At 60.0% G+C, this 57,671-nt stretch carries 46 protein-coding genes and 1 pseudogene (2 of these 47 cut by a window edge); 34 read left to right on the forward strand and 13 right to left on the reverse strand.

The window, feature by feature from the left end:
• The 15 genes and pseudogenes from AC1D2Q_RS21775 to AC1D2Q_RS21845 all read left to right on the forward strand — a co-directional run.
• Positions 1–32 (forward strand): annotated as a pseudogene (locus AC1D2Q_RS21775) (tellurite resistance TerB family protein) (its annotated part extends 40 nt beyond the left edge of the window); the annotation flags it as partial.
• Positions 33–266: 234 nt separating this feature from the next.
• The gene (locus tag AC1D2Q_RS21780; protein WP_477814500.1) at positions 267–1,889 is read left to right on the forward strand and encodes a methyl-accepting chemotaxis protein; all 1,623 of its coding nucleotides are present in this window, start codon (positions 267–269) and stop codon (positions 1,887–1,889) included.
• A complete protein-coding gene (locus AC1D2Q_RS21785) occupies positions 1,889–2,425 on the forward strand; it encodes a chemotaxis protein CheW (protein WP_305411251.1) in 537 nt (178 codons plus the stop codon). The genes AC1D2Q_RS21780 and AC1D2Q_RS21785 overlap by 1 nt, the downstream gene beginning before the upstream one ends.
• Positions 2,422–3,696: a CheR family methyltransferase gene (locus AC1D2Q_RS21790; protein ID WP_477814501.1), complete on the forward strand. Its 1,275-nt coding sequence runs from the start codon at positions 2,422–2,424 to the stop codon at positions 3,694–3,696. The genes AC1D2Q_RS21785 and AC1D2Q_RS21790 overlap by 4 nt, the downstream gene beginning before the upstream one ends.
• A complete protein-coding gene (locus AC1D2Q_RS21795; protein WP_305411253.1) occupies positions 3,693–4,376 on the forward strand; it encodes a chemotaxis protein CheW in 684 nt (227 codons plus the stop codon). Before AC1D2Q_RS21790 ends, AC1D2Q_RS21795 begins: the two co-directional genes overlap by 4 nt.
• Entirely contained in the window at positions 4,373–6,679 is a 2,307-nt protein-coding gene (locus AC1D2Q_RS21800) for a response regulator (RefSeq protein WP_477814502.1), read from the forward strand. The genes AC1D2Q_RS21795 and AC1D2Q_RS21800 overlap by 4 nt, the downstream gene beginning before the upstream one ends.
• Positions 6,676–7,686, forward strand: a complete 1,011-nt coding sequence (gene cheB, locus AC1D2Q_RS21805; RefSeq protein ID WP_477814503.1) for a chemotaxis-specific protein-glutamate methyltransferase CheB — start codon at positions 6,676–6,678, stop codon at positions 7,684–7,686. The genes AC1D2Q_RS21800 and cheB overlap by 4 nt, the downstream gene beginning before the upstream one ends.
• 48 nt (positions 7,687–7,734) lie before the next feature.
• Positions 7,735–8,736 (forward strand): diguanylate cyclase domain-containing protein, encoded by a 1,002-nt coding sequence (locus AC1D2Q_RS21810; protein WP_477814504.1) that lies wholly within the window; start codon positions 7,735–7,737, stop codon positions 8,734–8,736.
• Between the two features lie 158 nt (positions 8,737–8,894).
• Positions 8,895–9,990 (forward strand): peptide chain release factor 2 gene (gene prfB, locus AC1D2Q_RS21815; protein ID WP_096481021.1). Its coding sequence is split into 2 segments (ribosomal slippage): positions 8,895–8,966 and positions 8,968–9,990, totalling 1,095 coding nucleotides; the frame shifts between segments, so codons are not numbered across the junction.
• A gap of 101 nt (positions 9,991–10,091) precedes the next feature.
• Positions 10,092–11,594 (forward strand): lysine--tRNA ligase, encoded by a 1,503-nt coding sequence (lysS, locus tag AC1D2Q_RS21820; RefSeq protein ID WP_018926680.1) that lies wholly within the window; start codon positions 10,092–10,094, stop codon positions 11,592–11,594.
• A 102-nt stretch (positions 11,595–11,696) separates the two neighbouring features.
• Positions 11,697–12,413, forward strand: a complete 717-nt coding sequence (locus AC1D2Q_RS21825; protein ID WP_253416619.1) for a TetR/AcrR family transcriptional regulator — start codon at positions 11,697–11,699, stop codon at positions 12,411–12,413.
• A gap of 46 nt (positions 12,414–12,459) precedes the next feature.
• The gene (locus AC1D2Q_RS21830; protein WP_477814505.1) at positions 12,460–13,014 is read left to right on the forward strand and encodes a hypothetical protein; all 555 of its coding nucleotides are present in this window, start codon (positions 12,460–12,462) and stop codon (positions 13,012–13,014) included.
• A gap of 64 nt (positions 13,015–13,078) precedes the next feature.
• Positions 13,079–14,329 carry a flavohemoglobin expression-modulating QEGLA motif protein gene (locus AC1D2Q_RS21835; RefSeq protein WP_172901247.1) on the forward strand — a complete coding sequence of 417 codons (1,251 nt, stop codon included), beginning with the start codon at positions 13,079–13,081 and terminating at the stop codon, positions 14,327–14,329.
• Between the two features lie 130 nt (positions 14,330–14,459).
• A complete protein-coding gene (locus AC1D2Q_RS21840; protein WP_477814506.1) occupies positions 14,460–15,374 on the forward strand; it encodes an alpha/beta hydrolase in 915 nt (304 codons plus the stop codon).
• The gene (locus AC1D2Q_RS21845; protein ID WP_007940182.1) at positions 15,371–15,700 is read left to right on the forward strand and encodes a PA3694 family proteiin; all 330 of its coding nucleotides are present in this window, start codon (positions 15,371–15,373) and stop codon (positions 15,698–15,700) included. Before AC1D2Q_RS21840 ends, AC1D2Q_RS21845 begins: the two co-directional genes overlap by 4 nt.
• 104 nt (positions 15,701–15,804) lie before the next feature.
• Here AC1D2Q_RS21845 and lptF read toward each other — a convergent pair whose 3' ends face one another.
• From lptF to AC1D2Q_RS21860, 3 genes are all read right to left on the reverse strand, one after another.
• Positions 15,805–16,593, reverse strand: coding sequence for a lipotoxin F family OmpA-related lipoprotein LptF (lptF, locus tag AC1D2Q_RS21850; RefSeq protein WP_477814507.1), 789 nt, complete (start codon positions 16,591–16,593; stop codon positions 15,805–15,807).
• 56 nt (positions 16,594–16,649) lie between these two features.
• Positions 16,650–17,048 carry a DUF4398 domain-containing protein gene (locus tag AC1D2Q_RS21855; protein WP_477814508.1) on the reverse strand — a complete coding sequence of 133 codons (399 nt, stop codon included), beginning with the start codon at positions 17,046–17,048 and terminating at the stop codon, positions 16,650–16,652.
• Between the two features lie 286 nt (positions 17,049–17,334).
• The gene (locus AC1D2Q_RS21860) at positions 17,335–17,679 is read right to left on the reverse strand and encodes a hypothetical protein (protein ID WP_018926676.1); all 345 of its coding nucleotides are present in this window, start codon (positions 17,677–17,679) and stop codon (positions 17,335–17,337) included.
• A 206-nt stretch (positions 17,680–17,885) separates the two neighbouring features.
• On the opposite strand from AC1D2Q_RS21860, the gene ppc reads away from it, so the two are divergent.
• The 6 genes from ppc to AC1D2Q_RS21890 all read left to right on the forward strand — a co-directional run bounded on the left by ppc (position 17,886) and on the right by AC1D2Q_RS21890 (position 24,486).
• Positions 17,886–20,516 (forward strand): phosphoenolpyruvate carboxylase, encoded by a 2,631-nt coding sequence (gene ppc, locus AC1D2Q_RS21865; RefSeq protein WP_477814509.1) that lies wholly within the window; start codon positions 17,886–17,888, stop codon positions 20,514–20,516.
• Between the two features lie 303 nt (positions 20,517–20,819).
• A complete protein-coding gene (adk, locus tag AC1D2Q_RS21870; RefSeq protein ID WP_018926674.1) occupies positions 20,820–21,467 on the forward strand; it encodes an adenylate kinase in 648 nt (215 codons plus the stop codon).
• A gap of 93 nt (positions 21,468–21,560) precedes the next feature.
• Entirely contained in the window at positions 21,561–22,235 is a 675-nt protein-coding gene (gene tsaB / locus AC1D2Q_RS21875; RefSeq protein WP_477814510.1) for a tRNA (adenosine(37)-N6)-threonylcarbamoyltransferase complex dimerization subunit type 1 TsaB, read from the forward strand.
• A gap of 235 nt (positions 22,236–22,470) precedes the next feature.
• Positions 22,471–22,776 carry a hypothetical protein gene (locus AC1D2Q_RS21880; protein ID WP_007940187.1) on the forward strand — a complete coding sequence of 102 codons (306 nt, stop codon included), beginning with the start codon at positions 22,471–22,473 and terminating at the stop codon, positions 22,774–22,776.
• Positions 22,773–23,633 carry a DUF72 domain-containing protein gene (locus AC1D2Q_RS21885; protein WP_477814544.1) on the forward strand — a complete coding sequence of 287 codons (861 nt, stop codon included), beginning with the start codon at positions 22,773–22,775 and terminating at the stop codon, positions 23,631–23,633. The genes AC1D2Q_RS21880 and AC1D2Q_RS21885 overlap by 4 nt, the downstream gene beginning before the upstream one ends.
• 31 nt (positions 23,634–23,664) lie before the next feature.
• The gene (locus AC1D2Q_RS21890; RefSeq protein WP_064616258.1) at positions 23,665–24,486 is read left to right on the forward strand and encodes an isocitrate lyase/PEP mutase family protein; all 822 of its coding nucleotides are present in this window, start codon (positions 23,665–23,667) and stop codon (positions 24,484–24,486) included.
• 35 nt (positions 24,487–24,521) lie between these two features.
• Here the strand turns inward: AC1D2Q_RS21890 and AC1D2Q_RS21895 are convergent, their stop codons facing one another.
• The gene (locus AC1D2Q_RS21895) at positions 24,522–25,142 is read right to left on the reverse strand and encodes an energy transducer TonB (RefSeq protein ID WP_477814511.1); all 621 of its coding nucleotides are present in this window, start codon (positions 25,140–25,142) and stop codon (positions 24,522–24,524) included.
• Between the two features lie 93 nt (positions 25,143–25,235).
• Between AC1D2Q_RS21895 and AC1D2Q_RS21900 the strand changes: the two genes are divergently transcribed.
• Positions 25,236–26,018: a class I SAM-dependent methyltransferase gene (locus tag AC1D2Q_RS21900; protein WP_086946360.1), complete on the forward strand. Its 783-nt coding sequence runs from the start codon at positions 25,236–25,238 to the stop codon at positions 26,016–26,018.
• A gap of 107 nt (positions 26,019–26,125) precedes the next feature.
• On the opposite strand, the gene AC1D2Q_RS21905 is transcribed toward AC1D2Q_RS21900, so the two are convergent.
• Positions 26,126–26,761: a TetR/AcrR family transcriptional regulator gene (locus AC1D2Q_RS21905; protein ID WP_477814512.1), complete on the reverse strand. Its 636-nt coding sequence runs from the start codon at positions 26,759–26,761 to the stop codon at positions 26,126–26,128.
• A 94-nt stretch (positions 26,762–26,855) separates the two neighbouring features.
• On the opposite strand from AC1D2Q_RS21905, the gene AC1D2Q_RS21910 reads away from it, so the two are divergent.
• The 3 genes from AC1D2Q_RS21910 to AC1D2Q_RS21920 all read left to right on the forward strand — a co-directional run bounded on the left by AC1D2Q_RS21910 (position 26,856) and on the right by AC1D2Q_RS21920 (position 32,534).
• Positions 26,856–27,956, forward strand: a complete 1,101-nt coding sequence (locus tag AC1D2Q_RS21910; protein WP_477814513.1) for an efflux RND transporter periplasmic adaptor subunit — start codon at positions 26,856–26,858, stop codon at positions 27,954–27,956.
• Positions 27,957–27,962: 6 nt separating this feature from the next.
• Positions 27,963–31,034 carry an efflux RND transporter permease subunit gene (locus AC1D2Q_RS21915; protein ID WP_477814514.1) on the forward strand — a complete coding sequence of 1,024 codons (3,072 nt, stop codon included), beginning with the start codon at positions 27,963–27,965 and terminating at the stop codon, positions 31,032–31,034.
• A 159-nt stretch (positions 31,035–31,193) separates the two neighbouring features.
• Positions 31,194–32,534: a Fic family protein gene (locus AC1D2Q_RS21920; RefSeq protein ID WP_477814545.1), complete on the forward strand. Its 1,341-nt coding sequence runs from the start codon at positions 31,194–31,196 to the stop codon at positions 32,532–32,534.
• Between the two features lie 124 nt (positions 32,535–32,658).
• Here the strand turns inward: AC1D2Q_RS21920 and lon are convergent, their stop codons facing one another.
• The 5 genes from lon to AC1D2Q_RS21945 all read right to left on the reverse strand — a co-directional run bounded on the left by lon (position 32,659) and on the right by AC1D2Q_RS21945 (position 41,887).
• Positions 32,659–35,076 carry an endopeptidase La gene (gene lon / locus AC1D2Q_RS21925; protein ID WP_111454750.1) on the reverse strand — a complete coding sequence of 806 codons (2,418 nt, stop codon included), beginning with the start codon at positions 35,074–35,076 and terminating at the stop codon, positions 32,659–32,661.
• A 591-nt stretch (positions 35,077–35,667) separates the two neighbouring features.
• On the reverse strand, positions 35,668–36,042 hold the full coding sequence (locus tag AC1D2Q_RS21930) for a DUF6124 family protein (RefSeq protein ID WP_477814515.1): 375 nt from the start codon (positions 36,040–36,042) through the stop codon (positions 35,668–35,670).
• Between the two features lie 446 nt (positions 36,043–36,488).
• Complete coding sequence (locus AC1D2Q_RS21935; RefSeq protein ID WP_477814516.1) at positions 36,489–38,897, reverse strand: glucose/quinate/shikimate family membrane-bound PQQ-dependent dehydrogenase; 2,409 nt, start codon at positions 38,895–38,897, stop codon at positions 36,489–36,491.
• A gap of 150 nt (positions 38,898–39,047) precedes the next feature.
• Positions 39,048–40,430, reverse strand: coding sequence for a carbohydrate porin (locus tag AC1D2Q_RS21940; protein WP_477814517.1), 1,383 nt, complete (start codon positions 40,428–40,430; stop codon positions 39,048–39,050).
• Positions 40,431–40,681: 251 nt separating this feature from the next.
• On the reverse strand, positions 40,682–41,887 hold the full coding sequence (locus AC1D2Q_RS21945; RefSeq protein ID WP_477814518.1) for a benzoate/H(+) symporter BenE family transporter: 1,206 nt from the start codon (positions 41,885–41,887) through the stop codon (positions 40,682–40,684).
• A 348-nt stretch (positions 41,888–42,235) separates the two neighbouring features.
• Here AC1D2Q_RS21945 and AC1D2Q_RS21950 point away from each other — a divergent pair, with 348 nt between their 5' ends.
• The 3 genes from AC1D2Q_RS21950 (at position 42,236) to AC1D2Q_RS21960 (ending at position 44,656) form a co-directional block, all read left to right on the forward strand.
• A complete protein-coding gene (locus tag AC1D2Q_RS21950; RefSeq protein WP_477814519.1) occupies positions 42,236–43,624 on the forward strand; it encodes an aminotransferase-like domain-containing protein in 1,389 nt (462 codons plus the stop codon).
• A gap of 160 nt (positions 43,625–43,784) precedes the next feature.
• Positions 43,785–44,015, forward strand: coding sequence for a VF530 family protein (locus tag AC1D2Q_RS21955; RefSeq protein ID WP_477814520.1), 231 nt, complete (start codon positions 43,785–43,787; stop codon positions 44,013–44,015).
• Positions 44,016–44,017: 2 nt separating this feature from the next.
• Positions 44,018–44,656, forward strand: a complete 639-nt coding sequence (locus tag AC1D2Q_RS21960; RefSeq protein WP_477814521.1) for a Pr6Pr family membrane protein — start codon at positions 44,018–44,020, stop codon at positions 44,654–44,656.
• 174 nt (positions 44,657–44,830) lie between these two features.
• Here the strand turns inward: AC1D2Q_RS21960 and AC1D2Q_RS21965 are convergent, their stop codons facing one another.
• Together AC1D2Q_RS21965 and AC1D2Q_RS21970 are read right to left on the reverse strand one after the other, a co-directional pair.
• Complete coding sequence (locus AC1D2Q_RS21965) at positions 44,831–45,622, reverse strand: siderophore-interacting protein (RefSeq protein WP_477814522.1); 792 nt, start codon at positions 45,620–45,622, stop codon at positions 44,831–44,833.
• On the reverse strand, positions 45,619–46,194 hold the full coding sequence (locus AC1D2Q_RS21970; protein ID WP_477814523.1) for a PadR family transcriptional regulator: 576 nt from the start codon (positions 46,192–46,194) through the stop codon (positions 45,619–45,621). Before AC1D2Q_RS21970 ends, AC1D2Q_RS21965 begins: the two co-directional genes overlap by 4 nt.
• A gap of 516 nt (positions 46,195–46,710) precedes the next feature.
• Between AC1D2Q_RS21970 and AC1D2Q_RS21975 the strand changes: the two genes are divergently transcribed.
• The 6 genes from AC1D2Q_RS21975 (at position 46,711) to AC1D2Q_RS22000 (ending at position 53,662) form a co-directional block, all read left to right on the forward strand.
• The gene (locus AC1D2Q_RS21975; RefSeq protein WP_230139336.1) at positions 46,711–47,199 is read left to right on the forward strand and encodes a CS1 type fimbrial major subunit; all 489 of its coding nucleotides are present in this window, start codon (positions 46,711–46,713) and stop codon (positions 47,197–47,199) included.
• Between the two features lie 108 nt (positions 47,200–47,307).
• Positions 47,308–49,830 carry a TcfC E-set like domain-containing protein gene (locus AC1D2Q_RS21980; RefSeq protein ID WP_477814524.1) on the forward strand — a complete coding sequence of 841 codons (2,523 nt, stop codon included), beginning with the start codon at positions 47,308–47,310 and terminating at the stop codon, positions 49,828–49,830.
• A 35-nt stretch (positions 49,831–49,865) separates the two neighbouring features.
• Positions 49,866–51,125, forward strand: coding sequence for a hypothetical protein (locus AC1D2Q_RS21985; RefSeq protein WP_477814546.1), 1,260 nt, complete (start codon positions 49,866–49,868; stop codon positions 51,123–51,125).
• Between the two features lie 44 nt (positions 51,126–51,169).
• Entirely contained in the window at positions 51,170–51,910 is a 741-nt protein-coding gene (locus tag AC1D2Q_RS21990; protein WP_477814525.1) for a molecular chaperone, read from the forward strand.
• Between the two features lie 3 nt (positions 51,911–51,913).
• Complete coding sequence (locus tag AC1D2Q_RS21995) at positions 51,914–52,414, forward strand: CS1 type fimbrial major subunit (protein ID WP_477814526.1); 501 nt, start codon at positions 51,914–51,916, stop codon at positions 52,412–52,414.
• 30 nt (positions 52,415–52,444) lie between these two features.
• Positions 52,445–53,662, forward strand: a complete 1,218-nt coding sequence (locus AC1D2Q_RS22000) for a hypothetical protein (protein ID WP_477814527.1) — start codon at positions 52,445–52,447, stop codon at positions 53,660–53,662.
• A 197-nt stretch (positions 53,663–53,859) separates the two neighbouring features.
• On the opposite strand, the gene AC1D2Q_RS22005 is transcribed toward AC1D2Q_RS22000, so the two are convergent.
• Positions 53,860–57,671: the 3' portion of an NEL-type E3 ubiquitin ligase domain-containing protein gene (locus tag AC1D2Q_RS22005; protein WP_477814528.1), read on the reverse strand. Its footprint extends 1,276 nt past the window's final position; only the last 3,812 of its 5,088 coding nucleotides appear in the window; the start codon falls outside the window, past its right edge; it ends in the stop codon at positions 53,860–53,862.

A 57,671-nucleotide genomic window follows, 5' to 3' on the forward strand; every position in this document is an offset into this window, starting at 1 on the left:
TGGAGAAACAGGTGCGGCAGGCTTCCGTGTAGGTCTTCAGAATGCCTTCGCGGGCAACAAACTTTTGCCTGGATGGACGCCATCGCGAGCCTGCTCGCAATGGCGTCTGCGGCCATGACAACTTTTCCCATGACTGATCCACGGTCCATTTCTGCCGATTTACGGCTTTTTGTCGGCGGGATGTGAAGCGATGCTCAGCGTCTTATAAATGAAACATCGCCCTCAGCTATACTCCCCCGCAATTTGACTCGCACCGAGGACTGACTGTGAAGAACTGGACGTTGCGCCAACGCATTTTGGCGAGCTTTGCGGTAATTATCGCGATCATGCTGCTGATGGTTGTGGTGTCTTTTTCCCGGCTGATGAAGATCGACGCCGGCGCAGAATCGGTCCGCACCGATGCGGTTCCCGGGGTGTATTTCAGTTCGATGATCCGCGGCGCGTGGGTCGACAGTTTTAACCTCACCCAGCAGATTGTCGGCCTTTCCGGACGTCGCGAAATAAGCGCCGCCGACCAGACCATGTACAAGAGCTTCGAAGAGCGCTTGGGCGAGCAGATGGCCAACTATCGCAAAACCATTTTCACCACAGAAGATCAGAATCTATTCGACGAATTCGAAGCGCGTCATCAGCTCTACAACAAGGAGATGGCGAACGTTCTCGACCTCTATCAGCGCAAAGAGTACGACCAGGCGCGCCTTGCCCTGGAGCAGAAACTCACGCCGGCCTGGATCAATGGGCGCAAGCAGTTGAACAGCCTTCTTGAGAGTAATCACGCCCTGGCTGAACGATCCACGCTGGCCATCAGTGATGCAGTGACGGCCGCCAAAATCAGCATGGGCGTCTCTTTGCTGGTGGCAGTCATCGTCGCCGGCCTCTGCGGCCTGCTGTTGATGCGCGCGATCATAGCACCGATGAGTCGCATCGTGGACATTCTGGAAGTCATGCGCACCGGGGATCTCAGCAGTCGCTTGAATCTTGATCGCAAAGACGAATTCGGCGCGGTGGAAACCGGCTTCAATGACATGATGACCGAGCTCACCTCGCTGGTGTCCCAGGCGCAGCGCTCCTCGGTGCAGGTCACCACATCGGTCACGGAAATTGCCGCGACGTCCAAGCAGCAACAGGCCACCGCCACCGAAACCGCAGCCACTACCACCGAAATCGGTGCGACCTCCCGTGAAATTGCCGCCACCTCGCGCGACCTGGTGCGCACCATGACCGAAGTTTCCACCGCCGCCGATCAGGCGTCGGTGCTGGCCGGCTCTGGTCAGCAAGGCCTGGCGCGCATGGAAGACACCATGCACTCGGTGATGGGCGCAGCGGATCTGGTGAACGCCAAACTGGCGATCCTCAACGAGAAGGCCGGCAACATCAATCAGGTGGTGGTGACCATCGTCAAAGTCGCCGACCAGACCAACCTGTTGTCCCTGAACGCTGCGATCGAAGCCGAGAAGGCCGGCGAGTATGGTCGCGGGTTTGCCGTGGTCGCCACCGAAGTGCGGCGTCTGGCAGACCAGACCGCCGTGGCCACCTACGACATCGAGCAGATGGTGCGCGAAATCCAGTCGGCGGTGTCGGCCGGGGTCATGGGCATGGACAAGTTCTCCGAGGAAGTGCGCCGCGGCATGTCCGAGGTGCAGCAGGTGGGCGAGCAGCTGTCGCAGATCATTCATCAGGTTCAGGCGCTGGCGCCGCGGGTGTTGATGGTCAACGAAGGCATGCAGGCCCAGGCCACCGGCGCCGAGCAGATCAACCACGCGCTGGTGCAGTTGGGCGACGCCAGCAGCCAGACGGTCGAGTCCTTGCGTCAGGCCAGTTTCGCCATCGACGAATTGAGCCAGGTGGCCGTGGGGCTGCGTGGCGGTGTCTCGCGATTCAAAGTCTGATGAGCGAACTTACGGCCAGGCGCGGCGTGGCGATGCCGGTGAAGCAGTCGTTGTTTCTGGTGTTCCGCATCGGCAGCGAGCGCTACGCCTTGCAGGCCATCGAGGTGGTCGAAGTGCTGCCGCAACTGCCGTTGAAACCCATTCCCCGGGCGCCAGACTGGGTGGCGGGGGTGTTCGCCTGGCGCGGCGCGGTCGTGCCGGTGATCGACCTCAGCGCGCTGACGTTTGGCCAACCGGCCCAGGCGCGCACCAGCACGCGGCTGGTGTTGGTGCACTATCGGCCGGATGAGGCGACGCCTGCACAATTGCTCGGGCTGATTCTGGAGCAGGTCACCGACACGTTGCGCTGCAACCCGGCGGACTTTCAGCCTTATGGCCTGGACAATCGCCAGGCGCCGTACCTCGGCCCGGTGCGCGAAGATGCCCAGGGGCTACTGCAATGGGTGCGGGTTGCCGATTTACTGGATGCACAGGTTCGCGCCTTATTGTTTCCCTCGCCGCCGCTGGACCTGGCGCAGTTTGAGGAGCAGGGATGAGCAGCGATCAACGGTTTTTCGATTTCCTCAAGGAACGTATCGGCCTGGATGTCGGCTCGGTCGGCCCGGCGATCATCGAGCGTGCGGTGCGCCAGCGCATCACGGCGGTTCGGGCGCGGACGGCCGATGAGTACTGGCACACTTTGCTGGGCTCGCGCGACGAACAGCAGGCGCTGATCGAAGCGGTGATTGTCCCCGAGACCTGGTTTTTCCGATACCCGGAATCCTTCGCCACATTGGCAAAACTGGCGGCCAAGCGGCTGGCGGCGATCAACAACATGCGCGCCCTGCGGATTCTCAGCTTGCCGTGTTCTACCGGCGAAGAACCGTACTCGATCGCCATGGCATTGCTTGATGCGGGGCTGGCGCCGCACCAGTTCAAGGTCGACGGCATGGACGTCAGCCCGCTGTCGGTGGAAAAGGCCAGGCTCGCGCTGTACGGCAAAAATTCGTTTCGTGGCCAGGACCTCGAGTTTCGCGAGCGCCATTTCACCGCTGAACACGATAACTATCGCCTCAGCGGGCGCGTGCTTGAACAAGTGCGTTTACAGGTCGGCAATCTGCTCGATCCGACCTTGCTGGCCAACGAGCCGCCCTATGACTTCGTGTTCTGTCGCAACCTGCTGATTTATTTCGACCAGCCGACCCAGCAGCAAGTGTTCGAAGTGCTCAAGCGTCTGACTCACATCGACGGCGTGCTATTTATCGGCCCGGCCGAGGGCAGTCTGCTCGGCCGTTTCGGCATGCGCTCGATCGGTATCCCGCAGTCGTTTGCCTTCAGTCGCCAGAGCGCGCCCGAGCCGCTTGCGACCTTCGCGCCGATGTCGCTGCCCGTGCAGCAACCGTTGCGCAGCGTGACTCCGCCGCCTGTGCGCAGTCGGCCTTTTGCGACGGTCGTGCCGATACCTCAGGCTGCCGCCACCCCTTCGGCCACCCCTTCGGACGCCGCCACGCTGTTGGCGAATATCGCTGCGCTGGCCAATGAAGGCAAAAGTGCCGAGGCCCGCACCGCGTGCGAAAGTTATTTGCGCAGTCACGAACCAGTGGCCCAAGTGTTCTATTGGCTGGGGCTGCTCAGTGATGTCGCCGGTAGCGCCCTGGAGGCCCAGGGGTTTTATCGCAAGGCGTTGTACCTCGAACCGCAACACCCCGACGCGTTGATGCACCTGGCCGCCTTGCTGCAGTCCCAGGGCGACACGGCGGGAGCCAGACGATTGCAGGCCCGCGCCGTTCGTAGCGAGCGCGCCGCTGACAGTGAGCGCAAACGATGAACGTCTCCGACACCTTGAGCGTCACTCATGAAGATGCCCAGGCCATCGACGACTGTTGGAACCGCATCGGTATCCACGGCGACCAGTCCTGCCCGCTGCTGAGCGAGCACATTCATTGCCGCAATTGCGCGGTGTATTCGGCTGCCGCCACGCGCTTGCTCGACCGTTACGCCTTGTCGCAGGGCGACCGTGGGCAAATCTCCACGGTAGCCGAGAGCGAGGTGAAAACCCGTTCGCTGCTGATGTTTCGCCTCGGCGAAGAGTGGCTGGGCCTGGCCACTCGCAGCCTGGTCGAAGTGGCGCCGCTGCAAGCGATCCATTCCTTGCCGCACCAGCGTTCCCGGGCATTGCTCGGCGTGGCGAATGTGCGCGGTGCCTTGGTGGCGTGCCTGTCTTTGGTGGAGCTGTTGGGGCTCGACGACACCAGTAGCGTGGCGCCTGGTGCGCGGGTAACGCCGCGGATGCTGATCATCGCCGCCCACGGCGGGCCGGTGGTGGTGCCGGTGGACGAAGTGGACGGGATTCACGCCATCGACGAGCGCATTCTCGATGCCGCGTCCCAGTCCGGCACCCAGGCCAGCGCCAAATACACCCGCGGCGTCTTGCCATTCAAAGGTCGCAGCCTGCGTTGGCTGGATGAAGAGCAGCTGCTGTCTGCCGTGACCCGGAGCCTCACATGACCCCCGACCAAATGCGTGACGCCTCCTTGCTGGAGCTGTTCAGCCTGGAAGCCGAGGCCCAGACCCTGGTGCTGAGCGCCGGTCTGCTGGCGCTGGAGCGCGATCCGACCCAGGCCGATTACCTCGAGTCGTGCATGCGCGCGGCCCATTCGCTCAAGGGCGCGGCGCGAATTGTCGGCGTCGATGCCGGGGTCAGTGTTGCCCATGTGATGGAGGATTACCTGGTCAGCGCCCAGGAAGGGCGCCTGTACCTGCGACCCGAACACATTGATGCGCTGTTGCAGGGCACCGATTTGCTGATGCGGATTGCGACGCCGAACAATGCTCCGGCGCCTGCGGATATCGACGCTTACGTGGTTTTGATGGGACGGTTGCTTGAGCACATGGCGACTGTCCCCATCGCGCTGCCGATGGCAGAACCTCAGATCGAACCCTCGACACCCAGGGTCGAGCCGCCCGTTCGTGCCGCCGAAACACCCGTCGAAACACTCATTGAAACACCTCAGGCAGAGCCCGCCGAGCCTGCGTCCAAGACCAGGCGCGCCACCGACACTGGCGAGCGCGTATTGCGTGTCACGGCCGAGCGCTTGAACAGCCTGCTCGACCTGTCGAGTAAATCCCTGGTGGAAACCCAGCGCCTCAAGCCGCACCTGGCCACCATGCAGCGCCTTAAACGCATGCAGAGCAATGGCCTGCGGGCGCTGGAAAGCCTCAACGTTCATCTCAAGGACCATGCCTTGAGCCTCGAAGCCCAGGAAGCCTTGGGCGATGCCCGCCGATTGCTGGCCGAGTCCCAGCAATTGCTGGTGGAAAAAAACGCCGAACTGGACGAGTTCGCCTGGCACGCCAGTCAGCGCGCACAGGTGTTGTATGACACCGCGCTGGCCTGTCGCATGCGGCCGTTCGCTGACGTGCTGAGCGGTCAAGTACGCATGGTCCGCGATCTTGGGCGCGACCTTGGCAAACAGGTGCGGCTGGAGATCGAGGGCGACAAGACCCAAGTCGACCGAGACGTACTGGAAAAACTCGAAGCGCCGCTGACACACCTGCTGCGCAATGCGGTGGATCACGGCATCGAAACCCCGGAACAGCGACGCTTGGCGGGCAAGCCGGAGGAAGGCGTGATCCGTTTGCGAGCCTCCCATCAGGCCGGTCTGCTGGTGCTGGAACTGAGCGATGATGGCAATGGCGTCGACCTGGAAAAGGTCCGCCGCACGATCGTCGAACGGCAGTTATCCCCAGCCGAGACTGCCGCGCAGTTGAGCGAAGAAGAGCTGCTGACGTTCCTGTTTCTGCCGGGTTTCAGCCTGCGTGACACGGTCACCGAAGTGTCCGGGCGCGGCGTCGGGCTGGATGCGGTTCAGCACATGGTCCGGCAGTTGCGCGGCGCCGTGGTGCTGGAGCAGACGGCGGGCTCGGGCAGTCGTTTCCATCTTGAAGTGCCGCTGACGCTGTCGGTGGTGCGCAGTCTGGTGGTGGAAGTCGGTGACGAGGCGTATGCCTTCCCGCTGGCGCACATCGAGCGCATGTGCGACCTGGAGCAGGAAGACATCGTGCAGGTCGAAGGCCGGCAGCACTTCTGGTACGAAGGCCGGCATGTCGGGCTGGTCGCCGCCAGTCAGTTGTTGCATCGGCCGGCGAGCCAGAACAACGCGCAGACCCTCAAAGTCGTGGTCATCCGCGAGCGCGAGGCGATCTACGGGGTGGCGGTCGAGCGGTTTATCGGCGAGCGAACGCTGGTGGTGCTGCCGCTGGACGAGCGTCTGGGCAAGGTACAGGACATTTCCGCCGGGGCTTTGCTCGACGACGGCTCGGTGGTGCTGATCGTCGACGTCGAAGACATGCTGCGTTCGGTGGACAAACTGCTCAATACCGGGCGTCTGGAGCGGATTGCCCGGCACGCCAATCAGGCCGTCGAAGCAACGCGTAAACGGATCCTGGTGGTAGACGACTCGCTGACCGTTCGTGAGTTGCAGCGCAAGTTGCTGCTCAATCGCGGCTACGACGTCGCCGTGGCGGTGGACGGTATGGATGGCTGGAATGCCCTGCGTTCGGAGGATTTCGATCTGCTGATCACCGACATCGACATGCCGCGCATGGACGGCATCGAGCTGGTGTCGTTATTGCGCCGCGACAATCGCCTGCAATCGCTGCCGGTGATGGTGGTGTCCTACAAGGACCGCGAAGAAGACCGTCGCCGTGGACTGGACGCCGGCGCCGACTATTATCTAGCCAAGGCCAGTTTTCATGATGATGCCTTACTGGATGCGGTCGTTGAGCTCATTGGAGGGGCGCGCACATGAAAATCGCCATCGTCAACGACATGCCCATGGCGGTAGAGGCCTTGCGCCGCGCTCTGGCGTTCGAACCGGCGCACGAGGTGGTCTGGGTCGCCAGCAACGGGGCGGAGGCGGTGCAGCGTTGCACCGAATACACCCCGGATCTGATCCTGATGGACTTGATCATGCCGTTGATGGACGGCGTGGAAGCGACCCGGCGGATCATGGCCGAGACCCCGTGCGCGATCGTCATCGTCACCGTCGACCGTCAGCAGAACGTGCACCGGGTGTTCGAAGCCATGGGCTACGGCGCGCTGGATGTGGTCGATACCCCGGCGCTGGGCGCTGGTAACCCTCAGGAAGCCGCTGCACCGCTGCTGCGCAAGATCCTCAACATTGGCTGGTTGATCGGTGACCACAGCAATCGGGAGCGATCGGCACCGAGCCCGCACCGCCACTCGGCCTCGCGCCAGAGCCTGGTGGCGATCGGTTCATCCGCCGGCGGGCCGGCGGCGCTGGAAGTGCTGCTCAAGGGCCTGCCACGGGATTTTTCGGCGGCCATCGTACTGGTCCAGCATGTGGATCAGGTGTTCGCCGCCGGCATGGCCGAATGGCTTGCCAGCGCCAGCGGCCTGGACGTGCGCCTGGCCCAGGAAGGCGAACCGCCGCAAAGCGGCACGATCCTGCTGGCCGGTACCAATCATCATATTCGCCTGCTGAAAAACGGCACGCTGGCCTACACCGCCGAACCGGTCAACGAGATCTATCGGCCTTCGATCGATGTGTTTTTCGAGAGTGTGGCCAGTTTCTGGAGCGGTGATGCCGTGGGTGTTCTGCTGACCGGTATGGGGCGTGACGGCGCCCAGGGGCTTAAACTCATGCGCCAACAGGGCTACCTGACCATCGCTCAGGACCAGAACAGCAGTGCCGTGTACGGAATGCCCAAGGCGGCCGCAGCCATCGACGCTGCCGTGGAAATCCGCCCACTGGACAAGATAGCGCCACGTTTGCTGGAGATTTTCCAAAAATGACTATCATAAGCAGCAATCRTGGCCCAAGCAGTACTCAGGTGACCGCACATGAATGAATTACAGCTCGACGACTTCAAAACCGACGAAAACGCCGCCATGGTGTTGTTGGTGGACGATCAGGCGATGATCGGCGAGGCGGTGCGCCGTGGTCTGTCGAACGAAGAAAACATCGACTTCCACTTCTGCGCCGACCCGCACCAGGCCATCGCCCAGGCGATCCGCATCAAGCCGACGGTGATCCTTCAGGACCTGGTCATGCCCGGCCTCGACGGCCTGAGCCTGGTGCGCGAATACCGTAATCACCCGGCGACCAAGGACATTCCGATCATTGTCCTGTCGACCAAGGAAGACCCGCTGATCAAAAGCGCGGCGTTTGCCGCCGGGGCCAACGATTACCTGGTCAAGCTGCCGGACAACATCGAACTGGTGGCGCGCATCCGCTATCACTCACGCTCCTATATGACCCTGCTGCAGCGTGACGCGGCGTACCGCGCCTTACGCGTGAGCCAGCAGCAGTTGCTCGACACCAACCTGGTGCTGCAACGCTTGATGAACTCCGACGGCTTGACCGGGCTGTCGAACCGCCGGCACTTCGACGAATATCTGGAACTGGAGTGGCGGCGTTCGTTGCGTGACCAGACGCAATTGTCGTTGCTGATGATCGATGTCGACTACTTCAAGTCCTACAACGACAGTTTTGGCCACCTCGAAGGCGATGAAGCCCTGCGCAAAGTCGCCACGGCCATTCGCGACGCCAGCGCCAGGCCATCGGACCTGCCGGCCCGTTACGGCGGCGAAGAGTTCGTCCTGGTCTTGCCCAACACCTCGCCGGGCGGTGCGCGGATAGTGGCGGAAAAACTGCGCCAGACCGTGGTCGGGTTGAAGATCCCGCACATTTTCCCGACCGAAGGTTCGTGCCTGACCATCAGCATCGGCCTGTCGACCGTGATCCCGCAGCCGGGCAGCGACTGCCGGCAATTGATCTCGGCGGCGGACAAGGGGCTGTACCTGGCGAAGAACAATGGGCGCAATCAGGTGGGAATCGAGTAAGGCGTTGAACACCACGCCCCGTAGGTTCGGAGCGCAACGTCTACATGATGTTCAGCCAAAAACCATTCGCCCCTAAAGCCGCCAGGCGGGCTGCCTTGACAGCGTGATTACGTTATACTCGCCGGCTTTCAAAAGTTCGCCAACGAGTGCTGCCCGCCATGGAAATCAACCCGATCCTTAACAGTATCAAGGACCTGTCCGAGCGCTCCGAAACTATTCGGGGGTATCTTTGACTACGATCAAAAGCATGAGCGTCTGACCGAAGTCAATCGCGAGCTTGAAGATCCGAGTGTCTGGAACAACCCTGAGTACGCTCAGAACCTGGGTCGCGAGCGCTCCGCGCTGGCCCAGATCGTAGAAACCCTCGATGAAATGTCCAGCGGTCTGGCCGATGCCAAGGACCTGCTGTTGATGTCTGCCGAGGAAGAAGACCAGGCCGCCGTCGACGACGTAGCCCTTGAAGTGGAGCGCCTGCGCGAAGCCCTCGAGAAGCTCGAATTCCGTCGCATGTTCAGCGGCGAGATGGACCAGAACAACGCCTACCTGGACATCCAGGCCGGCTCCGGTGGTACCGAGGCCCAGGACTGGGCCAACATCCTGCTGCGCATGTACCTGCGCTGGGCGGATAAACGCGGTTTCGACGCGACCATCATGGAATTGTCGGCCGGTGAAGTCGCCGGTATCAAAGGCGCGACCGTGCACATCAAGGGCGAATACGCCTTTGGCTGGCTGCGTACCGAAATCGGCGTGCACCGTCTGGTGCGCAAGAGCCCGTTCGACTCCGGCAACCGTCGTCACACCTCGTTCTCGGCCGTGTTCGTGTCGCCGGAAATCGATGACAACATCGAAATCGACATCAACCCGTCGGACCTGCGCATCGACACCTACCGCTCCTCCGGTGCCGGTGGTCAGCACGTAAACACCACCGACTCGGCCGTACGGATTACTCACGTACCGACCAACACCGTGGTCAGCTGCCAGAACGAACGCTCCCAGCACGCCAACAAAGACACCGCGATGAAAATGTTGCGGGCACGCTTGTACGAGCAGGAAGTGCAGAAACGCAACGCCGCCTCCCAGGCCCTGGAAGACACCAAGTCGGACATCGGCTGGGGTCACCAGATCCGTTCGTACGTGCTCGATGCCTCGCGGATCAAGGATCTGCGCACCAACATCGAACGCAGCGACTGCGACAAGGTGCTCGATGGCGACATTGACGAATACCTGGTGGCCAGCCTGAAACAAGGGCTTTAAGGCCCGCCCTACAGGATCTGCGCGATCCTGTAGGCGCTTGGCTTGCCCGCGAACCCCGGCAGACAGCCGGGGGCAACGAACCTGATGGAATATTTAAAGACATGAGCGACCTACAACTCGACCCGCAAGCCCTGCAACAGGAAGAAAACTCCCTGATCGCCCTGCGCAAGGAAAAGCTTGCTGCCGAGCGCGCCAAGGGCCAGGCCTTCCCCAACGACTTCCGCCGCGACGCCTACTGCGAAGACTTGCAGAAGAAGTACGCGGACAAGACCAAGGAAGAGCTGGCAGAGGCTGCGATCCCGGTCAAGGTTGCCGGTCGTCTCATGCTCAACCGTGGCTCGTTCATGGTGATTCAGGACATGTCCGGGCGCATCCAGGTTTACGTCAACCGTAAAACCCTGTCCGAAGAAACCCTGGCCGCGGTGAAAACCTGGGACCTGGGCGACATCATTGCCGCCGAAGGCACCCTGGCCCGTTCCGGCAAGGGCGACCTGTACGTTGAAATGACCAACGTGCGCCTGCTGACCAAATCCCTGCGCCCGCTGCCAGACAAGCACCACGGCCTGTCCGACACCGAGCAGCGCTACCGCCAGCGTTACGTCGACCTGATCGTCAACGAAGACGTGCGCCAGACCTTCCGCGTGCGTTCGCAAGTGATTGCGCACATCCGCAGCTTCCTGATGAAGCGTGACTTCCTGGAAGTCGAAACGCCGATGCTGCAAACCATTCCGGGTGGTGCGGCGGCCAAGCCGTTCGAAACTCACCACAACGCGCTGGATATGCAGATGTTCCTGCGTATCGCGCCGGAGCTGTACCTCAAGCGTCTGGTGGTCGGTGGCTTCGAGAAAGTGTTCGAGATCAACCGCAACTTCCGTAACGAAGGCGTCTCGACCCGGCACAACCCCGAGTTCACCATGCTCGAGTTCTACCAGGCCCACGCTGACTACGAAGACAACATGGACCTGACCGAGGAACTGTTCCGCGAACTGGCGCAGCTGGTTCTGGGCAGCACCGACGTGCCTTACGGCGACAAGGTGTTCCACTTCGGCGAGCCGTTCGTGCGCCTGTCGGTGTTCGACTCGATTCTCAAGTACAACCCGGAACTGACCGCTGCCGACCTGAACGACATCGACAAGGCCCGCGCCATCGCCAAGAAGGCCGGCGCCAAGGTGCTCGGCTTCGAAGGCCTGGGCAAACTGCAGGTGATGATTTTCGAAGAACTGGTCGAGCACAAGCTGGAACAGCCGCACTTCATTACCCAGTACCCGTTCGAAGTGTCGCCGCTGGCCCGTCGTAACGACGAGAACCCGAACGTCACCGACCGTTTCGAGCTGTTCATCGGCGGCCGTGAAATCGCCAACGCCTACTCCGAGTTGAACGACGCGGAAGACCAGGCCGAGCGCTTCATGGCGCAGGTGGCCGACAAGGACGCTGGCGACGATGAAGCCATGCACTACGACGCCGACTTCGTTCGTGCGCTGGAGTACGGCATGCCGCCGACCGCCGGTGAAGGGATCGGCATCGACCGTCTGGTGATGTTGCTGACCAACTCACCGTCGATCCGCGACGTGATCCTGTTCCCGCACATGCGTCCGCAAGCGTAAATGTTTCAATTAAAAAGCCGCCTAAAACAGGCGGCTTTTTATTGCCTGTCTGGTACAAACGTATCAATTGGTTACTTTTGACGTTAGAGAGGAATACCTGTCGTGAATCGTGCAATGGCTCAAGAAGGTGCAGCGGATATCGCCACTGCGGTCGCTGAAAGTGTTCAGTACCAGGGCCGCAAGGCCAGCCGACAGGGCAGCGAACAGCGTCGACAGGACATTCTCGACGCGGCGATGCGCATTGTCGTGCGCGATGGCGTGCGGGCCGTGCGGCACCGTGCGGTGGCCGCCGAGGCCTGTGTGCCGCTGTCGGCCACCACTTACTACTTCAAGGACATCGATGACCTGCTCACCGATACCTTTGCCCAATACGTGGAACGCAGCGCGGCATACATGGCCCGGTTGTGGGCCAGCAACGAAGGCCTGTTGCGCGAGATGGTTGTCAGCGGTGATGGCACCGCCGAGTCGCGCTCACAGCTGGCGGACGATATCGCACGGCTGATGGCTGACTATGTTCATCGGCAATTGATCAATCGCCGCGAGCACTTGATGGCCGAGCAAGCCTTCCGCCAGGAAGCGTTGCTCAACCCGCGTCTGGCATTGTTGGTGCGTTCCCATCAGCAAATTCTCTTGCAGGGCACCTGCCAACTTTTCGAAGTATTGGGTTCCCGCGAGCCACAACAAGATGCCAAAGTGTTGACGGCGATTGTCGGACGGATGGAATATCAGGGCCTGCTCAATGATGCCGAGCCTGTTGCCGAAGAGGAAATGCTCGGCATCCTGACTCGCTACATGCACTTGGTACTGGCGTCGGTATAGTGCCGCCCCAGTGACCATTCGGGGCTGTGTTCATAGGGAGTGTTGAATGAAAGCCTGGCGTGTCGTGGTGATCGCCTTGTCGTTCCTGATGCTCAGTGGCTGTCTGGTGACCTTCAAGGAGCCGCTGCCCGCCAGCGAGCCCGCGCCCAAAGGGCTGCTCGGCAAATGGGCCAGCACCAATGCCTGGGGCGAGCCGATGAACCTGGAACTGACACGCATCGGCGACAATCACTACCAGGCGGTCAGCTACTTCAAGGCCAAACCCCATGAGCGCGAAGCCTATCCCTTCACGGTGTCGCGCCATGGCAATCGCTGGTACCTGTCGGCGAAGGTGCCGGCGCAGTTCGGCGGGCATTTCACCATCGCCGGTTTCGAGCTCAACGATAAGCACGAACTGGTGGTCTACAACCTCGACCTTGAGCAGATCAGACAGGCCATGGGGCAAGAAGCCCTCAGTGGCGAAGGCTTTCAGACTGAAGATGGCGATGGGGTGTTGATCAACAACAGCCTGGATCAGGTGTTCGCCTACCTCGACGACCCGGCCAATTCCGATGTCTTCGTTGAAGCGGTGCGCTATCAGCGCCTGGCCAAAACCAAATAAACCCAGCACGTAACAGCTTTTACTACAGGAGTCTCGGGTGGACGAATACCAGCAGACGATACGCATGTTGTCCGATCGCATAGTGCTGGCGCAGACGCCGATCCGCATTCTGGATGCGGTCAAGTGGGATGACAGCATTCGCAAGGGGTTCCTCAAGGGCAAGGGCAAGGAAATGCCGGCCGTGGACCGCGACTACTACCTCAATCGACCGCTGTCGTTCGACTCCAGCAAAGTGAAGCTGGAATTCCAGAACATCGAGCGCGATATCACTCGTCAACTCGGCCAGTTCAACCCGGTCGGGCAGATCATGCGCCGCATGTGCAAGGAATACCGCATGGTGGTGCGCATGCTTGAAGCGCGCGGCACCGAGGATTTCGGGCTGATTTCCCAGGAGTTGTACGGCGCGGCGTCCGATGCGTTTCACGCCGGCGACCCGACCCTGGCCGACCTGGGGCTGATGCTCTCCGATTACCTGAACAACATCGACGGCCGTGGCGACCTCAAGGACGAACCGAAAGTCCTCACCGCCAAGGAAGCCGTCGACCTGCTGCAACATCGGTTGAACAAGGTGTTTGGCGAAAACGAGGAAACCATCCGGGTGTTCGAGTCCGACGGGATCGTCGCCGACGCGGCGGCCGGTGCCGACTACATCAAGATCCGCACCGACGCGATGTTCAACAATCGCGACGTGCGTGCGCTGGAAGTCCATGAAGGGCTGGTGCATGTGGGCACCACCCTCAACGGTCTGAATCAGCCGATCTGTACGTTCCTGTCCAAGGGCCCGCCGTCGTCCACCGTGACTCAGGAAGGCCTGGCGATCCTGATGGAAATCATCACCTTCGCCTCCTACCCGAGTCGCCTGCGCAAACTCACCAACCGCACCCGCGCCATTCATATGGTGGAGGAGGGCGCGGACTTCTTGCAGATCTTTGAGTTCTTCCGGGCTCAGGGCTTTGAAATGGCCGAAAGCTACGGCAATGCCAGTCGGGTGTTCCGCGGCTCGGTGCCGAATGGTCTGCCATTTACCAAAGACTTGTCCTACCTCAAGGGCTTTATCATGATTTACAACTACATTCAGTTGGCCGTGCGCAAAGGCAAGCTGGAGCAGATACCGCTGTTGTTCTGCGGCAAGACTACGCTGGAGGACATGCGGACCTTGCGCCAATTGGTGGACGAAGGCCTGGTGGTGCCACCCAAGTACCTGCCCGAGCAGTTCCGCGACATGAACGCGTTGTCGGCGTGGATGTGCTTCTCCAACTTCCTCAACCACCTGAGCCTGGACCGGATCGAAGCGGATTACTCCAATATCCTTTGATTCAGATCGTTCCCACGCTCTGCGTGGGAATGCCGCCATGGACGCTCCGCGTCCACTGTGACGCAGAGCGTCACGGTATGCATTCCCACGCGGAGCATGGGAACGATCACCCACATTGAGACTTCACCGGATGAGAATCCTCGGCATCTTCTGCCTGCTCCTGGCCCTCGGCGGTTGCAGCTCTTTGCTGTTCTACCCCGAGCCAGGCCAGCCGTTCACCCCGGAAAAAGCCAAGCTCGACTATCGCGACGTCACCCTGACCACTGCCGACGGCCTCAAGCTGCATGGCTGGTGGCTGCCGGCGAAAAAAGGCGTCGAAGTCAAAGGGACTGTGCTGCATCTGCACGGGAACGGCGGCAACCTGGCGTGGCATTTGGGCGCGAGCTGGTGGTTGCCGAAGCAGGGTTATCAGGTGTTGTTGGTGGACTATCGCGGGTACGGGTTATCCGAAGGTAAACCGGCGTTGCCGGAGATCTATCAGGACATCGACGCCGCCTTCACATGGCTCGACCAGGCGCCGGAGGTCAAGGGCAAGCCGTTGATCCTTCTCGGTCAGAGCCTTGGCGGTTCGATGGCCGTGCATTACCTGGCCCAGCATCCCGAGCGTCAGCGGCAACTCAAGGCTTTCGTGCTCGATGGCGTGCCTGCCAGTTACCGCGATGTCGGGCGTTTCGCCCTGAGCACGTCATGGATGACCTGGCCGTTCCAGGTGCCGTTGTCGTGGTTGGTGCCGGACGGCGACAGCGCGATCCGTTCCATGACGCAGCTCAATGGTGTACCGAAACTGATCTATCACAGTATCGATGATCAGCTGGTGCCCCTTTCCAACGGCATCCGACTGTATCAAGCTGCGCCGCCGCCGCGAGTGCTGCAACTGACCCGGGGCGGTCATGTGCAAACCTTCGCCGACCCGGTCTGGCGCAAAGTCATGCTGCGCTACCTCGAAGACCCACAGCATTTCAACGGCCTGCGCCGCCGGGGTGAAATTCCGAATTACCCGGCACCCCCGAATTCTGAAGATGAACCACCAGAGAGTCCGCAATGAGTGAAGAACGTAACGCCATCCCGCTGATCATCACCGGTATCTGCAGCATCCTCGGCACCGTCGGGGCCCTGTGGTGGTACGGCTACCTGCACTTCGCCAAACCCGAGGATGCATTGCTGCTCAGCGACTTCACCATGCTCAAGACCGTGCCGGGCGAAGACTACAAAATCTCCCTGGAACCGGCCGCGCAAGTGGCTCAATGCATCGATGGCGTGCTGGTGATGTTCGACACCGAACAGAAAGGCCTGACCGGCGTACTGGTCAACAACAAGAAAAAAGCCGTGCGCTGCATGGGTCAGGAAACCCCGCAGAAGCTGGAGCAGTAACCCAATCCTGCGTTCACTGAAGACCCCCACAGGTTCGGTGATTGACATAGAAAAGCCCCGCCTGATCCGATCAGGCGGGGCTTTTGTGTTTCAGCAGGTGAAACTTAGTTCGAGCTGACCGCCGAACGCGGGATCACTGGCTGATTGTCATTGGAAATGGTCACTTCCACCCGACGGTTCATCGCACGGCCGGAGACGCTGGTGTTTTCGGCCACCGGGTATTCCTTGCCATAACCCTGGACCACGATGCGCGCCGGGTCGACACCCATCTTGATCAGGGCCACTTGCACCGAGGTCGCGCGGCGCTCGGACAGCGACTGGTTGTACGACGCCGCGCCGGTGCTGTCGGTGTAGCCTTCGACAATTACCTTACGGTCGGGGTTTTCCTGAAGGAACTGCGCCAGTTTGTTGATGTTCACCAAACCGTTGGGCTTCAGGTCGGCCTTGTTGGTGGCGAACAGCACGTCACCGAACGTTACCAGCGTGCCGCGATCGGTCTGTTTGGCGTTGAGGCTGTCCTGCAGCTGTTTGATCTGCTGGTCGCGGGCATCCAGACGCGCCTGGGCCCGCTGAGCCGCGGCGTTTTTCAGGTTGTTTTCAGCGGTGCGCAGGGCGATCGTTTGCTTGGCCACTTCAACGCGCTGGTTGGTCAGGTAAGCCAGTTGGTCGACCTTGTTCTGGTCTTCCTTGTCCTGGTAAGCCTTATCGGCCTTGTCCAGGTAATCGCTGGCGTCTTTGGTTTCCAGTGCCGCGACTTTGCTGGCTTGCGGGTTGGCTTGCAGGCCGGCGTAGTTGGTGCGGGCTTGCTCCAGGTTGGTGTTGGGCGGTGTGGAGCAGGCAGCCAGTGCAATGCTTGCGGCCAGGAGGGCGGGTATCATCAGTTGTTTGCGCATGGTGGTTCGTCCTTTCTATCGATAAAAGTGTCAGGCCTGAAAATCGGGATGCGCGCTCACTGCACGGTGCGCTGACTTTCCTGACGCAGTTCCTGAACACCTTTCTGTGAGTCCTTTACAGCCTGTTCGGCTTTCATCGCCTGGGCTTTGCGTTCTGCTACTCGGGCGTCCCACTCGGCCTGTTCGGCGAGCATTTTGGCTTCGTCATACTTTTGGTCGTGCATGGCGATTTCGGCTTGTTTGAGCTTGTCCTGAGCGGACTTCATTTCCACCGCGGCGAATTCGGTGCCCCCGGCGCTGACGGCACTGTTCACGGCCGATTGAGTCACGGCGTATTGCTCGGTGGGCGGGTTGCCGGCGCATCCGGCCAGAACCAGGCTGCTGCCGATGGCCAGGGCCGCCAGTTTGAGACCGCGCAGGTGGGTGGACGAGGATGAAGCAGTGCTGGTCTTCATGGTTTTCAACTCCGTTGGATAACTCCTGAAATACATCTGAATCCATCCTGGGCAAGGAGCCGCAACCTTCGATTTCCAGAGCATTTTGAAACGGCCGTCCCAGGCGTGGTTACTGGGTTGACCCGAGGTATTTTTTAAAAGTTCAGAGAATATGGCCTTTCGCCCGAAAAAACTTTGACCTGACGGACAAGGCTCTAAATCGGGAACTTAAGTCGTGCACAGGGTATTCCCGGCCCTGCACGGGCCAGGAAATACGTATTTCTGGAAGGGGAGCAAGACGCGCAAATCAGTGTTTTGGCTTGTCGTTTTCGGTCGACAAATCGTGCAAATGACGACGGGACAAGGCGAGAAAACGCGGGGTTGGACCGACGTCTTCGTACAGCGGATCGCCTTCTTCATCGGTGGCGACCACCGTTGACCCTTTCACATACGGAAAGCTCGCTTCGAGCTCTTCCAGGGCGGCGCCGATCAATTCTCCGAGCAGTTCTTCAGGGTGCCGCTTGGGGTACATATCGATAATCGCCGCCAGCCGTGCGGCGGCTTCCACGTCCAGACGAATCGTATAGCCAGTGTCGGTCAGGCGACCCTTGGCGTTTTCTTCCCAGTGCTTGGCGAGCTCGCGGATTTTCATAATGACCTCATTACGCACCTGCTCATGGCAGGCCGGGTGAGTGTCCGGCGGTGGCCGGTGGTAAGCCGTTGTACGGCTTGATGTTGAGACTAGCTGCAAGGCTTGAAGTTTGACGTCCCCTTGCCGTCTGCTTGTAAGAACCGCTTTACAACGGCACTCTCTATTATCAAAGCATAGCCGCCCGGATTTTCGCTGGAGAACTGCTGATGACCGATATTGATGCACGCTTGCGCGAGGACGTTCACCTGTTGGGTGAGCTGTTGGGCAACACCATTCGTGAGCAGTACGGGGATGGCTTTATCGACAAGATCGAGCAAATCCGCAAAGGCGCCAAGGCCGACCGTCGCGGTTCGATGGATGCCGAACTCAGCGCCAGCCTCAACCAGTTGAGCGAAGACGAATTGCTGCCGGTGGCGCGGGCGTTCAACCAGTTCCTCAACCTGGCCAATATCGCCGAGCAATATCAGCTGATTCACCGCCGCGAAGAGTCACAACCCGCGCCGTTCGAGGCCCGGGTGTTGCCGGAGCTGCTCGCTCGCCTGCTGAATGCCGGCCATGACGCCGAATCCCTGGCCCGGCAATTGGGCCGGGTGGACATCGAACTGGTATTGACGGCGCACCCCACCGAAGTGGCGCGTCGCACACTGATCCAGAAGTACGACGCGATCGCCGCGCAACTGGCCGCCCAGGACCATCGCGACCTGACCAGCGCCGAGCGCGAGCAGATCAAGACGAAGCTGCAGCGCCTGATCGCCGAAGCCTGGCACACCGAAGAAATCCGCCGCACCCGCCCGACACCCGTTGACGAAGCCAAGTGGGGCTTTGCGGTGATCGAGCATTCGCTGTGGCAGGCGATTCCCAACTATTTGCGCAAAGCCGACCAGGCCCTGCATGCCGCCACTGGCCTGCACCTGCCGCTGGAGGCCGCGCCGATTCGCTTTGCTTCGTGGATGGGCGGCGACCGCGATGGCAATCCCAACGTTACCGCCGCCGTGACCCGCGAAGTCTTGCTGCTGGCACGCTGGATGGCCGCCGATTTGTACGTGCGCGATGTCGATCACCTCGCCGCCGAATTGTCGATGCAACAGGCCAGCGACGCCCTGAAAGCCAAGGCTGGCGACAGCGCCGAGCCTTACCGCGCGGTACTCAAACAGCTGCGTGAGCGCCTGCGCGCAACCCGTAACTGGGCCCACGCCTCCCTGACAGCAACCACGCCGGCGTCCGCCGATGTGCTGCAAAACAACCGCGACCTGCTGGAGCCGCTGGAGCTGTGCTACCACTCGCTGCATGAATGCGGCATGGGCGTCATCGCTGATGGCCCATTGCTCGACTGCCTGCGCCGCGCGGTGACGTTCGGGCTGTTTCTGGTGCGCCTCGATGTGCGACAGGACTCCTCGCGCCACACCGCAGCCATGACCGAAATCACCGATTACCTCGGTCTGGGTCGTTATGAGGACTGGAACGAAGAGGAGCGCATCGCCTTCCTGATGCGTGAACTGAACAATCGCCGGCCGTTGCTGCCGGCCTACTTCAAGCCGTCTGCCGACACCGCCGAAGTGCTGGCGACGTGCCGGGAAATCGCTGCCGCGCCGGGGGCTTCCCTCGGCTCGTATGTGATTTCCATGGCTGGCGCCGCTTCCGACGTGCTGGTCGTGCAGTTGCTGCTCAAGGAGTCCGGCGTGTTGCGGCCGATGCGTGTGGTGCCGCTGTTCGAAACCCTCGCCGACCTCGATAACGCCGGCCCGGTGATCGAAAAACTGTTGTTGCTGCCGGGTTATCGCTCGCGGCTGCAAGGGCCGCAGGAAGTGATGATCGGTTATTCCGACTCGGCCAAGGACGCTGGCACTACGGCGGCGGCCTGGGCGCAGTATCGGGCGCAGGAGCGTCTGGTGGATATTTGCCGCTCGCGCGACGTGGAGCTGCTGTTGTTCCACGGTCGCGGCGGCACTGTGGGCCGTGGTGGCGGCCCGGCGCACGCGGCGATTCTGTCGCAGCCGCCGGGGTCGGTGGCGGGGCGTTTCCGCACCACCGAGCAGGGGGAAATGATTCGTTTCAAATTCGGCCTGCCGGACATCGCCGAGCAAAACCTCAATCTGTACCTGGCGGCGGTGCTGGAAGCGACCTTGCTGCCGCCACCACCTCCTACGCCTGCCTGGCGCCACTTGATGGACGAATTGGCCGCCGATGGGGTCAAGGCTTACCGTGCCGTGGTGCGGGAAAATCCGCAGTTCGTCGAGTATTTCCGCCAGTCCACCCCGGAGCAGGAGTTGGGGCGTTTGCCGTTGGGCAGCCGCCCGGCCAAGCGCCGCGCCGGCGGCATCGAAAGCCTGCGGGCCATTCCGTGGATTTTCGGCTGGACCCAGACGCGCCTGATGTTGCCGGCCTGGCTCGGCTGGGAAACGGCGCTGAGCAAGGCGCTGGAGCGCGGTGAAGGGGTACTGCTGGGGCAGATGCGCGAGCAATGGCCGTTCTTCCGCACCCGCATCGATATGCTGGAAATGGTGCTGGCCAAGGCCGACGCCGATATCGCCCAGTCTTACGATGAGCGTCTGGTCGAGCCGGATCTGCTCCCTTTGGGTGCGCATTTACGCGACCTATTGTCGCAGGCCTGTGCGGTGGTCCTGGGGCTGACTGGTCAGTCCCAGCTACTGGCACATAGCCCAGACACCCTTGAATTCATCCGCCTGCGCAACACCTACCTCGACCCGCTGCATCTATTGCAGGCCGAACTGTTGGCCCGTTCGCGGCAACAGGATGAAGCGCAGGGCAGCCCGGTAGAACAGGCGTTGCTGGTGTCTGTGGCGGGGATTGCCGCCGGTTTGCGAAATACCGGCTAAGGTTTTCGTCATAGGGAACAGGCACTCGGTGTGAACGTCGAGTGCCTGTCGGCGAGCGGTCGAAAAGGTCTGCCACGCGACAGTTAATGATGGGGTTGCGACTTGGGGTACCCCTTCGAAAGGGCACGTCCGGCGCAGGTTTCTCCGACTTTCGGCGGCTTGTGTGGGCAGAGCCTGCTGTGTATCTTGATCAGCCTTTGGCCGTTTGGGCGGTCACGACCCTATTTTTTGAGATTGGCCCTACGAGGCGAATCCATTGTTTTGTTTAAGTAATTCTAAATAAAAAATTGAGGAGCACATCTAATGCGCGTCATTCTGCTGGGAGCTCCCGGGGCCGGTAAAGGTACTCAGGCTAAGTTCATCACCGAAAAATTCGGCATTCCGCAAATCTCTACCGGTGACATGCTGCGTGCTGCTGTAAAAGCCGGCACCGAGCTGGGCATCAAAGCCAAAAGCATCATGGATGCCGGTGGTCTGGTCTCCGACGATCTGATCATCGCGCTGGTCAAGGACCGTATCGCGCAGCCTGACTGTGCCAACGGTTTCCTGTTCGACGGTTTCCCGCGCACCATTCCGCAAGCTGAAGCGTTGGTAGAAGCTGGCGTGGAACTGGACAACGTGGTCGAAATCGCCGTCGATGACGAAGAAATCGTTCAGCGTATCGCCGGTCGTCGCGTTCACGAGGCCAGCGGCCGCGTGTACCACACCGTCTACAACCCGCCGAAAATCGCCGGCAAAGACGACATCACCGGTGAAGAGCTGGTGCAGCGCAAGGACGACACTGAAGAAACCGTGCGTCATCGCCTGTCGGTCTACCACTCGCAGACCAAACCTCTGGTGGAGTTCTACCAAGGCCTGGCCGCTGCTCAGGGCAAGCCGAAGTACAGCCATATTCCGGGCGTCGGCTCGGTTGAGACGATCACCGGCAAGGTGCTTGAAGCGCTGAGCTGAAAAGTCTGATCGGCTTCATCTTCTACGGCCCGCTTGCGGGCCGTAGTTGTTTATACTGGCGCACTTTTTCTGACCTCTCTTACGGATACATCGATGAGCACCTTGCTGGCCCTGGACACCGCGACTGAAGCTTGCTCCGTTGCCTTGCTGCATGACGGCAAGGTCACGAGCCATTACGAGGTGATCCCGCGCCTGCATGCGCAGAAGCTGCTGCCGATGATTCAGCAACTGCTGGCCGAGGCCGGGACCACGCTGCAAGCGGTTGACGCGATTGCGTTCGGTCGTGGGCCGGGCGCGTTTACCGGTGTGCGGATCGCCATCGGCGTGGTGCAAGGGCTGGCGTTTGCGCTGGACCGTCCGGTGTTGCCGGTCTCCAACCTCGCCGTACTCGCCCAGCGGGCTTATCGCGAACACGGCGTCAGCCAGGTCGCGGCAGCCATCGATGCGCGTATGGATGAGGTGTATTGGGGCTGCTACCGCGAAACGGCGGGGGAGATGCGGCTGGTGGGCAACGAAGCGGTATTGCCACCGGAAGCCGCCGCGTTACCGGTCGATGCCAGCGGCGAGTGGTTCGGCGCGGGCACTGGTTGGGGTTATGCCGAGCGTATTGCGGTGAACCTGATCGGCCAGGACGCGGGCATGCTGCCCCACGCCGAAGATCTGCTGACCCTGGCGCGTTTCGCCTGGGAACGCGGTGAAGCGATCGTGGCCGATCAGGCGCAGCCGGTGTATCTGCGCGATAAAGTCGCGACGCCGAAAGCGCGTTGACCGCAAAAAGATCGTCCGATCGCGGCCCGAGCCTTCGGCAGCTCCTACATTTGGAATGACGTACCCCTGTAGGAGTTGCCGAAGGCTGCGATCTTGAGGGGCCGGCGGCCAATCGTCATTTTCTGCCCGTCGCTTTTAAACCTTTTCGCTTTTCTGTGTTCTAGTTATCACTCGGCGGTTTGCGAAGTGGGTAATGCGCCACTAAACTGCCATCATCGATACCGAGCATGCACTTATGCGTATAGACGGCGTTTCCTCCCAGTCCTACCCGATCAAGCGCAAGCCTCGTAAAGGCCATGTGTCTGAGGATGACTCCGTCGATATCGACGGCGAGCTGGAATTCCCTACCGAAGAGCAATTGGCCGCCCGCGCCGCCAAAGCCTCCGCGCAACGCCTGAGCAATCTTCCCGCGCGTCAACAAGACATGATTTATCACCGCGCCATGAGCAAAAGCGTGGCGATGGCACTGGCCAGTTACCTGAGCACTGCCACTTTTGTCGACTGGGATGCGGATGTGCTGGGTCTCGACCTGTACATCTGATGCTGCCTTATTACCTCGGCTGCCCGTCCTGGAGCGAAAACGCCTGGCGCGACTACTTGTATCCACAGGACGCCAGGCCCGCCGAGTTTCTTGATCTTTATTCTCAAGTGTTCAACGCCGTGGAAGGCAATACGACCTTCTATGCGAGCCCGGCTGCCGCCACCGTGCAGCGCTGGGCCGAGACCATGCCCGAACACTTTCGCTTCACCGCCAAATTCCCCGGCGACATCAGCCACAGCGGTGACCTGCGCGAACAATTGACCGCTACAGAAACGTTCCTGCAATTGCTCAGCCCTCTGGGGGCGCGGGTTTCGCCATTGTGGCTGCAATTGTCCAAAAGCTTCACCCCGCAACGACTGTCGGAGCTGGCCGGTTTTATCGATGCGGTGGACCGGCCCTTGGCGGTCGAAGTGCGGCATGACGAATTCTTCGCCAAGGGCGATGCCGAGCGAATGCTCAATCGCCTGCTGCTGGATCGTGGCGTCGAGCGCATTTGCCTCGATCCGCGCGCGCTGTTCAGCTGCACCTCGACCGATCCTTCGGTACTCCACGCCCAATCGAAAAAGCCCAGGGTGCCGCCTCGCCCTGCGGCGTTCACTCAGTTTCCGCAGGTGCGCTTCATCGGCCACCCGGAGCTTGAAGCCAACGATCCATTTCTGGTGCCATGGGTCGAGAAAATTGCCGTCTGGATCGAAGAGGGCCGCACGCCGTATATCTTCCTGCACACCGCCGATAACCTGCTGGCGGCGAAACTGGCACAACGTTTTCACGTACAACTGATGCAGCGTTTGCCTGGCCTGCCGCCGCTGCCTGAGCTATACAGAGAACCCGCCGCCGAGCAACTTGGTTTGCTCTGAAGCGGGTTTTCCCTTTTTCAGGAGTCTGCCAATGGATGCGCAAACCCTTCGAGCCCAGGCGTTCAAAGCACTGCACGAACGCGAGGGCGCTTTTGTCATTCCCAACCCCTGGGACGCCGGCTCGGCGAAAATGCTCGCCAGCCTGGGCTTCGAGGCACTGGCAACCACCAGCGCCGGTTATGCCTTTTCCCGGGGCCGTCCTGATGGTGGGCTGACGCTCGACGATACCCTGGCAAATGTTGAGGCGATTGTCGCGGCTACGGATTTGCCGGTCGCGGTGGATCTCGAAAACGGCTTTGCCGACGCTCCTGCCGAGTGCGCCCAAAGTATTCTACGGGCCGCCCAGGCCGGTGCCGTAGGCGGCTCGATCGAGGATGCCACCGGGCGTGAAGACGGTCCGATCTACTGCTTCGAGCATGCCGTGGCGCGTATCGAGGCCGCCGTCGCAGCAGCGCGCAGTTTGCCTTTCCCCTTCACGTTGACGGCGCGTGCCGAGAACTATTTGCACGGCAATCCTGACCTCGACGATACCATTCGCCGCTTGCGGGCATTCGCCGAGGCCGGCGCGGACGTGCTTTACGCCCCAGGCCTGCGTAATGCCGAAGAGGTCTTGGCGGTGGTTCGCGCCGTGGCACCGAAACCGGTGAATGTGTTGATGTCCGGCGGGCTCAAGCTGACGGTTGCGCAGTTGAGCGAAATGGGCGTCAAGCGCATCAGCGTCGGTTCGGCCCTGGCTTTGGCAGCGTATGGCGAGTTCTTGCGCGCGGCCGAGGAAATCCAGCAACACGGGACCTTTGGCTTCACTTCCCGGTCGATGCCGTTCCAGAAGGCCAATCAATTCTTCAAAGGCTGACGGGGTCGGACCGAGGTGGCTGGGCCGCTGAGGGGTTATGCGGCGATGCGCAGGTTCTGCAGAACGATCGGGCGTGCCCAGCCGTTATCGAAATCGAGTTGTTTCTGTTGTTCCACCAACTCTTGCGGTGAGAACGGCGGGAACGGTTTGTCCAGCAGGTCGAGTTCGAACTCGGCGATTGGCAAGTGCAGCGGACGCGGTTGCGGTGCGGCACCAGGCTCGGGCAGCGGTTGACCGGCAGTGAGCACGATCGGGCGAACCCAGCCGCTTTCGAAGTCCTGCTGTTTCTGTTGCGCGACGATTTCTTCTGGCGGGAACGGTGGGGCCGGTTTATCGGCCAGGTCCATTTCGAACTCGGCAATCGGCAGGAACAACGGCTCGGGTGGACGGACCGGGGTTTCTGTGACGTTGCATTCGCGCTGGGAAATGATGTGCGCCAGCAGCTCGCTGCCGACGGTCGGTTCAACCGGGCTGTCCAGATCGACCGGTGGGAAGTTGAGCGACGCCGGCACCACATCACCCGACTGATCGGCCAGGGCCTGGGCAAAAAAATCTTGCCACAGGTGACTGACGCCGCTCAGTGCTTGGGAGTTTCGCAGGCCAAAATCGCCGTGGGGCGAGATGTAACCTATCGATGTGCGTTGAATGCCTGACATTTTTCTCGGTCGACGCTCAGCTCTGGCAAAATGCTCGATAGTTTGGTTATCGGCCGTTTTTGCCGATCATTAATTTTTTGAGCGTGTTTTCCCATGATTGAGCAACCTGCGGCCTGCCGCATCCATGTCGAAGCCTTGGGCGCGACGTTCCAGCCACAGGCCGAGCAATGGGCCGAGCGCCTGGGTTTGCCGTTGCAGGTGGATGACGGCGAGTTTGCCCTGCAGGTGGGCGAGCAGGGTTTGCAACTGCAACAACTGGGGCCGGATGCACCGGGGCCGGTGCGGGTCGACTTCGTCGAGGGTGGCGCGGCCCATCGTCGGTTGTACGGCGGCGGCAGCGGTCAGATGATCGCCAAGGCGGTCGGCATCGCCCAGGGCGTGCGGCCACGGGTGCTGGACGCCACGGCCGGGTTGGGCAAGGACGCGTTCGTGCTGGCCAGCCTGGGCTGCGAGATGAGCCTGATCGAGCGCCAGCCGCTGATCGGCGCCTTGCTTGAAGATGGCCTGGCACGTGGCGCGGAAGATTTCGACGTAGCGCCGATCGTGGCGCGGATGCGTTTGCTCAAGGGCAATTCGATCGAGGTGATGCGCAACTGGGAAGGCGAGCCGCCGCAGGTGATCTACCTCGACCCGATGTTTCCCCATCGTGAGAAAACCGCGTTGGTGAAGAAGGAAATGCGCCTGTTCCGGCCGCTGGTCGGCGATGATCCGGATGCGCCGGCCCTGCTCGCAGCGGCGTTGGCCCTGGCCAGTCACCGGGTGGTGGTCAAGCGCCCGCGCAAGGCGCCGTGCATCGATGGGCCGAAGCCGAGCCATGCGCTGGACGGCAAGTCCAGCCGGTATGACATTTATCCGAAGAAAGCGCTCAAGCCCTAAAAAGATCGCAGCCTTCGGCAGCTCCTACAGGATCGGGTTTACATCGCCCGATGTAGGAGCTGCCGAAGGCTGCGATCTTTTTGCAGACAACACTTATTCCGCTGGATTCAGGGCCGATAAGCCCGCATAAACAACCCGACCACTTCCCGTACGTGGGCTTCGGCCGCATCCCCGGTTACCGGTTCGCCGCAGCCATACAGCAAGCGGAAATTCCCCGCGCCCTTGAGCAGGCAGAAGAAGTGCTCGGCGGCATTGCGCGGTTTGTCGATGCTCAACACGCCACTCTGATCGATCTTGCTCAGCAAACGCTCCATGCCGTGCAACACGCGTTCCGGCCCGGCTTCGAAGAAGATCTGTGCGAGTTTCGGGTCCTGGCTGCCCAGCGTCATCATCAGCCGGTGCAGGTTCACCGATTCGTCGCTGTTGATCAGTTGATGAAAGCCGTGTGCGATGTTCAGCAGCACGGTTTCCAAGGCGATGCCGTCCGGCAATTCAAAAACCAGCGGAGGCAATTGCTCCTCGCATTTGGCCACGACAGCGGAGGAGAACAGCGTCTCCTTGTCGTTGAAATGGCTGTAGACCGTCAGCTTCGACACGCCGGCCTCAGTCGCTACGGCATCCATGCTGGTGTTGGCGTATCCCTTACTCAGAAACAGGATTTTCGCCGCGTCGAGGATTGCCCGGCGTTTGGCCAGATCCTTGGGGCGGCCCGGACCGCTGGGTGGGGAAAGATTGTCTGACATTCTTCGCTTTTAATACTGGACTGGTGAGTTTGCTATTAATAACATACTGGTCAGTATAATTATTCCAAGCACCATTAGCGAAAGGTCGTTCACCATGCTGCGCTATGCCTTGCCCCTCGCGTTGCCGGTCAGTCTGGCTTTTTTATTGTCGGCGTGTGGCCATGAAGAAGCCCCTCCGGTCAGCGTGCGCCCGGCCATGGTGGTGCAGCCAGAGCCCTCGGCCCAGGCAATGGAAAGCTATCCCGGCGAAGTTCGCGCGCGGTATGAGCCGGACCTGGCCTTCCGTATTGGCGGCAAAGTCAGCCGACGACTGGTCGAAGAAGGGCAGAGGGTCAAGGCTGACCAACCCCTGGCGGAACTCGATCCTCAGGACGTGCGCCTGCAACTGGAAGCCACCCGTGCCCAGGTCGCGGCCGCCGAAGCCAATCTGAACCTGGTGCGCGCCGAGCGTGATCGCTACAAGACCCTGATGGAGCGGCAGATGGTCAGCCCTTCGCAGTACGACAACGCGGAAAACCTCTACCGCTCCGGAGAGGCCCGCCTCAAGCAAATCAAAGCCGAATTCAACGTTTCGACCAATCAGGCCAGTTACGCGGTGTTGCGTGCGCCACAGGATGGCGTGGTCGCCAAGCGTGCGGTTGAAGTCGGGCAAGTGGTGGCGGCCGGGCAAACCGTGTTTACCCTGGCCACCGATGGCGAGCGTGAAGTGTTAATCAGCCTGCCGGAGCAGAGCTTCGGCCGCTTCAAGGTCGGTCAGCCGGTCTCGGTGGAGCTCTGGACCCAACCCGATCAGCGTTTCCCTGGGCAGATCCGTGAGTTGTCGCCTGCCGCCGATCCCAAATCCCGCACTTTTGCCGCCCGTATCGCTTTTACCGCCGGCAAGGTTCCCGCCGAACTCGGCCAGAGCGCCCGGGTGTTCATCCAGATCGCCGAAGTGGTGCCGTTGTCAGTGCCGCTGTCGGCCCTCACCGCAGAAAACGGCGCCACCTACGTGTGGGTGGTCGGCGCCAACAACACCTTGAAAAAAGTCCCGGTGCGGGTCGGTGCATTTGGCGAGAAAACCGTGCCGGTACTCGAGGGGCTGAACGCCAGCGACTGGGTGGTGGCGGCCGGTGTTCATGTGCTTCACGACGGGCAGCAAGTGCGCCCGGTGGATCGCTCCAACCGCGTGGTCAATCTGGCGCACAAGGAGTAATCCCCGATGGGTTTCAATCTATCCGAATGGGCGCTGCGTAACCGCCAGATCGTACTGTTCCTGATGCTTCTGCTGGCCGTCGTCGGGGCGTTGTCCTACACCAAGCTCGGCCAAAGCGAAGACCCGCCGTTCACCTTCAAGGCCATGGTAATTCGTACCAACTGGCCGGGGGCCACGGCCGAGGAAGTGTCGCGTCAGGTCACCGAGCGTATTGAAAAGAAACTGATGGAGACCGGCGAGTACGAACGGATCACCTCGTTCTCCCGCCCGGGCGAGTCCCAGGTGACATTCATGGCTCGGGACTCCATGCATTCGGTGGAAATCCCGGACCTCTGGTATCAGGTCCGCAAGAAGATCAGCGACATCCGTCAGACCCTGCCACCGGGTATCCAGGGCCCGTTTTTCAACGATGAATTCGGCACCACCTTCGGCAACATCTATGCCCTGACCGGCGAAGGCTTTGATTACGCAGTGCTCAAGGATTACGCCGACCGCATCCAGATCCAGCTGCAACGGGTCAAGGATGTGGGCAAGGTCGACCTGCTCGGGTTGCAGGACGAGAAGGTCTGGATCGAACTCTCCAACGTTAAACTGGCCACCCTCGGGGTGCCGCTGGCGGCGGTGCAGCAGGCACTTGAAGAACAGAACGCGATGTCTACCGCAGGCTTCTTCGAAACCACCAGCGAGCGTTTGCAGCTACGGGTCTCGGGGAATTTTCAGACGGTCGACGAGATCAAGAACTTCCCGATCCGCGTCGCTGATCGCACGTTCCGCATCGGTGATGTGGCGAACGTTCGTCGTGGCTTCAACGATCCACCGGCGCCGCGCATGCGCTTCATGGCTGAAGACGCCATCGGTCTTGCGGTGGCCATGAAGGACGGTGGCGATATTCTGGTATTGGGCAAGGCGCTGGAAATCGAGTTCGCCCGGATCCAGCAAAACCTTCCGGCCGGCATGCAGTTGCGCAAAGTGTCCGATCAACCCGCTGCGGTGAAAACCGGTGTCGGCGAGTTCGTCCAGGTGCTGGTGGAGGCCCTGGCGATTGTGTTGCTGGTGAGCTTCTTCTCCCTCGGTGTGCGCACCGGCATGGTGGTGGCGCTGGCGATTCCGCTGGTGTTGGCGATGACGTTCGCCTGCATGTATTACTTAGGAATAGGCCTGCACAAGATTTCCCTCGGCGCGCTGGTGCTGGCGCTGGGCTTGCTGGTGGATGATGCGATCATCGCCGTGGAAATGATGGCGATCAAAATGGAGCAGGGCTTCGACCGGATCAAGGCCGCCAGCTATGCCTGGACCAGCACCGCGTTCCCGATGCTCACCGGTACGTTGATCACCGCCGCCGGTTTCCTGCCGATTGCCACCGCGCAATCGGGCACCGGCGAGTACACCCGCTCGATCTTCCAGGTGGTGACCATCGCGCTACTGGCGTCGTGGGTGGCCGCCGTGGTTTTTGTGCCTTATCTGGGGGAGAAACTTCTGCCGGACCTGGCGAAAATTCACGCCGCCAAACACGGCACCGGCGACGGCCAACCCGACCCTTACGGCACGCCGTTCTATCAGCGCGTCAGACGGCTGGTGGAGTGGTGCGTGCGCCGGCGCAAAACGGTGATCGTGCTGACCATCGTGATGTTCGTCGCGTCCGTGGTGCTGTTCCGTTTCGTGCCGCAGCAGTTCTTCCCGGCATCGGGGAGACTGGAATTGATGGTTGATCTGAAACTCGCCGAAGGTGCCTCCCTGAGCAACACCGCCGAGGAGGTCAAGCGTCTCGAAGGCCTGCTCAAGGATCACGCCGGGATCGACAACTATGTGGCTTATGTCGGCACCGGTTCGCCGCGCTTCTACCTGCCGCTGGATCAGCAACTTCCGGCCGCAAGCTTTGCGCAGTTTGTGGTGCTGGCCAAGACCATCGAAGACCGCGAAGCCCTGCGCACTTGGCTGATCGAAACCCTCAACGAACAATTCCCGGCCTTGCGCTCGCGGGTCACGCGTCTGGAAAACGGCCCGCCGGTTGGCTATCCGGTGCAGTTCCGGGTCACCGGTGAACACATTGCGGACGTCCGTGCCCTGGCGCGTAAAGTTGCGGCCAAGGTTCGCGAGAATCCACACGTGGCCAACGTGCATCTGGACTGGGAAGAGCCGAGCAAAGTCGTGTACCTGAACGTCGATCAGGACCGCGCGCGGGCGCTGGGCGTGAGCACGGCGAACCTCTCTGGGTTCCTGCGAGGCTCGTTGACCGGTGCCAGTGTCAGCCAGTACCGCGAAGACAACGAATTGATCGAGATCCTGCTGCGCGGCACGGTGCATGAGCGCACTGAACTGGCATTGCTGCCGAGCCTGGCCGTGCCGACCGACAACGGTCGCAGCGTGGCGCTGTCGCAGATTGCCACGCTGGAATACGGCTTCGAGGAAGGCATCATCTGGCACCGTAACCGCCTGCCCAACGTGACGGTTCGCGCCGACATCTACGGCAAGGAACAACCGGCGACACTGGTGCAGCAAATCATGCCGACCCTCGATCCGATCCGCGCCGAACTGCCGGACGGCTATCTGCTGGAAGTCGGCGGTACGGTGGAAGACTCGGCCCGTGGGCAGAACTCGGTGAAGGCCGGGGTGCCGCTGTTCATCGTGGTGGTGCTGACGTTGCTGATGCTGCAACTGCGCAGTTTTTCACGCACTGCCATGGTGTTTCTGACCGCGCCGCTGGGGTTGATCGGGGTGACGTTGTTTCTGATGGTGTTCCGTCAGCCGTTCGGTTTCGTCGCCATGCTCGGGACCATCGCGCTGTCCGGGATGATCATGCGTAACTCGGTGATTCTGGTGGATCAGATCGAGCAGGACATCGCTGCCGGGCTCAAGCCCTGGCAGGCGATCATCGAGGCGACGGTGCGACGTTTCCGGCCGATTGTGTTGACCGCGCTGGCGGCGGTGCTGGCGATGATTCCATTATCGCGCAGTGTGTTTTTCGGGCCGATGGCGGTGGCGATCATGGGCGGGCTGATTGTGGCGACGGCGTTGACGCTGCTGTTCTTGCCGGCGTTGTATGCGGCGTGGTTCAGAGTGAAAAAAGAACCGGTTTGATCCTGGTGGCCTCGACCTCGTGGTTTGGTTCACCGCATTCCCTTGTAGGCGCGGCCTGCGGCGGCTCCTACATGTATTTCAGATCCGTCTGATATTGAGTCAGAGCAAGGGCGGTGTTGTACTCAAGACTCGGTTTCGTGAGTTTTTGAGACAGCAATGATGAAAAAGCCGCCCATGCTGAAGGGCAGATCCGACCCGGTGTTCGATCGGTTGGGGCAATCGCCCAATAAGGAACGCCTCTCGGACTACCTCGCACTGCTCAAGCCTCTGGACGATCAGGGGCGTTACCTTCCATTCGATGACTTACGCTACCGCTGGGCGCCGGGGCTGGACTCGAATCTGTGCTGGGCCTTGGTCAAAAAAGCCCGGACCGCCCAGTACTCAACCCTTCTGCCATTGGGCGAGCCTGTCCAATGGGGCCGCTTCGTGCTCACGCCGCTGGCGCAGAAAGCGATTTCTGCCGTCGATAGGCAGGCGACAACGGCAGCGCTGGAACACATGACCAACCAGATCGGCGAGCATGCGCATTTCAGCTACCTGCTCAACGATCTGATCGAAGATGAAGCCATCAGCAGCAGCCAACTCGAAGGTGCAGCGACCACTACCCGAGTGGCAAAAGATATGCTCAAGCGCAAGCGGCTGCCGCGTACGCCGGATGAACGGATGGTCATCGGCAACTACAAAATGATGAACTTCGCCTGGGAAAAGCGTTATGAACCCTTGAGCGTCGAGCTGATTACGGCGATGCATCGTGTCGGCGTCGAGGGCATCGACGACACTCAATATTCACCCGGGGCTTTCAGGGCCAACGATGATGTGGTGGTGCAGGATGGCGAGGGCAATACCGTTCATACGCCGCCGCCCGCAGCAGGGCTGGTGTCACGGCTGCAGGTGCTGTCGAATTGGATCAATCAGTCCCACAACGACCCCTATCAAGTGGATTATCTTCATCCGTTGATAAAAGGCATCGCCCTGCATTTTGCGTTGGGTTATGAGCATCCTTTTCGCGATGGCAACGGCCGGGTCGCGCGGGCGCTGTTTTACTGGTTCATGTTCAAAAATGACTTCTCGGCCTTTCGTTATATAGCGATCAGCATTTTGCTGCGCAATGCGCCGGTGAAATATGGCCGCTCGTATCTGAATACGGAAGCTGATGAGCTGGACCTGACTTATTTCATCGATTTCCAGTGTTCGGTGATTCTGCGTGCTGTCAGTGGTTTTACTGAGGCCTATCGGAAAAGTCTGGCTTATGCCGAGAACTTTGATCGATGGTTGTTGGAATCCGGTTTTTTCGATCAATTGACCGAGAGGCAACGAGCTGTATACCAAGTGGCCAAGAGTGGAATGGCCAAGGAATTTACGGCGGTCAATGTGAAGGAGAACCTGGACTGCTCTTACAATACTGCGTCGGCGACCTTGAATGGGTTGGTTGAGTTGAACGTATTCGAGAAGAGGAAAATGGGCAGAGAGTGGGTGTTCTTCTTGCGCGGAGCGCCGTAGGCGCCGGCAAGCTGCCATTCTTGACCCGTGACATAAATGAAAAGCCCGCCGATCCTTTAAAAGATCAGCGGGCTTTTTGTTGAGTCTGATTATTCCCAACACATGGAAACGATCAGGTTACGGGTCAGAACAATATCTTCGCCACATCCGCAAAGCGCTTGGCAAAGTGCACGGTAATCCCTTCCTTCAGGTAGTCCGGCAACTCTTCGAAGTTACCGCGGTTTGGCTCCGGCAAAATCAGTTCATTGATCTTCTGCCGACGCGCCGCGATGACTTTCTCGCGCACACCGCCAATCGGCAGTACATGCCCGGTTAGCGTCAGTTCTCCTGTCATGGCCACGCCTTTTTTCGGCGGTTGGTTGCGGGCGAGGGAGAGCAGGGCGCTGGCCATGGTCACGCCGGCGCTCGGGCCGTCTTTCGGCGTTGCGCCTTCCGGTACGTGGAGGTGGACGAAGGCTTCATCGAAGAATGTCGGGTCACCGCCGAATTGCTTCAGATGGGAGCTGACGTAGCTGTAGGCAATTTCCGCCGACTCTTTCATCACGTCCCCCAGTTGCCCGGTGAGTTTGAAGCCTCGGTTGAGCGTGTGAATGCGCGTGGCTTCGATCGGCAGGGTCGCGCCGCCCATGCTGGTCCAGGCCAGACCGGTAATCACACCGACGCCGGACAGCACTTGCTCGTTGCGGAACACCGGGCGGCCGAGTGAGGCTTCCAGGTCTTTGGGGCCGAGTTTGATGACGGCTTTCGGTTCGTCGAGCAGTTTCATCACCGCTTTGCGCACCAGTTTGCCGAGGTTTTTCTCCAGCTGACGGACGCCGGCCTCACGGGCATAGCCGTCGATCAAGGCCCTCAATGCAGTGTCGCTAATGCTCAAGTTGCCTTTGGATACGCCGGCCTTTTCCAGCTGTTTCGGCCACAGGTGACGCTTGGCGATGGCGACTTTTTCTTCGGTGATGTAACCCGACAGGCGAATCACTTCCATCCGGTCCAGCAACGGGCCGGGGATTGAGTCCAGGGTGTTGGCCGTGCAGACGAATAGCACTTTCGACAGGTCCAGGCGCAAATCCAGATAATGGTCGAGGAATTCGACGTTCTGTTCCGGGTCGAGGGTTTCCAGCAGCGCCGAGGCCGGGTCGCCCTGGTAGCTCTGGCCCATCTTGTCGATCTCGTCGAGCATGATCACCGGGTTCATCACTTCGACGTCTTTCAACGCCTGGACGAGTTTGCCCGGTTGTGCGCCGATGTAGGTACGGCGATGGCCCTTGATCTCGGCTTCGTCACGCATGCCGCCAACGCTGAAGCGGTAGAACGGCCGCCCCAAGGATTCGGCGATGGATTTACCAACGCTGGTCTTGCCCACGCCCGGCGGGCCCACCAGCAACACGATGGAGCCGCTGATCTCGCCTTTATAGGCACCGACCGCGAGGAACTCGAGGATGCGGTCCTTGATGTCGTCGAGGCCGGCGTGGTGTTTGTCCAGCACCTTGCGCGCATGCTTGAGGTCGAGTTTGTCCTCGCCGTACACGCCCCACGGCACCGAAGTCGCCCAATCGAGGTAGTTGCGGGTCACCGCGTATTCCGGCGATCCGGTTTCGAGGATCGACAGTTTGTTCATTTCCTCAACGATGCGTTTCTGCGCCTGGGGCGACAACACCTTGCCCGTCAGGCGTTGCTCGAACTGTTCGATGTCGGCACTGCGGTCGTCCTTGGTCAGCCCCAGCTCCTGCTGAATGACCTTGAGTTGTTCCTTGAGGAAGAACTCGCGCTGATGTTCGCCAATCTTGCGGTTAACTTCAGCGGAAATCTCTTTCTGCAAGCGCGCGACTTCGACTTCCTTGCGCAGCATCGGCAGGACTTTTTCCATGCGCTTGAGCATCGGAACGCAGTCGAGCACTTCTTGCAGTTCGCTGCCCGTGGCCGAGGTCAGGGCGGCGGCGAAGTCGGTCAGGGGCGACGGATCGTTGGGGCTGAAGCGGTTGAGGTAGTTTTTCAACTCTTCGCTGTACAGCGGGTTCAGCGGCAGCAGTTCCTTGATCGCATTGATCAGCGCCATGCCATAGGCCTTGACCTCGTCGGTCGGCTCGGTGGGCTGGTGCGGGTATTCGACTTCCACCAGGTACGGTGGGCGATGGTGCTTGAGCCAGGTTTTGATGCGCACCCGGGTCAGGCCCTGGGCGACGAATTGCAGTTTGCCGTTTTCGCGGCTGGCGTGATGGACTTTGACCAGCGTGCCGTATTCCGGCAGGGCTTTGGTGTCGAAATGGCGCGGGTTGTCCTGGGGAGCGTCCATGAAGAACAGGGCCAGGGAATGGTGGTCGGATTGACTCACCAGTTCGAGAGTCTCGGCCCACGGCTCTTCGTTGACGATCACCGGCAGCACTTGCGCCGGGAAGAAAGGCCGGTTGTGGATCGGGATGATGTAGACCTTGTCCGGCAGGTTCTGCCCAGGCAGGGTGAGGCCTTTGCCGGTTGAAGGGTGTTCGTTTTTGTCTGTTTCGGCGTATTCGCTCGGGTCTTCGGGGAATTCTTGCTGGTCGGTCATGGGGCACCTGCGCAATAGGGTATGGGTCTTAGATGGGGCAGGTGGGGGGTGGTTTCAATGGCCCTGGCTATTTCAGGGTGTGTGTTCAGGGTTTTGACAGGTCTTGGGCTCCTTGGCGGCCTTTGGGCCGACCATGCTTTGGTTGATTGGGTACATATCCATTCCTGCGGTAACGGCGGCTGGCGGTTTCGCCCTTACGGCGACTCCCTTTTTTACAAGCGCCTAAAAAAGGAAGCAAAAAACGCTCGCCCCAAGCGTCCGGCCCCTCGCTTAGGCTCGGGGTTCCTTCGCTCCGGTATCCATCTGGGGGCATCGCCCTACGGTCTGCTTCGCTACGACCTACATGCGATGGGTTCGACTGCGTCGAACGGCGCTGCGCGCCAATCCCCAGATGAACACCTGCGCTCAGCCTCCCGAAGGGGCGGGTGGATCAAGATCAAAAGCAGCAGGCGAGCTAACGCTCGGCCTGTAGGTTGGCGGGTGTACGCCGCTCCACTGTGGGAGCGGGCTTGCCCGCGATGACGATTGGTCATTCAACATTGATATCGACTGACATACCGCTATCGCGAACAGGCTCGCTCCCACAAGGGATCAGCTGTGTGGCGCAGGCTTCGGCACGTCGACGTTATCCAGAACCCGATTCACCGCCAGCTCGGCCAGCATGATGACCTGCTGGATCGCCAGGAGCGTATGCCGTTGCGGAGCATCGACATACGCGGCAATGTCGCTGGTCATGACGCTGGCTGAGGCCAGTGACTCGCAGACATTGGCCAGCAGACTTTCGTTATCCATGTCCGGCGCAACCATAAACATCCTGCTTGGCTTGCGGCCTTCGGTTTTTTTCGGAGTGGGATTGAGGTAGTGGTCGAGCGCGCGTTCGGCGGCGTCGTGGAGTTTTTTCGAATCGAGGGATTCGTAGGGCGAAACGTCGTCGGTTTCAGGGGGATTCGGTGTGGCTTTGAACATGGTGAAACTCCATTCGAGGATTTGGAGTTCGCCACCACTGCGACCAAGCAGGAGGGTGGCGAACCGTACGCAGGTTGGTCGACCAGGGAATGGAAACCCGGCAGGGCCAAAGCCCTCCCACGCACAGTTCGCCATGAAGCCTGCACGAAAAGTGCACCATTCTAAACCTGGGCGACCAAGCCCGGTCGCTGAATTTGCAGCGACCCCCAAAGCCTATCCACGCCACTTCCGAGCGACAACCGTCAAAACCTGTCGGAAAGTTCTCAAAAAAACACCACGTTTGTAGGAGCTGCCGAAGGCTGCGATCTCTTGATCTTGAAAAGTCAAAGTCAAAAGATCGCAGCCTTCGGCAGCTCCTACGGGGGATAGGTGAACCTGAAAAATCGAGCATAAAAAAGGCGACGCCCCTCACAGGGCGTCGCCTTTGTTTTAACTGCCGCTACCGCTTATTCCGACAGTTTGTACGCAATTACATAGTCACCTTGCTTGGTGCCCAGCGATCCGTGACCGCCCGCAACGACGAGCACGTATTGCTTGCCGTCCTTACCGGTGTAGGTCATCGGTGTGGTTTGCGCGCCCGCTGGCAGGCGGCCTTCCCACAGCTGCTTGCCGTTTTTCACGTCGTAGGCGCGCAGGTACTGGTCGAGGGTGCCGCTCAGGAAGGCCACGCCACCGGCGGTGGTGAAGGTCCCGCCCAGGCTCGGTACGCCCATGCTCAGAGGGATCGGAACCGGCGAGCTGTCACGCACGGTGCCGTTTTTGTGTTTCCAGATGATTTTGCTGGTGGTCAGGTCGACGGCTGTCACGTAACCCCAGGCCGGTGCCTGGCACGGCAGGCCCATTGGCGAGAGCAGGGGTTCGAGGATGACGCCGTATGGCGCGCCTTTGTTCGGCTGCACGCCTTCGGTTTCGCTTTTACGCGGGCCTTGGGCTGCGATTTCGGCGGCGGGGATCAGTTTCGATTTGAACGCCATGTAGTCCGGGTTCATGAAAGCAATCTGACGCACCGGGTCAACCGAGATACCACCCCAGTCGAACACACCGAAGTTGCCTGGATAAACGATCGAACCTTGCAGCGATGGCGGCGTGAACGGGCCGTCGTAGCGCAGGGATTTGAAGTTGATCCGGCAGATCAGTTGGTCAAACGGGGTGACGCCCCACATGTCGCGCTCTTTCAGCGGCGGCGGCATCAGGTTCAGGTCGGATTTCGGTTGGGTCGGCGAGGTGTGATCACCTTCGACAGCGCCTTGTGGCACCGGCACTTCGTTGATCGGCACGATGGCCTTGCCGTTGCTGCGGTCCAGCACGTAAATGCTGCCTTGCTTGGTGGACGCAAGCACCGCCGGTTTCACACCGTCAGCGGTTTTCAGGTCCATCAGGGTTGGCTGGCCACCGACGTCCATGTCCCACAGGTCATGGTGCGTGAACTGGAAGTGCCAGCGCACCTTGCCGGTGGCGATGTCCAGTGCGGTCAGGCCGGCGGCGTGCAGTTCCGATTCAGGGGTGCGCGCGCCACCGAACTGATCCGGGGTCTGGTTGCCCATCGGCAGGTAGAGCATGCCGAGTTTTTCGTCGACGGCGAACATGGACCACATGTTCGGCGAGTTACGGGTGTAGACCTTGCCTTCGGCAATCGGCGTGGTGTCGTCCGGGTTGCCGCTGTCCCAGTTCCACACCAGTTTGCCGGTGTGCACGTCGAACGCGCGGATCACGCCGCTTGGCTCGTCGGTGGAAACGTTGTCGGTGACGTGGCCGCCAATCACCACCAGGTCTTTGGTGACCGCCGGTGGTGAAGTGGAGTAGTAACCACCAGGGGTGAAGCCGCCGATGTTGGCCGTCAGGTCGACCTGGCCACCGTTGCCGAAGTCTTCGCACATCTTGCCGGTGTCGGCGTTCAGGGCGATCAGGCGGGTGTCGGCGGTCGGCAGGAAGATCCGGCGTGGGCAGACGCTGGTCACTGGCGGGTTGGCAGTGCCGGTCGGGCTCTGCTCGGACGCGTAGGCGGCATCATCGTGATAGGTCACGCCACGGCAGGTCATGTGCGCCCAACCCTTGAAGTTCGCCGCCTTCTGCGTGGAGAGCTTCGGATCGAAACGCCAGATTTCCTTGCCGGTGTCCGGGTCCAGCGCGATCACTTGGCTGTGCGGCGTGCAGACATAGAGCATGCCGTTGGCTTTGAGCGGGGTGTTTTCGGCGGTGGTTTCACCCGGGTCGTTCGGCCCTGGCAGGTCGCCGGTGCGGTAGCTCCAGGCGGGAACCAGTTTACTGACGTTCTGCGGCGTGATCTGCGCCAGTGGCGAGTAACGATCGCCATGGGCGCTGCGGCCGTAGGAGTTCCAGTCGCCATCGGGCATCGCCGGGGCGGTGTTGCTCATGCCAGGCACGGCGTCACGATCCAGTTGGCCTTTGATTTCACCGGGGTTGGTGAACAGGCTGGCCAGCGCGGCGATACCGGCGATGACCACGGCTGCACTCAGTACACCAGTGCCGACCGGGTTGAAGTCGCCGCGACGCAACGGGCGACGAAACCATGGCAGCAGCATGACGATGCCGAGGGTAAAGAGCAGCGCCAGACGCGGCACCAGTTGCCACCAGTCCAGACCGACTTCCCACAGTGCCCAGACGGTACTGGCGAACAGCACCACCGCGTACACGCTCAGCGCCGCATAACGGTCGGCCAGCAGCAGCCCACCGGCCACCATCAGGCCGATACCGGCCAGCAGGTAATACAGCGAGCCGCCGAGCATGCTCAGCTTGATTCCCCCGGCCAGCAAGGCCAGGCCCATTAGCAGAAGCACGATACCGAGCAGGCTCGGCAGCAGACGGCTTCGACTCAAAGCACCATCAGTGCTCATAGTGTGGTTCTCCGTGACGTTTAAGTAGTCCCGCGCAAGTTCACTGTAGATGACGATCTGGCGCGGGCATGGTTCAGGTTAAAAAGTGTTCAGGTGAAGCAATCCTTGTGGGAGCAGGCAAGCCAGCCCCCACAGGTTTTATGCGTTTAATCAGAACGATGACTGGATCTTGATCCCGCCAATCAGCGCGTCATCAACCTTGTCCACGCCACCGGGGTGGCGGATGTATTGCAGGTTCGGGCGCACGGTCAGCCAGTTGGTGACGTGCACGCCGTAATAGAGCTCGCTGCTGTATTCGGTGTCTTGCGGGGGCAGGAACGACGGATCGTCGAAGTCCTGGACGGCGCGGGCCTGGTTGGTGGCCTCGGCGTTCTTGCGGTAGGCCGGGTTGACGTGGACACGGGCCAGCGCGAAGCCGATATCGTCCTTGGCGCGGGCATCGAACAGGCCTTTGTAGACGACGCCGGCCTGGACATAGTTGTCGATGGCGTTGGTCTTCTTGTCGTGCATCGTGGCGTTGGCGAACACACTCAGGCCGCGTGAGTTGTCGCTGGCGCGGCTGGTCAGTTGCTGTTGAACACCGAGCCACACGCCATGCTTGCTCGACGCACTGCGGTAAGCCTCGCCGCTCAGGGCGGCCGGCTGGCCATTGCTGTCCTTATAGACGTCGCTGGCCTTGGCGCTGCTGTAGTAGTAACCAGCGCGGTATTCACCCGGCAGGCCATTGAGCTTCGGGGTCCAGACCAGTTCTACCGGCAGGATTGCGCCCTGAGTGCCGCTGCCGCTGAGCTTGAAACCGTTGTCGCGATCCAGGTTGGACGGGTTTTGCTCGTAAGCCCCGACTTGCGCGTAAAGCTCGGGCGTCAGGTGATATTTGACGCGCATTGCCCATTGGCTGACCGGCCAGTTGTACCAGATGCCACCGACCCAGTTCCCGACCTGGGAGCCGCAGAACGCCAGGTTCTGGAAGTCGCAGGGGAAGCTGTTGAAGTCTTCGCCTTCGCCGAATCGACCGACTTTGATGTCGAGCTTCTGGTCGAAGAATTTCTGCTGATACCACATCTGCGTCAGGCGCCAGGTCTGGCCACGCCCCCAGACTTCCTGCGCCGAGGTGAAACCGCCAACGCGCGGGTCGTTGATCCGGTCGTTGCTGATGTTGTTGCCGTTGCGTTCGGTGATGGTCAGCTGAAACTCAGCGTCGTCCCAACCCAGAATCTTCTGCAGGTCCAGGTGAGTACCAAAACCAAACTGGTCGCTGTAGCGCGCGGTACGGTCATGGTCGTAGCCACCGTGCAGGTTGCTGCCCATTTCGCCGGTGTAATCGACTTTGAAGTCGTAGCCTTTTTCCGAAAGTTCGGTACGAGTGCCGTTCCAGTCACCCAGCATCCACGGCGAGTCGCTATCGAAGGCTGGCGCGGCCTGGGTGCAAGTGGCAAGGCCCAGCGCGGTGAACCCGCTGATCAGCTTCAGGGCTTTTCGGCTGGACACAGCGGGAGAGACAGCGCTGTCTCGCGGAGTTTGAAAATAAGGCATAGAGAAGGAATTCTTGATCTTTTTCTAAAGGGGATGCGCTGAACGCAGCAGGAATGCAGCAGGGGAGAAGCGTTTCAGCTGGACGGGCGTAAGGATAATGTTCTGTAACACATTGAGAAAGGGCTTTTACTGACATGGATCATTTCGGATTTGGTAACAGTCGGCTGCGACCGGTCGCCGCAGCTGTTTGGTCGTGGCAAAAAAAGGCGGACTGAAGCGTCCGCCACGGTCAAGTCAGTTGAGCTTTCAAATCAGCGGTCGACCGCCTCTGCAACGGCGCCGGCTTTGCTTTCCCGGGTGTAGGTCAGTACGAAATGTGCCACGAGCCCGAAGATCAGCCCCCAGAATGCAGCGGCCAGCCCCAGGAAACTCATGCCCGAGGCGGTGACCAGGAAGGTGATCAGCGCCGCTTCCCGTTGTTTCTCGTCAGCCATGGCGCCGGTCAGCCCGGCGCTGATCGCCCCGAACAGGGCCAGGCCGGCGAGGGAGGCGATCAGCTCTTTGGGCAAGGCGGAAAACACCGAAGCCAGGGTCGCGCCGAAGATGCCCATCAGAATGTAGAACACCCCGCAGGCGATCCCGGCGATGTAGCGCTTGTCGCGATCTTCATGGGCTTCGCGGCCTGTGCAGATAGCGGCGGTGATGGCTGCCAGGTTTAAGCCATGGGAGCCGAATGGCGCCATCAAAATCGAGCCGATGGCCGTGACCGAAATGATCGAGCGCGCGGGGGTGTTGTAGCCCGAGGTGCGCAACACCGCCATGCCCGGCACGTACTGCCCGGTCAGGGTGACGAGGGCCAGCGGCAGGCCGATATTGATGATCGCGTGCCAGCTCCACTGCGGGGCAATGAAGATCGGGTGGGCGACATCGATGGTGATCGAACCTGTGTTGAGTTCACCGAACGAGGCGGCCACGGCGCAGCCGACAATCAACACCGACAGGATGGCGTAGCGCGGTGAAAAGCGTTTGAAGATCAGGTACGCCGCGATCATTGACAGCACCATGCTCGGCTGCAGCTTGATCGAGGTGAACAGCTCGGCGCCGAAACGAAACAGGATGCCGGCGAGCATGGCGGCGGCGATGGCTTTGGGCAGGCGACTCATCAGTTTGTCGAACGCACCGGACAAGCCGACCACCGCGATAATCACCGAAGCCACCACATAGGCGCCGATGGCCTCGGCCAGAGAGACCGTGGGCAGCATCGACACCAGCAACGCCGCGCCCGGTGTCGACCAAGCCGTAATCACCGGAATCCGCAAGCGCCAGCTCAATAACAGACCGGTAATGCCGCTGCCGATGGAAATAGCCCAGATCCAGGACGACACTTGATCATTGGGCAGGTGTGCCTCCCGGGCCGCCTGAAACACGATGATCAGCGGGCCGGCATAGGAAATGATCACGGCGATGAAGCCTGCAATGACCGCTGACAGGGATAGATCCTTTCTGAGTGTGTCCATGATGTCTCGACTTGGCGTGGCGGGCACGCGGTGATTCAGAATGAGATTGAGTCGATTGATTCGATTCGTGATGAGTGTATTTGAATGAATTGAGTTGACTCAATAGGTTGAGAGGCTGCTACGAGATGTTTTTTTGCTATCAGCGTTTGCTTGTTAGATTTATTGTTTGTAACTAATTGATTAATAATAAAATAATTCTTTTGATAAATATTTTTGGTCAGGCGTGTTTCTCGAATCAATTGGCGCATCAATCGACTCAATTTGTTGATTGAGTCGATTGATTAATTGCCTAACCTCCCTGTGATATGCTCGGGCATTCATCATTTCTACGATGGGTAGCGATCATTCATGTGGGTTCCTCAGCTAAGCGAGTTCAGCCAGCCGATGTATTTGTCGATTGCCGACGCGTTGGCGCGCGATATCAGCAACGGCGTGTTGAACGAAGGTGATCGTCTGCCGACCCTGCGGGAGCTGGCCACCACGCTGAATGTCACGCCCGGAACCATCAGCCGTGCCTACAGCGAAGCCCATCGGCGGCGCCTGGTGCAGGGGGAAGTGGGGCGCGGCACTTATGTGCTCAACCAGAAGCAGTTGGAACTGCCGGCCAGCAACAGTGCCGCTGCGCTGAATCTGGGGCAATCCGAATTATTGGATCTTTCGATTATCAAGCCGTACAGCGAAACACTGGAATACTGGTTGCGCGACGCCTTGGTGGGCATGGCCAAGAGCACGGATTTTGCCCGTGCCCTCGATTACGCACCCGATGGCGGTCATCCGGCTCATCGCGAGGCGGGCGCGCAATGGCTGCGTCATTCGTTGCCCGATGCACAATGGCAGCAAGTGGTGATAACCGCCGGCGCGCAGCACGGTTTGATGGTCGCGATGAGTGCGCTGACCAACGCCGGTGATTTGGTGCTCTGCGAGGAGCTCTGCTACCCCGGCATCATTTCCCTTGCCCATGGACTGGAACGACGCCTGCGTGGCGTGCCAATGGATGATGAAGGGATCATTCCCGAAGCGCTGCGCGAACTGTGCCTGCGTGAGAAACCGGCGATGCTGGTTTGTGTGGCGACCTGTCAGAACCCGACGGCCGCGATCATGTCGCAAAAACGTCGAGCGCAAATCGCGGCGCTGGCCGAGGAGTTCGACTTCATCATTTTGGACGATGACATCTACGGTTTTCTGGCCACCGACCCGTCGATCAAGCCGCTGTCGGCGTTTGCCCCGGATCGTTCGGTGTACCTGACCAGTCTGTCGAAGTCGGTCATGCCGGCCTTGCGGATTGGCTATCTCTACAGCCCACCGAAACTGCTGTCGCGCCTGACCTCCATGGTGCGCAGCAGCGTCTGGATGCCGTCGCCATTGACCGCTCAGTTGGCCAGCAATGTAATCACGGAGGGGTTGGATAAAAAGCTGATCCGCATTCAGCGCAACGAGGCCGCCGGGCGGCAGGCGATCGCTCAGGAAATCTTCGCCAATTTCGAGCTCAAGACCCAGCCGTATGCCTACCACGTCTGGTTGACGTTGCCCGAGCCCTGGACCAGCGACGAATTCGCCATGCTGGCCCGTGCCAACGGCGTGCTGGTCCTCAGTGGTACCCAGTTCCAGGCCGAACGTAGTGGCATTACCCGCTGCGTGCGATTGGTGTTGATGTCGCCCACCAGCCAGGACGAATTGCGGTTTGCCCTGACCAAGCTGGCCAGTCTGATCGATTCGGACCCTCGTCGTTATTACTGAGCCGGGCGCTATCTCCTGACGTTTGTCCCTCGGATGATGGCCAACTCGCCTACAGTTAATTCAGCCTCTGACGAATGCCGCTGTCCGGAGCCCTTCCACCGGACGAAAGCCTCCGCTAAGGTGCGCGGCTTCCCATCCTTTCATCGTTCGAAGGCCCGGCATGACCGAACACAACCCTGATCCCCTGCACGGCGTGACGCTGGAGCAAATCCTCAACGCCCTGGTTGCGCACTACGAGTGGTCGGGGCTGGCCGAGCGTATCGATATCCGCTGCTTCAAAAGTGACCCGACCATCAAGTCGAGCCTGACATTCCTGCGCAAAACCCCGTGGGCGCGGGAGAAGGTCGAACGCCTGTACGTGAAGCTGATGCGCACCAAGCGCCCGGTCTGAGCATGGTCATACCCTCGACCGCGAGGCGTCGTTGTGTGGCCGTGGCGGCGATTCTGGGCTGGGCGGGTTTAAGCATTCAGATGTACCTGATTCTCTATGCCCGCTGGAGTATCTCGGCCAGTCTGCTGGGCGGGCTGGTGAGTTTTTTCAGTTTTTTCACCGTGCTGACCAATACGCTGGTGGCGGTGGTGCTGACCTGTGAACTGACGTCCCGCGAGTCAGCGGCGCGACGCTGGTTTTTGCAGCCGTGGGTGAGCAGTGCCATTGCGGTGAGCATCGCTGTGGTCGGTTTGGCGTACAGCCTGTTGTTGCGCCATTTATGGCATCCCGAAGGCTGGCAATGGCTGGCCGATGAGCTAATGCACGATGTCATGCCGCTGCTGTTCCTGGTTTATTGGTGGTTCTGTGTACCCAAGGGGACGTTGCGGCTGCGGCACATTGCGTTGTGGGTGATCTATCCGCTGGTGTACTTCGGCTATTCGCTATGGCGTGGGCATCTGCTGGCGGTTTATCCCTATCCGTTCATTGATGTCGACAAACTGGGTTATCCACAGGTGTTCGTGAATGCCGGGGGATTGTTGGCGGGGTTTGTGGTGATTTCACTGCTGGTGATTGGGCTGGATCGTCGTCTTCATCGTTAGTTGGAGTTTGTTGGATCAAGATCAAAAGATCGCAGCCTTCGGCAGCTCCTACACAGGAATCGCGTATGCCCGTGAAATCATCGGGCGAACGATGGGAATCGTGTGCCCCCGTAAATCATCGGACGAACACAAATCCTGTAGGCGCTGCCGAAGGCTGCGATCTTTTTTCACGATTTATTCCTCGTCGCTGTCATCCAGCCGCCAATAGCCGACGGCCTTAACGAACTGCTCGTCCAGGCCATGCTCATCGAGCAATGCCCGGCGGATCTGCCGCGACGCTTTGGTTTCGGTCGCCACCCACGCATACAGATTGCCAGCGGGCACTTTGATCTGTTGCACGGTGGTCAGCAGGTTGTTTTTGCCTCCTTCACGCAGCACCCAGATCACATCGACCTGCGCGGCGCTTTCCAGGCGTTGTTGTTCGGCGCCGTTTTCCACTTCCACGATCACCAGTGCGCGCCGATTGGCGGCCAGGCCTTCGAGGCGGCGGGCGATGGCGGGCAGGGCGGTTTCGTCGCCGATCAGCAGGTAGCTGTCGAACATGTCCGGCACGATCATCGAGCCACGCGGCCCGCCGATGTGCAGGAACTGGCCGGGTTTGGCCTGTTCGGCCCAGGTCGAGGCAGGGCCGTCGCCGTGCAGCACGAAGTCGATGTCCAGTTCCAGCGTGTCCAGGTCGTAACGGCGTGGCGTGTAGTCGCGCATCGCGGGCATCGGCCCGTTGTCCTTGCCGGCGCCGAGCACCAGGGTTTCCAGCGCCGCCTGTTCCGCTGCGTTTTGCGGGAACAGCAGTTTGACGTGGTCATCCGTGCCGAGGCTGACGAAGCCGGCGAGTTCCGGGCCGCCCAGCGTGATGCGGCGCATGCGCGGCGTCAGGTCGACCACCCGCAGCACTTGCAGACGACGGCGTTTGATCTCGTGGCTGACACGGTGAATGGTTTGGGATGGCACGATAACGTCGGTCATTCGACTTTCTCCGAAACGGGTTGAACGGCGGGGCCGTCGACGATGGCTTTGGCCGTGTTGTTGAGCAGGTCGCGCACCCGCAGGATTTCTTCCGGGCTCCAGCGACCATGGTGCATTTGCAAGGCATGGCGCAGGTTGTGCACCGCTTCATGGATCTCGGCCGGGCGATCCTGGCCGCGCAATGAGCGCTTGCTGACTTCGATGCGCATGCGCACACCGTCCAGGGCAATCGCCTGGTCGCTTAATGACTGACGTCCGGCGTCGGTGATGCTGTAGCGTTTTTTTCCGCCCTCGGCATCGCCCAGGATCATTTCGCTTTCTTCAAGGAAGGTCAGGGTCGGGTAGATCACGCCGGGGCTGGGGCTGTAGGCGCCGTCGAACATGCTTTCGATCTGGCGGATCAGGTCATAGCCGTGGCAGGGCTGCTCGGCGATCAGCGCCAGCAGCAACAATTTCAGGTCACCAGGGGCGAAGACACGCGGGCCGCGACCGCCGCGTTCGCGACCGGAGCGTTTCTCGAAGCCGTCGCGGCCGTCGCCGTGTTCGCGGTGGGGGGAATGATGGTCTCTCATTTTTGCTTTCTCTCGTCGTGTTTAGATACAACTTAAGATATATCTTTAGGCTGGCGCAAGCGTTCTTGACCAACGGTCGAGATTGGGAGGGGCTCGGGGAAAGGCGCGAGTGGTGAGCGCATGGGAGTGACGAGGATGCTACGAAGGTTGATTTTTAGAGTAATTGAACTAATTATGAAGTTCTTCCGTTTATTGCTGGTCTATTCGTGTGAACAGTAGTATTGGTCTTACGGAAGTTTAAAACAGTTCTTGTCTGTGTGTTTTTTCAGTTAAAACTGTGTGTAGTATTTCTCTGAGGGTAAAACAGTTTAATTGGTGTTTTTTTAACTTTTTTCCTGCTGTTCAAGAGCTGTTGTTACTACATGTTCTTCGGAAGTTACGTACTTACTTTCTCAAGCGATTGGTCGATCATTCTCCGGCGTCGAAAGTTGAGCCAAAACGCCATGCTTCGTGCCGGGTGTTGGCTTGTTGTGACTTTCCACGGTCCGATCATTTGAAAAAGACAGGTACTCAACAATGTTCAAGAAGTTTGCAATCGCCGTTCCGATGACCCTGCTGGCCCTGAGCTCTTCGGTAGCGTTCGCTGCGGAAGAGTCGCGCACCTCCATCAACATCAGCGCCACCATTCCAAGCAAGGTATTCCATGCTCAGCCGCGGGATCCGAACTTCGGTAAAGATGAAAAAATGGCCTACGTACTGGGGGCCGGTACGCTGACTCCGATCCGTGCGACTTATGATGTACAACATACCAACGGTTCGGTCGGCGCCTACGTCGAAGGCGGCCCGCAGCCATTGTCCAACGGCATCAACACCATCGCATTGAGTTACATGTTCAATGGCACAACCCTGACCGGCGTGTCGCAGGAAGTGGTCGGTGACGCTGAGTCCAACGGCGGCATGCAAGCTGACCTGGTGATTGCCGCTGCCAAACCAACCGACACCCAGAATGGCCTGTACACCGCCAATCCAGTGGTGATCTTCGATGCCATTCCTCGCATTCCGTAATACCGTTATTAACTAAGGTTCATCCTTAATTCATAACACTACCGATCGGCGGGCAAGTTTTGCCTGTCGATCGGGTTTCAACGAATTTATCTTCAGAGTATTTCGTTCATGTTCCCGATGACTCCCATCGCGACGGCGCTTGCCCTATGTTTTTGTGCAACTGCCCTGGCCGCGCCAGCGGATAATGGCCACACACCTCGAAGTCTATTGGCGCAAGCCAAAGGTTTGCCGAGCGAGTTCGAAGAGCATTTCTTTGATGTGCCACTGGCGGTGCGCGTGGAACTTGACCAACAGTTTCTCGGTGAGGCGATGGTCGTGTTGACCCGCGACGATCGCATCACCCTCGTTGACTTCGCCGATGTCAGCGACAGCACGATCAAGCCCAGTGAACGCGACATCTGGGCCAACTATCTGAAACAAGGCGTAGCGTTGGGTGGCTGCCAGGCGAAATGCCCCGAGCAGCTATTGGCCGTGCACTACAGCCTGGAAAACTCACTGGTGTCGATCCTCACCCAAAACGCTGAGCGCGACGATCAGGTACAGCGTTATTACAACCTGCCCGAAAACGGCAGCACCGGGTTGATCGTGCGCAATCAGCTGAACCTCAACGGCGGGCAGAACCAGGACCTGGGCGGGCGCTACGGCCTGGAAGCCAGCAGCAGCCTGGGCAACTGGACCCAGGCCGTCAATATGCAACTGTCTCGACTGGGTGGTCTGGATAACAAGCTTTATCACGCCGTGCACGAACTCTTCACCCAGCGCGAGCTGGAAGGCAATTTTCTGCGCCTGGGCTATTTCACACCGACGTCCGAAGGCCTGACCCGTCAGCCACGTGCCTTCGGCGCGAGCCCCGACACGGCGTTGGGCGTCATGTACGGCAGCTCCGACAGCGTGGCCATCAATAACCCGAAACCGGCGGTCTATCCGATCTACGTCACCGCCAATCGACAGGGTTCGGTGGAGATCTACCGCGACGGTTTGCTGATCAATACCCAGGCGGTGCCTGCCGGGTTGCAAACCCTCGATACGCGTCCGCTGCCCGGCGGTATTTATGAAGTGGAAGTGCGTCTGATCGAAGACGGCCAAATCACCTCCAGCACTCAGGAGCTGGTCTACAAACCCAACAACTGGCGTAACCATGACGAGCGCTGGCGCTACAACCTGTTCGCCGGCCGCGAATCGAAATTGCTCAGTAATTGGGAAGAGCAGGCCGACGGCGACATGACGGCGGGGGCCGCGTTCAACTTCCTGCTGCACCCGCGAGTCATCCTGGGCCTGTCGGGTCGACAGGTGCGCGACTCTCTGCAATATGGCACGTCGGTCGATTGGGCAATCGTCAACAACGCCAGCCTGTTCGCCAACGTCTACAAGACTCAAGACTACGGCACCGGCCTGGATGTGCAGGGGCTCTATTCCTATGGCAGCGGCAGTATCGTCGCCAGCCATAACCGCAGCTGGCTCGATACCACCCGGCTGTACGACACGCTGCCCGATGGCACGCGGGTGCGCCAGCGCAATGTATTTATTGGCCAGACCAGCAATTCTTCCCTGTCGATAAACCATCGACTCAACAGCAAAAGCTCGGTCAATGCCCGGGTGTCCCACAGCGAAGGCAACACCAACGGCACGGGCGTGGATCTGGGCTGGACCCAGCGCACCCAACTGTTTGGCAGTGACGCCAATTGGCGCCTGTCGCTGTTCGATCGACCGGGCAGCGTGAGCTCGGGAGACGACCGCAATCGGGGTATCGACTTGAGTGTCAACATCGCGTTGGGCGGCCCCGGTGAACAGCTTTCCGGCAGTATCGGCACCCGCACCGACCGTGATGGCGGGCGCGACAACAACGCGTCGATCACCTACCGCAAAACCCTTCAGGACCACGTGCTGCAAAGCGTCTCCGCCACGGCTATCACCGACACCTACGGCATCGGCTGGAATGCCATGGCGACCATGAGTTCCGACCTGGTCAACGGCGACGGCTTCATCCAGCGCTCGTCCTTCAACAACGACCTTACCGGGGGCTTGAACCTCGACAGCACCGTGGCCGTCGGCGGGCAAAAAATGGTCATGACCAGCCAATATCACCGCGACGGTGCCGGCATGATCATCGACGTGGAGTCGGACATCGAGGACATCGCCTTGCGCGCCGATGATTTGAGCGGCGGCAGCGCGGTGCTCAAGCCCGGGCGCAATTTCGTGCCGATCACCGCGTACAAAAGCAGCTCGGTCAGTTTCGATTTCGAGGGCAACCACGTCCCCGCCGCCACCATCCAGCCGGCCCGTTCCAGCTATCACCTGAACAAGGGCGGCGTGGAATATCGCCAGGTCAAAGTGATGAGAACCCTGACCGTCCTCGGCCGCCTCATCGATCCGCAGGGCAATCCGCTCAAAGGCCACCACATCATCAACCACGCCAGCCGTGGGGTGAGTGAAGTGGACGGCTTCTTTTCCATGGAAATGAACGCCGGATCCCCGACGCTCGAAGTGCGGCATGGCAATCAGTTGCTGTGCCAGTTCCGTCTGGACCCGAACAGTGGGCGTACCGAAAACAACGTGCTGATGATCGGCGATTTGCGTTGCACCCCTGACACGCTGGCTGACGTCGCCAATGCCGTGCAAAGCGCCGGTTGATGGACGCTGCGCAATTTATGGAGTCTGCAAAATTGATGAATGCATTGACTGGCCTATGGCGCACGGCAAGGACAGTTTTCCTCGGTGCCTGCCTGGCTGTTACATCGTTGCCAGCGGGGGCGGTGGTCAAACAGATCTCCGCCACGTTCAACCCTGACCCGAGCAACCCGCAGAAAAACGAATTCAGGAACACGACGCCCAATGCCGGGTTCTGCGCTGACCAGCCGAACATCTGCAAGACCCACAATATATTCAGTTTGCGTTCTCACTTGATTACCGGGTTCTACGGCCCCATCGAGCCCAACCATGCCGACGTACGCCAGGGCGCAATGATCAAGACGCCAGCGACCTGGCGTCGCTTGCCCGTAAGGGAGCGCACTACCGGAGAAGAGGCTACGGTGGAAGTTCGTATTGCCGGGATGGGCGGTTTCTATGAGGTGAGACCCAATGTGACGGAGCTCACCGGCATCGCGGACGTCTTCGCGGCTCATAATGCGTTGTGGGGGATACATTGGGGATCTGCGCCGAGCCCCTGCGTTGGCATTGGCTCCCAGTCAGGCAATCATAATGGCTACCGGTTCTTCTGGCTGACTCCTGTGGAATCGGTATGCAGCAAGCAGGCGAAGTTCCAGATTCCCGGCTTTGGCTTCCGCTACCTGGACTTCACCTACGAACTGCGCACGCCCGACCCGCTGAAAATGTCCACGGGGGTGTATGAGGGCACACAACTCTATTCCATCGGTCCTGGTGGCGACTTCGACCTGGGTGACATTGTCGTGCTCGCGGACCCAGTCATCCAGCTCGACTTCACCCTGACCGTCGAACATACCCTCAAAGTCGAGATCCCACCGGGCGGCAACCGGGTAGAACTGGTGCCACAAGGCGGCTGGCAAGCCTGGTTGCAGCAAGGCCGCAAACCCACGCGCCTGTTCCGGGACCAGCGTTTCAATATCTCCGCCAGTTCGCGGTTCAAGATGAAGCTGGAGTGTGAATACACCCAGGACGGCAAGACTTGCGCGTTGCGTGAGCCGGTGTCCGGTCATTTCGTACCCCTGAACGTCAGCGTAAGCCTGCCCCACGGTTTGAGCGACGCTGAGGGACAAGCTGTCGATCGGCGGCCATTGCTGCGAGATGGCAGCGGGACCGGATTATTCCAGCCCGTTTTTTATGTCGAGCGCAGACCGGGAACACTGCACTTCGAAATTCCTTCCGACGAAGTGGCGCAGATGCTGCTGCCCGGGCAACAGCGACAGTATTCCGGGAATGTGACGGTTATCTGGGATTCAGAAGTTTAGTGGGTCGCACTTTGCTGCATTTTCATTTAACGAGGTTCAGGGCAATGAAACACCTTTTGACACTGTTTGGTTTCTATCTATTCACGCAGCTGGCTCATGCCGGCCCGAGCATCAATGTCGGGACGGTGTATGACTATCTGGACGGGGACAAAAGTACCTACTTGAAACGCGTGTTCAACGGGGGTGACAGCACCGCGTTCGTCAAGGTCAATATTCTCGAAATCGTTTATGACGCCGATGGCACCGCACGGGAAGAACCGCTCAAAACCCAGGCCGACGCGACCGCCCGTGATGGCTTGATGGCCAGCCCGGCCCGGTTGATCGTGCCGGCCAATGGCATGCAGGGCACGCGCCTGCTGTACATGGGCGAGCGAGACAAGGAGCGGTATTTCCGGGTGCGTTTCGTACCGGTAGTGCCAGAGAAAGAAGACGAGTTCGCCGTCTCCAGCGAAGACCGTGAGGAGTACAAGAAAGGCCTGACTGCCGGGGTCAATGTGCTGGCCGGGTACGGCACGGTATTTTTCGTACGGCCCAAGGAGACGCGTTTCGACAGTGCGATCGAGAACGGCGCGGGCAACTACCGGATTCGCAACAACGGCAACACCGTGGTGGTGATCGATGAATTCAAGGACTGTTCGGTTAAAAACGAACAGGACTGCCAGCCCACGACCAAGCATCACATTCTGGCGGGCCGCACGTTTGAGTTCGAAAAGCAGGCCGGTCGCGAATACCGCTTCACTTTGGTTGAAGGTGAACGCAGCAAAAAACTGGACGTGAAGGGATAACCCATGTGCAAGAAACTGACCCAGGTCTTTTTGTCGGTTGTCGCGATGTGGACGAGCGTTGATGTCTTCGCCGCCCGGGAAGAGCACACCTTCGAAGTGTTCGTGACGATTCCGACCCAGGCGTTTTATGTCATTCCTTCGGACCCGGGCTGGATCCATCGCGAACAGCAACTGCCTTGGAACTTGACGGCATCGACACTGGGTGGCTTGCGCAAGTATTTCGACGTGAAGAACCAAGCCGGCTCGATCGAGGCGCGGTTGGAAGGCCGACCGTATCTGTCCAACGGTATCGACGCCCATGATATTGCCTTGCGGGTGCTGTTCAACGGCAAGCTGTTGAGCGAGCACGCAAGCAGCGAAGTGGTGTCCCTGACCGAGGCAGCGCCTGGTAAACGCGTGGTGCTGGAAATCCTACCGATGCCGCCTGCCGATGGGGTGTACAAGCCTGGCAGCTACTTTGGCAGCGTCAACATGATCTTCAACGCGGTCATGCCCGACGCTTGATCCCGAGTCTGGAAAAGGAGTGCAGCAATCATGGACATGCTCAGGAAAATCATCCGATTGAGCGGGTTGGGATTGGCGGGCGCGTTCATGCAAACCGCGGTCGCGAGCACCGTGGAGATGAGCGCGGTGTTTCGTCCCGACCCGGCGAATCCGATGCAAAATACCTTTATCAATACGACACCTCTGGGCGGGTACTGCGGAGATCACCCCGAGTACTGCGAGGAAGGGGTTTTCAGCATTTTATTGCCCGTTCGCTTCCGGGCGGCGGCAGATATACCGGCGATGCATGAGCAGCGTCGGGGCGCGATGTTCCGGGTTCCTTCTTCCTGGAGAGACGTCACGGTGGTGCATGACGATACCGGAGAGTCCGAGACGCTCAGGATGCGCGTCAACGGTATCGGTGCCGCTTACACAATCAAGACGCCTCTGCCCGCAGGGGTCTGGCAAAGTACGTGGGTCAACGCGCCTCCCCCTTGTGGATATGGCGGGGTGGGTTATGGCACTGCCTTGTACTATGCGTTCTTTTGGCGAGTGCCGGCCAATGCGGGTGTGTGTGCCAAGCAGGCACAAAAAGACATTACCCAGGACTACCAGTTCGCTTATGAAAACACCGGGTTCAGCTACGAGCTGGTCACGCCCAACCCGCTCAAGATGTCGGCAGGCACCTATCGCGGCGTGCTGAACTACACCGTCGGGCCGCACCAGGATTTCGACATGGGCGATGTCATGTTGCCTGACGACGATTTGATCACCCTCAACTTCACGTTGAATGTCGAGCACACAATGAAAGTCGATATTCCGCCCGGAAGCAATCGCGTCGAGCTGGTCCCGCAGGGTGGCTGGCAAGCCTGGTTGAGCCAGGGACGTAGACCGACGCGGCTGTTTCGGGACCAGACCTTCAATATTTCCGCCAGTTCACGTTTCAAAATGCAGCTGGAGTGCCAGTACAGCCAGGACGGCAACACCTGTTCATTGAATGAACCGGTATCCGGTCATTTCGTGCCGCTGAACGTCGGCGTAAGTCTGCCCCATGGTTTGACGGACGCGGGCGGGCAACCTGTCAATCGTCGGCCACTTCGCCTTGACGGCAGTGGCACGCAGTTGTTCATGCCAGGGTTTTATGTAGATCGCCAACCGGGAACGCTGCATTTCGAAATACCCGCGAGTGAAGTCGCAGAAATGATTCACCCCGGACAACAACGACAGTATTCGGGACGCGTGACGGTGATCTGGGATTCGGAGGTTTAGTGTCTTGCGCCAATGCGGTGAAATGGAGTGTATGAATCATGCGAATGCTCAGGAAAATCATCCAGCTGAGCGGGTTGGGATTGGCGGGCGCGTTCATGCAAGCCGCGATCGCGACCACCGTGGAGATGAGCGCGGTGTTTCGTGGATAAAAGTGGAAGGAGCCCTGAAGGCGTGATCGCCTTCAGAGCGGGGGCTGATTATCCGGCGTTTTGCAGCGCCGCTCGGGTCAACCGACGGCTCAGCTGTTTTTCCTCGTAGCCGATGTCGTTGAGTAATCCACCATAAACCTCGTCCGTCATTTCTTCGTCGGTGAGCACAAGGCTTTCCGGAACGTTGAGTTGACTGGTAAGGTCGAGTAACCGCTGCTTGAGCGCGCGTCGTTGCACAATCAACTGCTCTTTGGAACCGGCCCAGGCGCGTTGGGCCTCGCGCAGTTCATCCAGCAGGTCGGTCCTGTGTTCAAACATCCGGGCATTGCGCCGGAATTCAGTGGGATAGGTGTCACGCAGGTATTTCTCCCAGTACGGCTGTTCGATCATGCCATTGACCAGCCCGTCCCCTTGTTCCATCGACATGACCGTGGCAAAGGCGGCGTCTATCTTGTCTTTTTTGACTCCCGCTCTTTCGGTGTACAGCATGCGTTTCGATTGCCAAGGCAGATCCAGGCGGTCGGCCAAGCCCGTTTCAAATGCAAAAAATACCTCGATTTCATCCGGATTAGCCTCCTGCTCATTCTCCGGGGCCTCGTTGCGGCGGCGAAATTCTTCACGCGCGATGTCATCTACGCGCTCCAGGCGAGCGGTGCCTTTGGCCAGGTTGACCAGACGGCTTTCAAGGATGGCGGCTGTAGTCGACTGGGCATAGGCCTCGGTAACCAGAACCTTGATGCCCATGCGGTTGAACATCTGGGCTCCCGCATCGGCGCAGGTCGTGGGCGACGTCGCCGTTTCGAACAGATCGGCGCGTAACTCAGGGTCCAGGTCGGCGGCTTCGACCATTCGCCATACCCGGCTGCTCAATTGATCACGTAATTCACCGCCGGCCCGGTATTCGGCCGAGGTGGTCTGTTTCTGGATCAAGGCGAAAAAACCTTCAGAGCCAGGCTCGGACATCAGGTCGTGCCAGGCTTCCTGGCGGAAGGTCCCCAACCCGGAGACTTCGGCACTCCACCACACCGAGTCGTCCTTCATCGGCCATTGGGCCATCGCGTCGGTGGCGGCGTCGGTATAGACCTGTGTGGGCGAGATGCCGACCGAGCGTCGATACGCCTGGAACTTGACCAGATTGGCCTGCGACAGGTTCCTTTCGAACAGGCGGGTCCGCGCCACGATAAACGCATTGTCAGAGCCGGGCACGACGGTCGGAATGATCTTGAGCGGGTTTTCCTGCAGATCCAGAAAAAACCCTCGAGGTCGACGCTTGTTGGGCGCAAAGAGTCCGTCCGGCCACGTGGTGGCCCCCGTGTTGCTCAGACTCAGGATGCTGAGCTTGGGCATGCGTTCAACGTTTGGCAGTGTCCCCAGCCTTGGGTTGTCATCGAGCCTGAGTGTTTCGATACGGGTCAGGTTTCGCAGCTGCCCGACGGCCGCCGGCGTCAGTCTGATGTCATTGTTCATCAGGCGTAGGGTGCGCAGGTAATGCATCTTGCCGATGCTGTCGGGCAGCTGCGTCAAGCCGCAGCTGCGGGCGCTCAGTTGCCGCAGGTGAGGGAAGTCTTTCAACAGGCCGGAGGCGTTCTGGGAGAACGTCGTGCGGTCCAGGTTCAACGTGGTGATCTGATCGAGGAAATGCTTGATGTCCGGCAGTTCCTTCCACCAGCGCTCGAGGTCGACAGGGTCGATTTCTGTGGAAAGGTCCAGGGCATAGCCGCCATCGGACGTGGTGCTGCGTTCGCCGAATACGGTGGGCTTTCTCCTGAAACAATCGATGAGCCGTTCGCTGATGTGCAACCCGCCACCGCGGACGAACCCCTGGCGATCCGGGCCCCAGCTATCAGGTTGCCGGTGTCGCCATGCATTGAGCAGTACCTCAAGATCATACAGTTCGCGGTCCAGCCGTCTCAGGGTCTCATGCCCCTGTTCCGGCGAGCCAAGGGATCGCACAAAGGTATCGACTTCTCGTTCGTTGAAGTGGGGATAGAGGTCCTGCACCCTTTCCGTGAGGGTGGCTTTGCGGGTGGACAAACCAGCACCACGCAACAGCATCATGTCTTCGTGATCCGCCAGCGGACGGATCGGTGGTGCGAGGAGCACGGTGCGGCGTTCGGCAGGCGTCTCGATCTTGACCATGACCCATTGTTTGAGAAAACGGCCCTGGCCGGGTCGATAACCCAATTGCGTCTGTTTGTTTTTCGGCAAGGCGTTGAGCACCGCTTCGAAAAAATCGGCGGCTTCCCGCAATTTGTGGTTTTGCGCGTCCCAGACTTCGAAGCGGTTCTCCTCATCCCTGACCAGTACCCGGACGGTCGACGCATCCTGCGTGCCTACGCTGCAACGCAGGGGGCCGGCATCGCTGCCTTCGCGTACTTCGATGCGTAACCCGTTGAATGTGTCGGCATGGATCCTGAGCGCATTGAGCACCAGGCTTTCGGTTTCCGCCACCCACTGCGCATCGTCGTAGAACCCTTCATAGGCATGGTTTGCCCGGACTTCGAAGTCCGCTTCACGGGCGCGGATCTTGATGTTCAAAGGCAGGCGCTGCTCTTGTCCCATTCGCTTGAGGTCGGAGGGCTCGGCACGGCTCAGCAGGGTCTTTACCGCACGGGACGGCAGCTGCGCAAACTCACGGCGAACGAGCCTGACCTGCGGATCGTCCGAGGCTTGTGCACCTTGGTACAGCTGATTGACGATGTCTGGGAGCAGGCGATTCGCTTCGTCCGCCAATCGATCGCGCAGCGCTTGCACCTGTTCGCTTTTCGCCGTCGGCCGGCCGAGTACCTCTTGCAGTTCCGCTTCGTCGAGGAAGTTGACGAGGCTTGGCGCAAACTGGTCGCTCAGCAGGTGCGACAGGCTGGTGGACAGCGTCTGCCCGGCCGTTGCCTCGGGATTGCCGTACTGGCGGAAAGGACCGCTCAGGTCGTCGTTGTGATAAACCTTCAGCGATTTATCCGCAGGCCAGCCGTCCAGGTAGGTCGCCAGCGGTTCAAACCAGTAGGAGGACGGATCCAGCGCCAGCCCTGTGCGAATCCGTTCAATGTTGTGCCGGGTCTGGCGCTGGACGTGCAGGCGTTCGAGACTGTCGTCCAGTAGCGGTGGCGGAGCCGTGTTGTCGATGTACATCCGGCGCAGCGCACCGTCGTCGGTGCCGCTGGCAATGCGCACGTGTTCGAGATCCGCGTCGGTCAAGCTGTCGACGGTATGGCCGATACGGCGCAGCAGTTTCGACGTATCCCACGTTCGCGGGTTTTCGCCTTCGTGAGTCCAGGCGCCGAGGCCGTTGTGTTGCAACTCGGGTGAATACGCATCGGCGCGGTGTGGATGCTTGACACGGTAGTTGCCGGTTTGCGGGTCTTTCTGCACGGCGAAGTGTGAATCATCCAGTGGCAGGACGTCCTGGCCCTGGTGGGTATGCAGGCCCAGTTCGTCAGGAACGGAGTCGGCCGACAGCTTCACATCCGGCAGTTCATAAGGTTGCAGATCGGGATGCCACAGGCGTGGCTCGCCATTGGGCAACGTGACCGGTTTCATGCCTTCGATCAGTGGCGAGAGTTTCAGACGCACGACCTCGCCGATTTTTGCCCCGGCGGCGAACGCCGCCAGTTGAATGGCATCCTCCACCACACCGACGATGTGCTCGACGGCTTCGGTCCACAGCCCCAACGCCATGTCGACGAAGCCTTCGATGACATCGTTGGCGATCTGATAGGCGGTGTAGGCCATCATCAATTCCCCCAACCCCGGCACGAACGGTGTGACGACCATCAGGGCGACGTTGAAGATGTCCGAGACTATTTTCTTGAAATTCTCCCACCAGGCCCATCGGGCATTGCGATCGGTGTCGGCGGTGGACA

The sequence above is a fragment of the Pseudomonas sp. P1_A1 genome, from assembly GCF_056406935.1.

What these genes read in the sequence shown, in the direction of transcription:
- AC1D2Q_RS21785 (WP_305411251.1), top strand. Translation starts at nt 1,889, where the DNA reads ATGAGCGAACTTACGGCCAGGCGCGGCGTGGCGATGCCGGTGAAGCAG.
- AC1D2Q_RS21790 (WP_477814501.1), top strand. Translation starts at nt 2,422, where the DNA reads ATGAGCAGCGATCAACGGTTTTTCGATTTCCTCAAGGAACGTATCGGC.
- AC1D2Q_RS21795 (WP_305411253.1), top strand. Translation starts at nt 3,693, where the DNA reads ATGAACGTCTCCGACACCTTGAGCGTCACTCATGAAGATGCCCAGGCC.
- AC1D2Q_RS21800 (WP_477814502.1), top strand. Translation starts at nt 4,373, where the DNA reads ATGACCCCCGACCAAATGCGTGACGCCTCCTTGCTGGAGCTGTTCAGC.
- cheB (WP_477814503.1), top strand. Translation starts at nt 6,676, where the DNA reads ATGAAAATCGCCATCGTCAACGACATGCCCATGGCGGTAGAGGCCTTG.
- AC1D2Q_RS21810 (WP_477814504.1), top strand. Translation starts at nt 7,735, where the DNA reads ATGAATGAATTACAGCTCGACGACTTCAAAACCGACGAAAACGCCGCC.
- lysS (WP_018926680.1), top strand. Translation starts at nt 10,092, where the DNA reads ATGAGCGACCTACAACTCGACCCGCAAGCCCTGCAACAGGAAGAAAAC.
- AC1D2Q_RS21830 (WP_477814505.1), top strand. Translation starts at nt 12,460, where the DNA reads ATGAAAGCCTGGCGTGTCGTGGTGATCGCCTTGTCGTTCCTGATGCTC.
- AC1D2Q_RS21835 (WP_172901247.1), top strand. Translation starts at nt 13,079, where the DNA reads ATGTTGTCCGATCGCATAGTGCTGGCGCAGACGCCGATCCGCATTCTG.
- AC1D2Q_RS21840 (WP_477814506.1), top strand. Translation starts at nt 14,460, where the DNA reads ATGAGAATCCTCGGCATCTTCTGCCTGCTCCTGGCCCTCGGCGGTTGC.
- AC1D2Q_RS21845 (WP_007940182.1), top strand. Translation starts at nt 15,371, where the DNA reads ATGAGTGAAGAACGTAACGCCATCCCGCTGATCATCACCGGTATCTGC.
- lptF (WP_477814507.1), bottom strand. Translation starts at nt 16,593, where the DNA reads ATGCGCAAACAACTGATGATACCCGCCCTCCTGGCCGCAAGCATTGCA.
- AC1D2Q_RS21855 (WP_477814508.1), bottom strand. Translation starts at nt 17,048, where the DNA reads ATGAAGACCAGCACTGCTTCATCCTCGTCCACCCACCTGCGCGGTCTC.
- AC1D2Q_RS21860 (WP_018926676.1), bottom strand. Translation starts at nt 17,679, where the DNA reads ATGAAAATCCGCGAGCTCGCCAAGCACTGGGAAGAAAACGCCAAGGGT.
- ppc (WP_477814509.1), top strand. Translation starts at nt 17,886, where the DNA reads ATGACCGATATTGATGCACGCTTGCGCGAGGACGTTCACCTGTTGGGT.
- adk (WP_018926674.1), top strand. Translation starts at nt 20,820, where the DNA reads ATGCGCGTCATTCTGCTGGGAGCTCCCGGGGCCGGTAAAGGTACTCAG.
- tsaB (WP_477814510.1), top strand. Translation starts at nt 21,561, where the DNA reads ATGAGCACCTTGCTGGCCCTGGACACCGCGACTGAAGCTTGCTCCGTT.
- AC1D2Q_RS21880 (WP_007940187.1), top strand. Translation starts at nt 22,471, where the DNA reads ATGCGTATAGACGGCGTTTCCTCCCAGTCCTACCCGATCAAGCGCAAG.
- AC1D2Q_RS21890 (WP_064616258.1), top strand. Translation starts at nt 23,665, where the DNA reads ATGGATGCGCAAACCCTTCGAGCCCAGGCGTTCAAAGCACTGCACGAA.
- AC1D2Q_RS21895 (WP_477814511.1), bottom strand. Translation starts at nt 25,142, where the DNA reads ATGTCAGGCATTCAACGCACATCGATAGGTTACATCTCGCCCCACGGC.
- AC1D2Q_RS21900 (WP_086946360.1), top strand. Translation starts at nt 25,236, where the DNA reads ATGATTGAGCAACCTGCGGCCTGCCGCATCCATGTCGAAGCCTTGGGC.
- AC1D2Q_RS21905 (WP_477814512.1), bottom strand. Translation starts at nt 26,761, where the DNA reads ATGTCAGACAATCTTTCCCCACCCAGCGGTCCGGGCCGCCCCAAGGAT.
- AC1D2Q_RS21910 (WP_477814513.1), top strand. Translation starts at nt 26,856, where the DNA reads ATGCTGCGCTATGCCTTGCCCCTCGCGTTGCCGGTCAGTCTGGCTTTT.
- AC1D2Q_RS21915 (WP_477814514.1), top strand. Translation starts at nt 27,963, where the DNA reads ATGGGTTTCAATCTATCCGAATGGGCGCTGCGTAACCGCCAGATCGTA.
- AC1D2Q_RS21920 (WP_477814545.1), top strand. Translation starts at nt 31,194, where the DNA reads ATGAAAAAGCCGCCCATGCTGAAGGGCAGATCCGACCCGGTGTTCGAT.
- lon (WP_111454750.1), bottom strand. Translation starts at nt 35,076, where the DNA reads ATGACCGACCAGCAAGAATTCCCCGAAGACCCGAGCGAATACGCCGAA.
- AC1D2Q_RS21930 (WP_477814515.1), bottom strand. Translation starts at nt 36,042, where the DNA reads ATGTTCAAAGCCACACCGAATCCCCCTGAAACCGACGACGTTTCGCCC.
- AC1D2Q_RS21935 (WP_477814516.1), bottom strand. Translation starts at nt 38,897, where the DNA reads ATGAGCACTGATGGTGCTTTGAGTCGAAGCCGTCTGCTGCCGAGCCTG.
- AC1D2Q_RS21940 (WP_477814517.1), bottom strand. Translation starts at nt 40,430, where the DNA reads ATGCCTTATTTTCAAACTCCGCGAGACAGCGCTGTCTCTCCCGCTGTG.
- AC1D2Q_RS21945 (WP_477814518.1), bottom strand. Translation starts at nt 41,887, where the DNA reads ATGGACACACTCAGAAAGGATCTATCCCTGTCAGCGGTCATTGCAGGC.
- AC1D2Q_RS21950 (WP_477814519.1), top strand. Translation starts at nt 42,236, where the DNA reads ATGTGGGTTCCTCAGCTAAGCGAGTTCAGCCAGCCGATGTATTTGTCG.
- AC1D2Q_RS21955 (WP_477814520.1), top strand. Translation starts at nt 43,785, where the DNA reads ATGACCGAACACAACCCTGATCCCCTGCACGGCGTGACGCTGGAGCAA.
- AC1D2Q_RS21960 (WP_477814521.1), top strand. Translation starts at nt 44,018, where the DNA reads ATGGTCATACCCTCGACCGCGAGGCGTCGTTGTGTGGCCGTGGCGGCG.
- AC1D2Q_RS21965 (WP_477814522.1), bottom strand. Translation starts at nt 45,622, where the DNA reads ATGACCGACGTTATCGTGCCATCCCAAACCATTCACCGTGTCAGCCAC.
- AC1D2Q_RS21970 (WP_477814523.1), bottom strand. Translation starts at nt 46,194, where the DNA reads ATGAGAGACCATCATTCCCCCCACCGCGAACACGGCGACGGCCGCGAC.
- AC1D2Q_RS21975 (WP_230139336.1), top strand. Translation starts at nt 46,711, where the DNA reads ATGTTCAAGAAGTTTGCAATCGCCGTTCCGATGACCCTGCTGGCCCTG.
- AC1D2Q_RS21980 (WP_477814524.1), top strand. Translation starts at nt 47,308, where the DNA reads ATGTTCCCGATGACTCCCATCGCGACGGCGCTTGCCCTATGTTTTTGT.
- AC1D2Q_RS21985 (WP_477814546.1), top strand. Translation starts at nt 49,866, where the DNA reads ATGAATGCATTGACTGGCCTATGGCGCACGGCAAGGACAGTTTTCCTC.
- AC1D2Q_RS21990 (WP_477814525.1), top strand. Translation starts at nt 51,170, where the DNA reads ATGAAACACCTTTTGACACTGTTTGGTTTCTATCTATTCACGCAGCTG.
- AC1D2Q_RS21995 (WP_477814526.1), top strand. Translation starts at nt 51,914, where the DNA reads ATGTGCAAGAAACTGACCCAGGTCTTTTTGTCGGTTGTCGCGATGTGG.
- AC1D2Q_RS22000 (WP_477814527.1), top strand. Translation starts at nt 52,445, where the DNA reads ATGGACATGCTCAGGAAAATCATCCGATTGAGCGGGTTGGGATTGGCG.